This is a genomic window from Agrobacterium sp. P15N1-A (assembly GCF_044626815.1).
Lineage (GTDB): Bacteria > Pseudomonadota > Alphaproteobacteria > Rhizobiales > Rhizobiaceae > Agrobacterium > Agrobacterium leguminum.
Window position 1 is genome coordinate 57,672 of sequence record NZ_JBIUPF010000004.1, and the last position, 54,814, is coordinate 112,485.

Annotated in this window: 56 protein-coding genes; 28 read left to right on the forward strand and 28 right to left on the reverse strand. The window is 60.8% G+C overall.

All coding sequences use genetic code 11. The annotated features are described in order from the left end of the window. Positions 1-122 precede the first annotated feature (122 nt). Positions 123-1,163, reverse strand: a complete 1,041-nt coding sequence (gene xylF, locus ACIK7D_RS15315; protein ID WP_065657077.1) for a D-xylose ABC transporter substrate-binding protein — start codon at positions 1,161-1,163, stop codon at positions 123-125. Positions 1,164-1,406: 243 nt separating this feature from the next. Between xylF and ACIK7D_RS15320 the strand changes: the two genes are divergently transcribed. Next, positions 1,407-2,639, forward strand: a complete 1,233-nt coding sequence (locus ACIK7D_RS15320; protein ID WP_164865269.1) for an ROK family transcriptional regulator — start codon at positions 1,407-1,409, stop codon at positions 2,637-2,639. Between the two features lie 19 nt (positions 2,640-2,658). Here ACIK7D_RS15320 and ACIK7D_RS15325 read toward each other — a convergent pair whose 3' ends face one another. The 8 genes from ACIK7D_RS15325 to ACIK7D_RS15360 all read right to left on the reverse strand — a co-directional run bounded on the left by ACIK7D_RS15325 (position 2,659) and on the right by ACIK7D_RS15360 (position 12,575). After that, the gene (locus ACIK7D_RS15325; RefSeq protein ID WP_400156715.1) at positions 2,659-4,203 is read right to left on the reverse strand and encodes a glycerol-3-phosphate dehydrogenase; all 1,545 of its coding nucleotides are present in this window, start codon (positions 4,201-4,203) and stop codon (positions 2,659-2,661) included. Positions 4,204-4,419: 216 nt separating this feature from the next. Further along, positions 4,420-4,836, reverse strand: a complete 417-nt coding sequence (gene mce / locus ACIK7D_RS15330; protein WP_400156716.1) for a methylmalonyl-CoA epimerase — start codon at positions 4,834-4,836, stop codon at positions 4,420-4,422. Between the two features lie 13 nt (positions 4,837-4,849). Further along, complete coding sequence (scpA, locus tag ACIK7D_RS15335) at positions 4,850-6,991, reverse strand: methylmalonyl-CoA mutase (RefSeq protein WP_400156717.1); 2,142 nt, start codon at positions 6,989-6,991, stop codon at positions 4,850-4,852. 132 nt (positions 6,992-7,123) lie between these two features. Further along, positions 7,124-9,127 (reverse strand): acetyl-CoA carboxylase biotin carboxylase subunit, encoded by a 2,004-nt coding sequence (locus tag ACIK7D_RS15340; RefSeq protein WP_400156718.1) that lies wholly within the window; start codon positions 9,125-9,127, stop codon positions 7,124-7,126. A gap of 4 nt (positions 9,128-9,131) precedes the next feature. Next, on the reverse strand, positions 9,132-9,533 hold the full coding sequence (locus ACIK7D_RS15345; RefSeq protein WP_127755634.1) for a hypothetical protein: 402 nt from the start codon (positions 9,531-9,533) through the stop codon (positions 9,132-9,134). Between the two features lie 39 nt (positions 9,534-9,572). Then, positions 9,573-9,950, reverse strand: coding sequence for a hypothetical protein (locus ACIK7D_RS15350; protein WP_003520841.1), 378 nt, complete (start codon positions 9,948-9,950; stop codon positions 9,573-9,575). Positions 9,951-10,053: 103 nt separating this feature from the next. Continuing rightward, positions 10,054-10,950 carry a glutathione-dependent disulfide-bond oxidoreductase gene (yghU, locus tag ACIK7D_RS15355; RefSeq protein ID WP_400156719.1) on the reverse strand — a complete coding sequence of 299 codons (897 nt, stop codon included), beginning with the start codon at positions 10,948-10,950 and terminating at the stop codon, positions 10,054-10,056. A 92-nt stretch (positions 10,951-11,042) separates the two neighbouring features. Continuing rightward, entirely contained in the window at positions 11,043-12,575 is a 1,533-nt protein-coding gene (locus tag ACIK7D_RS15360; protein WP_400156720.1) for an acyl-CoA carboxylase subunit beta, read from the reverse strand. A 118-nt stretch (positions 12,576-12,693) separates the two neighbouring features. Here ACIK7D_RS15360 and ACIK7D_RS15365 point away from each other — a divergent pair, with 118 nt between their 5' ends. Beyond that, positions 12,694-14,112, forward strand: coding sequence for a short-chain fatty acyl-CoA regulator family protein (locus tag ACIK7D_RS15365; protein WP_400156721.1), 1,419 nt, complete (start codon positions 12,694-12,696; stop codon positions 14,110-14,112). 6 nt (positions 14,113-14,118) lie between these two features. On the opposite strand, the gene ACIK7D_RS15370 is transcribed toward ACIK7D_RS15365, so the two are convergent. After that, the gene (locus tag ACIK7D_RS15370) at positions 14,119-14,775 is read right to left on the reverse strand and encodes a DNA-3-methyladenine glycosylase family protein (RefSeq protein ID WP_400156722.1); all 657 of its coding nucleotides are present in this window, start codon (positions 14,773-14,775) and stop codon (positions 14,119-14,121) included. Between the two features lie 38 nt (positions 14,776-14,813). Between ACIK7D_RS15370 and gluQRS the strand changes: the two genes are divergently transcribed. Further along, positions 14,814-15,713: a tRNA glutamyl-Q(34) synthetase GluQRS gene (gluQRS, locus tag ACIK7D_RS15375; protein ID WP_400156723.1), complete on the forward strand. Its 900-nt coding sequence runs from the start codon at positions 14,814-14,816 to the stop codon at positions 15,711-15,713. Here the strand turns inward: gluQRS and ACIK7D_RS15380 are convergent. Beyond that, entirely contained in the window at positions 15,681-16,598 is a 918-nt protein-coding gene (locus ACIK7D_RS15380) for a YihY/virulence factor BrkB family protein (RefSeq protein ID WP_080820975.1), read from the reverse strand. The genes gluQRS and ACIK7D_RS15380 overlap by 33 nt on opposite strands. 179 nt (positions 16,599-16,777) lie before the next feature. Here ACIK7D_RS15380 and ACIK7D_RS15385 point away from each other — a divergent pair, with 179 nt between their 5' ends. The 7 genes from ACIK7D_RS15385 (at position 16,778) to ACIK7D_RS15415 (ending at position 22,095) form a co-directional block, all read left to right on the forward strand. Further along, positions 16,778-17,611, forward strand: a complete 834-nt coding sequence (locus tag ACIK7D_RS15385) for an SDR family oxidoreductase (RefSeq protein ID WP_174036976.1) — start codon at positions 16,778-16,780, stop codon at positions 17,609-17,611. Between the two features lie 16 nt (positions 17,612-17,627). Beyond that, positions 17,628-17,825, forward strand: a complete 198-nt coding sequence (locus tag ACIK7D_RS15390; protein WP_003520830.1) for a twin transmembrane helix small protein — start codon at positions 17,628-17,630, stop codon at positions 17,823-17,825. A gap of 1 nt (position 17,826) precedes the next feature. Beyond that, complete coding sequence (locus ACIK7D_RS15395; protein ID WP_400156724.1) at positions 17,827-18,405, forward strand: cob(I)yrinic acid a,c-diamide adenosyltransferase; 579 nt, start codon at positions 17,827-17,829, stop codon at positions 18,403-18,405. Between the two features lie 32 nt (positions 18,406-18,437). Beyond that, on the forward strand, positions 18,438-19,211 hold the full coding sequence (locus ACIK7D_RS15400) for a rhomboid family intramembrane serine protease (RefSeq protein ID WP_262531413.1): 774 nt from the start codon (positions 18,438-18,440) through the stop codon (positions 19,209-19,211). Positions 19,212-19,395: 184 nt separating this feature from the next. After that, positions 19,396-20,142, forward strand: a complete 747-nt coding sequence (locus ACIK7D_RS15405) for an electron transfer flavoprotein subunit beta/FixA family protein (RefSeq protein WP_003520827.1) — start codon at positions 19,396-19,398, stop codon at positions 20,140-20,142. A gap of 25 nt (positions 20,143-20,167) precedes the next feature. Beyond that, positions 20,168-21,097 carry an electron transfer flavoprotein subunit alpha/FixB family protein gene (locus ACIK7D_RS15410; protein ID WP_400156725.1) on the forward strand — a complete coding sequence of 310 codons (930 nt, stop codon included), beginning with the start codon at positions 20,168-20,170 and terminating at the stop codon, positions 21,095-21,097. A gap of 116 nt (positions 21,098-21,213) precedes the next feature. Next, positions 21,214-22,095 carry a 3-hydroxybutyryl-CoA dehydrogenase gene (locus ACIK7D_RS15415; protein ID WP_003523331.1) on the forward strand — a complete coding sequence of 294 codons (882 nt, stop codon included), beginning with the start codon at positions 21,214-21,216 and terminating at the stop codon, positions 22,093-22,095. Positions 22,096-22,113: 18 nt separating this feature from the next. Here ACIK7D_RS15415 and ACIK7D_RS15420 read toward each other — a convergent pair whose 3' ends face one another. Both ACIK7D_RS15420 and ACIK7D_RS15425 read right to left on the reverse strand, forming a co-directional pair. Further along, a complete protein-coding gene (locus ACIK7D_RS15420) occupies positions 22,114-23,361 on the reverse strand; it encodes an MgtC/SapB family protein (RefSeq protein ID WP_400156726.1) in 1,248 nt (415 codons plus the stop codon). A 137-nt stretch (positions 23,362-23,498) separates the two neighbouring features. Next, a complete protein-coding gene (locus ACIK7D_RS15425) occupies positions 23,499-24,167 on the reverse strand; it encodes a thiol:disulfide interchange protein TlpA (RefSeq protein WP_137453754.1) in 669 nt (222 codons plus the stop codon). Positions 24,168-24,191: 24 nt separating this feature from the next. Here ACIK7D_RS15425 and argH point away from each other — a divergent pair, with 24 nt between their 5' ends. The 4 genes from argH (at position 24,192) to ACIK7D_RS15445 (ending at position 30,044) form a co-directional block, all read left to right on the forward strand. Next, positions 24,192-25,592, forward strand: coding sequence for an argininosuccinate lyase (argH, locus tag ACIK7D_RS15430; protein WP_400156727.1), 1,401 nt, complete (start codon positions 24,192-24,194; stop codon positions 25,590-25,592). Positions 25,593-25,686: 94 nt separating this feature from the next. Then, positions 25,687-25,890, forward strand: coding sequence for a lipoprotein (locus ACIK7D_RS15435; protein ID WP_020809890.1), 204 nt, complete (start codon positions 25,687-25,689; stop codon positions 25,888-25,890). Positions 25,891-25,903: 13 nt separating this feature from the next. Beyond that, positions 25,904-27,172, forward strand: a complete 1,269-nt coding sequence (lysA, locus tag ACIK7D_RS15440) for a diaminopimelate decarboxylase (protein ID WP_400156728.1) — start codon at positions 25,904-25,906, stop codon at positions 27,170-27,172. A gap of 178 nt (positions 27,173-27,350) precedes the next feature. Next, positions 27,351-30,044, forward strand: coding sequence for a TIGR02302 family protein (locus tag ACIK7D_RS15445; RefSeq protein ID WP_400156729.1), 2,694 nt, complete (start codon positions 27,351-27,353; stop codon positions 30,042-30,044). Positions 30,045-30,299: 255 nt separating this feature from the next. Here ACIK7D_RS15445 and ACIK7D_RS15450 read toward each other — a convergent pair whose 3' ends face one another. The 3 genes from ACIK7D_RS15450 to ACIK7D_RS15460 form a co-directional block, all read right to left on the reverse strand. Next, entirely contained in the window at positions 30,300-30,659 is a 360-nt protein-coding gene (locus tag ACIK7D_RS15450; protein WP_003497441.1) for a response regulator, read from the reverse strand. Positions 30,660-30,801: 142 nt separating this feature from the next. After that, positions 30,802-31,344 (reverse strand): hypoxanthine phosphoribosyltransferase, encoded by a 543-nt coding sequence (gene hpt, locus ACIK7D_RS15455; RefSeq protein ID WP_077985217.1) that lies wholly within the window; start codon positions 31,342-31,344, stop codon positions 30,802-30,804. A gap of 70 nt (positions 31,345-31,414) precedes the next feature. Next, positions 31,415-32,086 (reverse strand): hypothetical protein, encoded by a 672-nt coding sequence (locus tag ACIK7D_RS15460; RefSeq protein WP_400156730.1) that lies wholly within the window; start codon positions 32,084-32,086, stop codon positions 31,415-31,417. Positions 32,087-32,287: 201 nt separating this feature from the next. On the opposite strand from ACIK7D_RS15460, the gene ftsE reads away from it, so the two are divergent. From ftsE to ACIK7D_RS15480, 4 genes are all read left to right on the forward strand, one after another. After that, complete coding sequence (gene ftsE, locus ACIK7D_RS15465) at positions 32,288-32,947, forward strand: cell division ATP-binding protein FtsE (RefSeq protein ID WP_003497447.1); 660 nt, start codon at positions 32,288-32,290, stop codon at positions 32,945-32,947. Continuing rightward, on the forward strand, positions 32,940-33,947 hold the full coding sequence (locus ACIK7D_RS15470; RefSeq protein WP_020808964.1) for an ABC transporter permease: 1,008 nt from the start codon (positions 32,940-32,942) through the stop codon (positions 33,945-33,947). The genes ftsE and ACIK7D_RS15470 overlap by 8 nt, the downstream gene beginning before the upstream one ends. A gap of 128 nt (positions 33,948-34,075) precedes the next feature. Then, positions 34,076-34,792, forward strand: a complete 717-nt coding sequence (locus ACIK7D_RS15475; RefSeq protein WP_164865301.1) for a YdcF family protein — start codon at positions 34,076-34,078, stop codon at positions 34,790-34,792. Positions 34,793-34,907: 115 nt separating this feature from the next. After that, on the forward strand, positions 34,908-35,705 hold the full coding sequence (locus ACIK7D_RS15480) for a lysophospholipid acyltransferase family protein (protein ID WP_400156731.1): 798 nt from the start codon (positions 34,908-34,910) through the stop codon (positions 35,703-35,705). On the opposite strand, the gene ACIK7D_RS15485 is transcribed toward ACIK7D_RS15480, so the two are convergent. Further along, positions 35,678-36,229: a gamma-glutamylcyclotransferase gene (locus tag ACIK7D_RS15485; RefSeq protein ID WP_400156732.1), complete on the reverse strand. Its 552-nt coding sequence runs from the start codon at positions 36,227-36,229 to the stop codon at positions 35,678-35,680. The genes ACIK7D_RS15480 and ACIK7D_RS15485 overlap by 28 nt on opposite strands. A 49-nt stretch (positions 36,230-36,278) precedes the next feature. Here ACIK7D_RS15485 and ACIK7D_RS15490 point away from each other — a divergent pair, with 49 nt between their 5' ends. Next, positions 36,279-37,280 (forward strand): DUF2125 domain-containing protein, encoded by a 1,002-nt coding sequence (locus ACIK7D_RS15490; RefSeq protein WP_400156733.1) that lies wholly within the window; start codon positions 36,279-36,281, stop codon positions 37,278-37,280. A gap of 117 nt (positions 37,281-37,397) precedes the next feature. Here the strand turns inward: ACIK7D_RS15490 and ACIK7D_RS15495 are convergent, their stop codons facing one another. The 4 genes from ACIK7D_RS15495 to ACIK7D_RS15510 form a co-directional block, all read right to left on the reverse strand. Then, a complete protein-coding gene (locus ACIK7D_RS15495) occupies positions 37,398-38,327 on the reverse strand; it encodes a prephenate/arogenate dehydrogenase family protein (protein ID WP_400156734.1) in 930 nt (309 codons plus the stop codon). Beyond that, complete coding sequence (gene hisC / locus ACIK7D_RS15500) at positions 38,327-39,433, reverse strand: histidinol-phosphate transaminase (protein ID WP_020808958.1); 1,107 nt, start codon at positions 39,431-39,433, stop codon at positions 38,327-38,329. Before hisC (ACIK7D_RS15500) ends, ACIK7D_RS15495 begins: the two co-directional genes overlap by 1 nt. A 148-nt stretch (positions 39,434-39,581) precedes the next feature. After that, positions 39,582-40,688: a histidinol-phosphate transaminase gene (hisC, locus tag ACIK7D_RS15505; RefSeq protein WP_400156735.1), complete on the reverse strand. Its 1,107-nt coding sequence runs from the start codon at positions 40,686-40,688 to the stop codon at positions 39,582-39,584. An 84-nt stretch (positions 40,689-40,772) separates the two neighbouring features. Continuing rightward, positions 40,773-41,534 (reverse strand): class I SAM-dependent methyltransferase, encoded by a 762-nt coding sequence (locus ACIK7D_RS15510; protein WP_003523306.1) that lies wholly within the window; start codon positions 41,532-41,534, stop codon positions 40,773-40,775. Between the two features lie 106 nt (positions 41,535-41,640). On the opposite strand from ACIK7D_RS15510, the gene gloB reads away from it, so the two are divergent. Continuing rightward, the gene (gene gloB / locus ACIK7D_RS15515; RefSeq protein ID WP_400156736.1) at positions 41,641-42,411 is read left to right on the forward strand and encodes a hydroxyacylglutathione hydrolase; all 771 of its coding nucleotides are present in this window, start codon (positions 41,641-41,643) and stop codon (positions 42,409-42,411) included. Next, complete coding sequence (locus ACIK7D_RS15520; RefSeq protein WP_162691912.1) at positions 42,411-42,851, forward strand: cupin domain-containing protein; 441 nt, start codon at positions 42,411-42,413, stop codon at positions 42,849-42,851. Before gloB ends, ACIK7D_RS15520 begins: the two co-directional genes overlap by 1 nt. A 5-nt stretch (positions 42,852-42,856) precedes the next feature. Here the strand turns inward: ACIK7D_RS15520 and ACIK7D_RS15525 are convergent, their stop codons facing one another. After that, on the reverse strand, positions 42,857-43,630 hold the full coding sequence (locus ACIK7D_RS15525) for a DUF3108 domain-containing protein (RefSeq protein WP_003523301.1): 774 nt from the start codon (positions 43,628-43,630) through the stop codon (positions 42,857-42,859). Positions 43,631-43,882: 252 nt separating this feature from the next. On the opposite strand from ACIK7D_RS15525, the gene rpmB reads away from it, so the two are divergent. The 3 genes from rpmB to ACIK7D_RS15540 all read left to right on the forward strand — a co-directional run bounded on the left by rpmB (position 43,883) and on the right by ACIK7D_RS15540 (position 45,406). Further along, entirely contained in the window at positions 43,883-44,173 is a 291-nt protein-coding gene (rpmB, locus tag ACIK7D_RS15530; protein ID WP_003509888.1) for a 50S ribosomal protein L28, read from the forward strand. Between the two features lie 162 nt (positions 44,174-44,335). Next, a complete protein-coding gene (locus ACIK7D_RS15535; RefSeq protein ID WP_127755614.1) occupies positions 44,336-44,980 on the forward strand; it encodes a queuosine precursor transporter in 645 nt (214 codons plus the stop codon). 90 nt (positions 44,981-45,070) lie between these two features. Beyond that, a complete protein-coding gene (locus ACIK7D_RS15540) occupies positions 45,071-45,406 on the forward strand; it encodes a pentapeptide repeat-containing protein (RefSeq protein ID WP_077985339.1) in 336 nt (111 codons plus the stop codon). 2 nt (positions 45,407-45,408) lie between these two features. On the opposite strand, the gene ACIK7D_RS15545 is transcribed toward ACIK7D_RS15540, so the two are convergent. The 4 genes from ACIK7D_RS15545 to ACIK7D_RS15560 all read right to left on the reverse strand — a co-directional run bounded on the left by ACIK7D_RS15545 (position 45,409) and on the right by ACIK7D_RS15560 (position 50,129). Then, a complete protein-coding gene (locus ACIK7D_RS15545) occupies positions 45,409-46,386 on the reverse strand; it encodes an esterase-like activity of phytase family protein (RefSeq protein WP_400156737.1) in 978 nt (325 codons plus the stop codon). A gap of 37 nt (positions 46,387-46,423) precedes the next feature. Then, positions 46,424-48,328, reverse strand: coding sequence for a cobaltochelatase subunit CobT (cobT, locus tag ACIK7D_RS15550; RefSeq protein ID WP_035262332.1), 1,905 nt, complete (start codon positions 48,326-48,328; stop codon positions 46,424-46,426). Positions 48,329-48,435: 107 nt separating this feature from the next. Then, positions 48,436-49,425 carry a cobaltochelatase subunit CobS gene (gene cobS, locus ACIK7D_RS15555; protein WP_004445672.1) on the reverse strand — a complete coding sequence of 330 codons (990 nt, stop codon included), beginning with the start codon at positions 49,423-49,425 and terminating at the stop codon, positions 48,436-48,438. A gap of 68 nt (positions 49,426-49,493) precedes the next feature. Continuing rightward, positions 49,494-50,129, reverse strand: coding sequence for a J domain-containing protein (locus ACIK7D_RS15560; protein ID WP_059755848.1), 636 nt, complete (start codon positions 50,127-50,129; stop codon positions 49,494-49,496). Between the two features lie 115 nt (positions 50,130-50,244). Between ACIK7D_RS15560 and ACIK7D_RS15565 the strand changes: the two genes are divergently transcribed. Then, positions 50,245-50,526 (forward strand): BolA family transcriptional regulator, encoded by a 282-nt coding sequence (locus ACIK7D_RS15565; protein WP_003509873.1) that lies wholly within the window; start codon positions 50,245-50,247, stop codon positions 50,524-50,526. A 25-nt stretch (positions 50,527-50,551) separates the two neighbouring features. On the opposite strand, the gene aroB is transcribed toward ACIK7D_RS15565, so the two are convergent. After that, positions 50,552-51,685 carry a 3-dehydroquinate synthase gene (gene aroB, locus ACIK7D_RS15570; protein ID WP_127755612.1) on the reverse strand — a complete coding sequence of 378 codons (1,134 nt, stop codon included), beginning with the start codon at positions 51,683-51,685 and terminating at the stop codon, positions 50,552-50,554. 5 nt (positions 51,686-51,690) lie between these two features. Then, entirely contained in the window at positions 51,691-52,272 is a 582-nt protein-coding gene (locus ACIK7D_RS15575) for a shikimate kinase (RefSeq protein ID WP_080819351.1), read from the reverse strand. A gap of 188 nt (positions 52,273-52,460) precedes the next feature. On the opposite strand from ACIK7D_RS15575, the gene ACIK7D_RS15580 reads away from it, so the two are divergent. The 3 genes from ACIK7D_RS15580 to ACIK7D_RS15590 all read left to right on the forward strand — a co-directional run bounded on the left by ACIK7D_RS15580 (position 52,461) and on the right by ACIK7D_RS15590 (position 54,639). Continuing rightward, the gene (locus ACIK7D_RS15580) at positions 52,461-52,634 is read left to right on the forward strand and encodes a hypothetical protein (RefSeq protein WP_035239639.1); all 174 of its coding nucleotides are present in this window, start codon (positions 52,461-52,463) and stop codon (positions 52,632-52,634) included. Continuing rightward, a complete protein-coding gene (xerD, locus tag ACIK7D_RS15585; protein WP_400156738.1) occupies positions 52,631-53,623 on the forward strand; it encodes a site-specific tyrosine recombinase XerD in 993 nt (330 codons plus the stop codon). Before ACIK7D_RS15580 ends, xerD begins: the two co-directional genes overlap by 4 nt. Positions 53,624-53,685: 62 nt before the next feature. Further along, on the forward strand, positions 53,686-54,639 hold the full coding sequence (locus ACIK7D_RS15590; RefSeq protein ID WP_003523282.1) for an acetyl-CoA carboxylase carboxyltransferase subunit alpha: 954 nt from the start codon (positions 53,686-53,688) through the stop codon (positions 54,637-54,639). Positions 54,640-54,814: the final 175 nt, after the last annotated feature.

Consider the following 54,814-nt stretch of genomic DNA (forward strand, 5'->3'; position numbering starts at 1 on the left):
TGCTCTAACTCTTTGTTTTGCGCATTTCCGAACGGAAAACCGGGGCCCACTTTTCCTGGAAATGCTCTAAAAGGCGCCGCGCCATGAACCATGGCGCAGCGCCCGAACCGGGACCTATTCGATCAATCGCAGGCTTTGACCGTTTTAGCCTTCACGCCCTGGCAGGCTGTTTCCTTCTTGATCCAGCCGGCGTCGATGACGACGTTCAGATTGTCCTTCGTGATGGCGATAGGCTTGAGGAAGACCGACTGCATCTTCACTTTTTTCGGACCGCCTTCAAAGGTGGAGACACCCTTGATCTCGGTCATCTTCTTGCCGCCGGCCAGTTCCAGCGCGATGCCGGCCGCTTCCTTGCCGAGTTCACGGCTGTCCTTCCAGACCGACACCGTCTGCGTGCCGAGCGCAACGCGGTTCAGCGCCGCGAAATCGGCATCCTGACCGGAAACGGGAACCGAACCGGCCATGCCCTGCGCGGCGAGAGCGGCGATTGCACCGCCGGCCGTGCCGTCATTCGAGGCGACGACCGCATCGACCTTGTTGTTATTCTTGGTCAGGAACTGTTCCATGTTCTTCTGGGCATTTTCCGGCTTCCAGCCATCCGTATAGGCTTCGCCGACATTCTTGATCTTGCCGCCGTCAATGGCGGCCTTCAGCACTTCCTGCTGGCCGGCGAACAGGAAGTCCGCATTCGGGTCGGAAGAAGAGCCCTTGATGAAGACGTAATTGCCTTCGGGCTTCACCTTGAAGACTTCGGCAGCCTGCAGACGGCCGACTTCCTTGTTGTCGAAGGTGATGTAGAAGGCGTTCTGGTTTTCGATCAGACGGTCATAACCCACGACCGGAATACCCTCGGCAACGGCCTTTTCAACGGCCGGACCGATCGCGTCGCTGTCCTGCGCCAGAATGATCAGCGCATTGGCGCCCTGCGAGATCAGCGATTCCACGTCGGTCAGCTGCTTTGCAGCGGATGATTGCGCATCGGCGGAGATGTATTTCGCGCCGGCCTTGTCGAGTGCCGCCTTGATGGCTGCCTCATCCGTTTTCCAGCGTTCTTCCTGGAAATTCGACCAGGAAACGCCGACGACGAGATCGGCCGCGATAGCGGCGGTATGCAGGGAAACGAGTACGGCTGTACCCGCCAAAAGCTTGGCAAAAGAATTCATGATGTCCTCCCGGTAAGGGCGAAGCCCCACACCTCCATGCAGGAAAAACGCCCGGAAAAAGCTGCCGGTCTCTGTGGTTTCACAATTTTCTCGACAGTCGAGAAAATTAATGTCAGAGATTCCCCATGCTGTCAACAACGGCTGCGGGCAGCATCCGGGTGCCTTGATCTTCGCTCTGGCATACGCCATCAGAGTGGATCAGCACGACAGGAAAAAGGCCGTTCAGGGAGCATGCCCCAGCCCATGTCCGCCATTGCAAGTACGGAACTGGTGCGCCAGAAAAACAGCCTGTCGGTGATGGCGGCGCTGCGCCTGCACGGCAGCCTTTCCCACACCGACATGTCGTCTTTCACCGGGCTTGCCTCCGCAACAGTCTCCGCCATCACCACCGAGCTTGAGCGGGCCGGTCTCATTCTGCGGAAAGAGCAGCTCGCCACTGCCGGCCGCGGCCGGCCGCGCATTCTCTTCGGCCCGCGCGGCGCTTTCTGCCATGTCGCCATCGTCATCATCTCTTCCGACAGCGTGCAATATTCGCTGGTCGATTATTCCGGCAAGCTGGTGGACCGCTTCACCGAACAGAGGATTGCGGCTGAAAAAGGCACATTCGGCGGCGCGATCCTCGCCGGCCTCGCAAGACTTGCCGATCGCTCGCGCATCGACCGGCACGATATTCTCCAGGTCTCGATCAGCAGCAAGGGGCTGGTGGATGCGGCAGCTGCAACGCTTGTCTGGTCGCCGGTTCTCGGTGACGAAAGGATCGATTTCCAGCGGCTGGTTTCCGGGGACGGCCGCATTCGCGTGACGCTGAACAACGAGACGCTGCTGGCCGCAAAAGCCATCTGGATGCGGGAGCAGGCAAAAGAAAACCCGGCGCCGGAGGCCCTCGTCACCCTGTCGCTCGGCCACAGCATCGGCCTTGGCATCGCACGCTCGACGGGCGGCGCAATCGATGTCAGCGCCCCCAATTTCGGCCACATGCTGCACCTGGCAGACGGCGCGCTGTGCCGTTGCGGCACTAAAGGCTGCATCGAGGCCTATTCCGGGTTTTACGCCATCCTGCGTTCCGCTTTCGAAGCCCCGCCGCAGGCGGAACCGGCGAAATTCGTACCGATCGCCGAGGTGGACAAGATCGCCGCCTCGGCCCGCACCGGCGCCCGCATGGCACGGTTCGCCTTCCGCACCGCCGGCCTTGCGCTCGGCAACGGTCTTTCACGCCTCTTCAGCCTGCATGGCCATATGCCGGTCTTCATCACCGGCCCCGGCACCCGCTATTTCGATCTTCTGGAAAGCGGCCTGCGCGACGGTCTGGCGCAATCGCAGGCGGTGCGTTTCGGCGGCATGCCGAAAATCGCCATAGCGCCCAGCGAGCCGGAACTGGTGTTCGAAGGGCATATGGAACACGCCCTTTCAGCCGCCGACGACTATATCCTGAGCGCTGACGGCCCTGAGAGACCGGCAAAGAGTTCCGGAAGCTGACGGGGCAACCGGCGGATTTTCAGGCCCGCTCCGCCACGGCTTCGGCCTTTTGCCCGCCGCCCGTCAGCATAGCCACGAAGTCATCGAGACCGGCGGCCTCGTCCTTGTTCAGGCGCAGGCCCTGTTTCGTGCGCCGCCAGAGAATGTCCTCGGCCGCGCAGGCCCATTCGTGCTCAACCAGCCAGCGCACCTCGCATTCATAAAGCGTGCCGCCGAAATGCCGGCCGAGGCCGGAGATATCGGTGGCGCTGCCCAACAGTTCCGCCGCCTTGGTGCCGTAGTTTCTGACAAGTCGCTCGGCATGGCGTCCGTCAAGGAAGGGATAACGGGAGACGAGCGCCCGCACCTGCGTCTCATATCTCTCAGCGCCGAAATCGCCGCCCGGCAGGTGGGAACCCGCCGTCCACGGCTTGCCCTTTTCGCCAATCGCCGCACCGATCTTTTCCAGCGCATGTTCCGCCAGCCGCCGATAGGTGGTGAGCTTGCCGCCGAAAATATTGAGGAGTGGAGCTTTCCCTTCACCCTCTTCAACCTTCAGCACATAATCGCGTGTCGCCTCCTGTGCTTTCGAAGCGCCGTCATCAAAAAGCGGCCGCACGCCGGAATAGGTCCAGACGATATCTTCCGGCCGGACCGGTTCGCTGAAATAGTCGCTGGCCGCGTTGCAGAGATAGGAAATCTCCTCCTCGGAGATGCGAACCCTGGCCGGATCGCCCTTGTAATCGCGGTCCGTGGTGCCGATCAGCGTGAAATCGCGCTCATAGGGAATGGCGAAGATGATGCGGTTATCCGGGTTCTGGAAGAAATAGGCGCGCGGGTCGGAAAACTTCCTGCGCACGATGATATGGCTGCCCTGCACGAGCCGGACATTGTGCACGTCGTTGCGGCCGAAGACGCCGGAAAGCACCTTGTCCACCCAGGGACCGGCGGCATTCACCAGCATGCGCGCCTTGTGCGTGGCCGCCCGTCCGGTTTTTTCATCGAGCGTCTCGATGAGCCACAACCCGCCTTCGCGCCGTGCGGAAACGACCCGTGTGCGGTTCATGATCGTCGCGCCGCGATTGGCCGCGTCGCGCGCGTTGAGGACCACGAAACGGGCATCATCCACCCAGCCGTCGGAATATTCGAAAGCCCTGGCGAAAGCCGGCTTCAGCGGCTTGCCCGCCGGATCCTTGCGAAGATCGAGCGTGCGGGTCGCCGGCAAAAGCTTGCGGCCGCCGAGATTGTCATAAAGAAACAGGCCGAGCCGCACCATCCAGGCCGGGCGCACGCCGCCTTTCTGGATGGGCAGAACGAAACGCATGGGCCAGATGACATGCGGGGCCATGGCCCAGAGAATTTCCCGCTCCATCAGCGCTTCGCGCACCAGACGAAACTCGTAATGTTCGAGATAACGCAGGCCACCATGGATGAGCTTGGTGGCGGCGGAAGAGGTACCGGAAGCGAAATCGCCCTTTTCCGCAAGCGCCACGGAATAGCCCCTGCCCACGGCGTCGCGGGCAATGCCGCAGCCATTGATGCCGCCGCCGATGACAAAAAGATCGAAAATGTTTTCGCCGGACATGAAGCCTCCGCGACAATGCAGGGGAGGAACCCCTTATGGAAAGACAATTATATAAAAACGAAAACAAAACGAATGTCAAAAGAAAACAAACGAACCATGTAAACGCAAATGAAAGCGCCGCCGTGAGCGGTGCTTCACAACGTCAGCCTCTTGGAGCATTTCCGGACGGAAAGCCGGGGTCCACTTTTCTTGGAAATGCTCTAGGAGATTTATGTTTCAGCCGTATGTCTGAGAAACTTGCTCAAGCTCATAGAGCACGCCGCCCATATCCTTCGGATGCAGGAAAAGAACGGGATTGCCATGCGCGCCGATCTTCGGCGCGCCATTACCCAGAATTCGAACGCCCTTTTTGACGAGATCGTCGCGGGCCGCGACAATGTCAGGCACTTCGAAGCAGAGATGGTGCGTGCCGCCGCCCGGATTTCTCTCGAGAAAAGCGGCAATCGGCGAATTTTCGCCGAGCGGATAAAGAAGCTCGATCTTGGTATTCTCAGCCTGAATGAACACAACCGTCACGCCGTGTTCGGGTAGCGACTGCGGTTCCGAGACATCTGCGCCCAGCGCCCTGTAACGGGCAATGGCGGTATTAAGATCGGGCACCGCGATGGCGACGTGATTCAGTCTTCCGAACATGGCCGTCTTTCCCTCACGCGTTCCGCCGGATGCCTTCCAGCAGGTCGAGAACTTTGTTGGCGGCATCCATGACATTGGTGCCGGGTCCGAAAATCGCCGAGACACCGTGGTCGAGCAGGAACTGATAATCCTGCCGCGGAATGACGCCGCCGACCACGACGATGATGTCTTCCGCGCCCTTCTGTTTCAGTGCCTCGACCAGCTGCGGCGCCAGCGTCTTGTGCCCGGCGGCGAGCGACGACATGCCGACCACATGCACCCTGTTCTGGACGGCGAGATCGGCCGCTTCAACGGGTGTCTGAAACAGGGGGCCGGCCAGCACATCGAAACCGATATCGCCAAAGGCGGAGGCGATGACCTTCGCGCCACGATCATGCCCATCCTGCCCGAGCTTGGCGACCATGATGCGCGGCTTGGTGCCGATCCTCTCGGCAACACCGGAAAGCCGCGCGGCGAGCGTGGCAAGTTCCGGCTCGTCCTTATAGGCCTCGCCGTAAATATCGCTCACCACCTCCGGCACGGCGGCATGGTCGCCGAAGGCCGCACGCAGCGCATCGGAAATCTCTCCCACCGTGGCACGGGCCCGGGCGGCGACAACCGCGGCTTCGAGAATATTGCCCTTGCCGCTGCGGGCGATCTCGGAAAGTGCGGCCAAAGCGGCGGTCACGTCCTTGCCATCGCGGCGACGGCGCGTCTCTTCGATGCGGCGGATTTGCGCGGCACGCACGGCGGCGTTGTCGATATCGAGAACATCGATATCCTCTTCATTTTCGAGACGGTAACGGTTGACGCCGACGATGACCTCCTCGCCCTTGTCCACCGCCGCCTGGCGGCGCGTCGCCGCCTCTTCGATCAGCCGTTTCGGCAGGCCTTCCGCCACGGCTTTTGTCATGCCGCCAAGCGCCTCCACCTCCTCGATCAGCGCCCAGGCCTTCTCTGCCAGTTCGTCCGTCAGGCTTTCGACATAATAGGAGCCGGCCAGCGGATCGACGACCTTGGTGACGCCGGTTTCATGCTGGAGGATAAGCTGGGTATTGCGGGCGATGCGGGCGGAAAACTCCGTCGGCAGGGCAATCGCCTCATCGAAGGAATTGGTGTGCAGCGACTGCGTGCCTCCCAGCACGGCGGACATGGCTTCAAACGCGGTGCGGACAATGTTGTTATAGGGGTCCTGTTCCTGCAGCGAGACGCCCGACGTCTGGCAATGGGTACGCAGCATCAGCGACGAGGCCTTCTGCGGCTTGAACTCCTCCATGATGCGCGACCAGAGCAGGCGCGCGGCGCGCAGCTTCGCCGCCTCCATGAAAAAATTCATGCCGATGGCGAAAAAGAACGACAGGCGCCCGGCAAAATCATCGACATTCAGCCCCTTGGCCAGCGCCGCCCGCACATATTCGCGGCCATCCGCCAGCGTGAAGGCCAGTTCCTGCACGAGCGTCGCACCCGCTTCCTGCATGTGATAGCCGGAAATGGAGATGGAGTTGAATTTCGGCATCTCCTTCGCCGTATATTCGATGATATCGGCAATGATCCGCATCGAGGGTTCCGGCGGATAGATATAGGTGTTGCGGACCATGAACTCCTTGAGGATATCGTTCTGAATGGTGCCGGAAAGGGCGGCGCGGGGAACGCCCTGCTCTTCCCCCGCAACGATGAAACTGGCGAGCACGGGAATGACAGCGCCATTCATGGTCATCGACACCGAGACTTTTTCGAGCGGGATGCCGTCGAACAGGATTTTCATGTCCTCGACGCTGTCGATCGCCACGCCCGCTTTGCCGACATCGCCCTCCACACGCGGATGATCGCTGTCATAACCGCGATGGGTGGCGAGATCGAAGGCAACCGAAACACCCTGCTGACCGGCGGCCAGCGCCTTGCGGTAAAAGGCGTTGGAGGCTTCGGCCGTGGAAAAACCGGCATATTGGCGGATGGTCCAGGGCCGCCCGGCATACATGGTGGCACGCGGGCCGCGCGTGAAAGGGGCAAAGCCCGGCAGGCTGTCGAGATGGGAAATCTTTTGCAGATCGTCAACCGTATAGAGCGGCTTGACCTCGATGCCCTCGGGCGTGTGCCAGACGAGCGTTTCCGGTGAACGCTTCAGCTCTTTTTCAGCAAGCTGCAGCCAATCCCGCACCGTTTTTTCACCCGACATGCATCTCTCCCCTTCTGCATTTCATTTTAGCACTGTGGCCGGTGATCGTGACGAAAATCGAACGATCCGCCCGCAGGTCCGACCCCGTAAACCGCTCCGATCCAGATGCGTTCCGGAAAACGGCAGCGGCCGTCACTCGAATTCGAGGATGACTTCATCCACCGCGAGGCTGTCGCCCGGTTTTGCCGCCACTCTGGCAACGCGGCCGCGTTTTTCCGCGCGCAGGATGTTTTCCATCTTCATGGCCTCCACCGTCGCCAACGCCTGCCCGGCCTCCACCTCGTCGCCCTCACCCACGGAAATACCGGTGATGACGCCCGGCATGGGGCAGAGCAGCAGTTTCGATGTATCCGGCGGCAGTTTTTCCGGCATCAGCAGCGCCAGTTCCGCCACACGCGGGCTGCGCACATGGGCGCGAATATCCATGCCGCGCCAGCGCAGGCGGATCGCAGCACCTGCAAGATCGACCTTGGCGGCGATAACCTCACCTTCCACCGTGAACAGGCCGAGGCTCTGCCCGGGAAGCCAGCCGGTATCGACGGTGAGCGCCGCCCCGTCTTCAAAACGGACCGCCGTGCCATCCGTGCCGGTTTCAACGCTAACTTTGTGGCGGGATGCGCCTGATGACACCACCCAGTCCTGGCCGACGATGCGGCGATGATTGCCGATCGTGCCGGAAATTTCGACCGCGCGGCTCTGCAGCCGCTGATGGATGATGGCGGCGACGGCGGAAAGCTGGCGCGCCGTGGCCTCATCCGGCTCCACCCCGGAAAATCCTTCCGGAAACTCTTCCGCGATAAAGCCCGTCGTGAGCCTACCGGCGCGGAAACGCTCATGCTGCATGACGGCCGACAGGAAGGGCAGATTGTGGCCGATGCCCTCCACCTCGAAGCGATCCAGCGCCTGCCCCATGGCGTCGATTGCCGTTTCGCGTTCCTTACCCCAGCTGCACAGCTTGGCGATCATGGGATCGTAATACATCGAGATTTCGCCGCCTTCGAAAACGCCGGTATCGTTGCGGATCACGGTGCCGTTTTCCTGCGCACCCTCCTGCGGCGGGCGATAACGCGTCAGCCGGCCGATGGAGGGAAGGAAGTTGCGATAGGGATCTTCAGCATAAAGCCGGCTTTCGATGGCCCAGCCATTCAGCTTAACATCCGCCTGCCCGAAGGAGAGCTTTTCACCCGATGCCACACGGATCATCTGTTCGACCAGATCGATGCCGGTGACGAGTTCCGTTACCGGATGCTCCACCTGCAGACGAGTGTTCATTTCCAGAAAGTAGAAATTCCTCTCGCCATCGACGATGAATTCCACCGTGCCGGCCGAATGGTAACCGACCGCTCTCGCCAGCGCCACGGCCTGCTCGCCCATGGCCTTGCGGGTCGCCTCATCCAGAAAGGGCGATGGCGCTTCCTCGATGACTTTCTGGTTACGGCGCTGGATCGAGCATTCGCGCTCACCCAGATAAAGTGTGTTGCCGTACTTGTCGCCCAGCACCTGAATTTCAATATGGCGCGGCTGGGTGACGAATTTCTCGATGAAGATGCGGTCGTCGCCAAAGGAGGATTTCGCCTCGTTTTTCGAGGACTGGAAACCCTCACGCGCCTCGGCATCGTTGAAGGCGATGCGCATGCCCTTGCCGCCGCCGCCGGCCGATGCCTTGATCATGACGGGATAACCGATCTGCGACGCGATCCTCACCGCCTCATCCGCATCCTCGATCAATCCCATATGGCCGGGAACGGTGGAAACACCCGCTTCTGCGGCCAGTTTCTTGGAAGTGATCTTGTCACCCATGGCCTTGATGGCGACAACAGGCGGACCGACGAAGACGACGCCCGCCTTTTCCAGCGCCTCGGCAAAGGCGGCATTTTCCGACAGGAAACCGTAACCGGGATGGACAGCATCTGCCCCGGTCTTCGCGATTGCCTCAAGAATCCTGTCGATGACGATATAGGACTGCGATGAGGGGGCCGGCCCGATATGAACGGCCTCATCCGCTTGTCTCACATGCAGCGCACTGGCATCCGCATCCGAATAGACCGCGACAGTGGCGATGCCCATCTTCTTCGCGGTCTTGATGACCCGGCAGGCGATCTCGCCGCGATTGGCGATGAGGATTTTCTTGATCATGCGGTTATTCTCCCCTCGCATCGTCATCATCGTCGCGGAATTTCTTTTCATAGGGCATCATCAGGATCGCCGAGGCGGTGGCGGCGGCGCCGAACAGGGATGCAATGGGCATGACGACCAGCAGCACGGGCACGACCGGATTTGCCGCACGGGCGATGCGCGCGCCCAAACCGCCAATGTCGAGAAAGATCAGAGCTGCACCGACGCAGACACCGATCAGCACACCAACTGCCGCATTGAGCGCCAAGAAACGCAACATCTGCCGATGATCCAGCCGGGCGGCTTCCGGCGTCATCTTTGGCTTCGGATCACGACTGCCGGATGCCCTGCCTGCGTTGCCACCGCGGCGTTGTCCCAGCCAGCGTCGCAGCCATTGCAGGTCCATATGGAGTATGTCGACAATCATGCTCCTCCTCCCCCTCAGGAAAAATGTCGCCGCCCGCCCTCAAATCTCGAAGAAATTCTCGAAGGATTCCGGGAAGTTCTGCCGCGCGACGCGCTCGTCAATCACCAGCATCGCCTGATAGGAAAGTGGATCGAAATTCTTCTCCGCCGGCACGACCTCGCGGCCGAAGAGCAGGTTGAGGCGGGCGGCGTCGAGATTGCCGCGTTCGAAAGGCTCGGCACCGAAATGGTGCCAGAGCGAGTGCAGGAAGGCGGCATCGATGCGATGCTCCTTGGTGTCGTTGCGCGCCCGGCGGGGTATCATCTTGATAGGCGTTACCCCTTTGGGGTTGGCGCGGCGGATGGTGAACTGGACGCCCGTGCTCGGCATGCCGGAGGGAAATCCCTTGTGTTTGGTCATTTCGGGCAGGTTCGCCATCTTTTGTCCTTCCAGAACATTTCCACTAAAAGCTGCCTTGCTTTTACGTCCGGAAATGCGTCAATTCAAATAGTTAGAGCGCTTTTGGCGCTCTAATCTTTCCTTATGCCTTGCCGATCTTATCCTGCGTCTTCGTCTCGAAGTCGGAAGCATCGTGGCGTTCATGCAATTGTTCGGACGGATCGCCCGAGGTCTTGTTGACGATCACACCGCGCTTGACCGCCGGGCGTTCGCCGATTTCGAGCGTCCAGCGCATGACGTTTTTGTAACCGTCCGCCTCAAGGAAAGCACCGGCATCGCCATAGGCCTGACCGAGCGCGATCTTGCCATACCACGGCCAGACGGCCATGTCGGCGATCGTATATTCCGAACCCGCCAGATAGCGGTTCTCAGCCAGATGCCGGTCCAGCACGTCGAGCTGGCGTTTGACTTCCATGGCGTAGCGGTCGATGGCGTATTTGATCTTCACCGGCGCATAGGCATAAAAATGGCCGAAACCGCCGCCGAGGAAGGGGGCGGAGCCCATCTGCCAGAACAGCCAGTTCAGCGCCTGCGTGCGGGCATTGCCCTCTTTCGGCAGGAAGGCGCCGAATTTTTCCGCGAGGTAAACGAGAATGGAGCCGCTTTCGAAAACGCGCGTCGGTTCAGGCGTCGAGTGATCCATCAGCGCCGGAATCTTGGAATTCGGATTGACGCCGACGAAACCGGAACCGAACTGGTCGCCTTCGCCGATCTTGATCAGCCAGGCATCATAATCTGCGCCCTTGTGGCCGGCGGCCAGCAATTCTTCCAGCATGATGGTGACCTTCTGGCCATTCGGCGTCGCCAGCGAATAAAGCTGCAGCGGGTGCTTGCCGACCGGCAGTTCCTTTTCTTGGGTGGGACCGGCAATCGGACGGTTGATATTGGCGAACTGGCCGCCATTGCCCTTGTCCCAGGTCCAGACCCTGGGCACCTCATATCCGGCGGGGAAATTATCTGCGGAGGAATTTTCGGCCATGAAAATGTGTCCTTGTGCGTTTCGGGAGGACATCCGGACATCCGGGCGCCTGAACAAACATATAGTAAGGTGGCCGAAGCATTTTTCCAGTCTCAGAGCGGAATAGTGTCGTGTTTCTTCCAGCGGGTTTCCACGCTCTTGTTACGCAGCGACGCGAAGGCGCGGGCGATGCGGCGGCGTGAGGAATGCGGCATGATGACCTCATCGATGAAACCGCGCTCCGCCGCCACAAAGGGATTGGCGAAACGCTCCTCATATTCCTTTGTGCGCGCGGCGATCTTTTCCGGATCGGAAAGCTCGGAACGATAGAGGATTTCCGCCGCACCCTTCGCGCCCATCACGGCAATTTCCGCCGTCGGCCAGGCGTAATTCACATCCGCGCCGATGTGTTTGGAGGCCATCACGTCATAAGCGCCGCCATAGGCCTTGCGGGTAATCAGCGTCACCATCGGCACCGTCGCTTCCGAATAGGCGAAGAGAAGTTTCGCGCCGTGCTTGATGACGCCGCCATATTCCTGTGCGGTGCCGGGCAGGAAACCCGGCACATCCACCAGCGTCAGCAGCGGAATATTGAAGGCATCGCAAAAGCGCACGAAACGTGCCGCCTTGCGCGAACTGTCGATATCGAGGCAGCCGGCCAGCACCATCGGCTGGTTGGCCACGACGCCCACCGTCTGGCCTTCGAGACGGATGAAGCCGGTGATGATGTTGCGGGCGAAAGCCTCCTGCAACTCGAAGAAATCGCCCTCATCGGCCAGCGCGTGGATCAGTTCCTTCATGTCATAGGGCTTGTTGGAACTGTCGGGGATCAGCGTATCGAGCCGTGCTTCCAGCCGCGCCGGATCGTCATGGAACGGGCGCACCGGCGGCTTTTCGCGATTGTTCAGCGGTAGGAAATCGAACAGCAGCCGCACATGTTCCAGCGTTTCGATGTCGTTTTCATAAGCGCCGTCGGCGACGGAGGATTTTTTCGTATGGGTGGAGGCTCCACCCAGTTCCTCAGCCGTAACGATCTCGTTGGTCACGGTTTTGACCACATCCGGCCCGGTGACGAACATGTAGGAGGTGTCGCGCACCATGAAGATGAAATCGGTCATGGCCGGCGAATAAACCGCACCGCCCGCACAAGGCCCCATGATGACGGAAATTTGCGGCACGACGCCGGAGGCGATGACATTGCGCTTGAACACATCGGCATAACCGCCGAGCGAGGCCACGCCTTCCTGAATACGCGCGCCGCCGCTGTCGTTGAGGCCGATCACCGGCGCGCCGTTGCGCACCGCCATATCCATGATCTTGCAGATTTTCTGGGCATGGGTTTCCGAGAGCGAACCGCCAAGAACGGTGAAATCCTGGGAAAACACATAGACCTGACGGCCATTGATGGTGCCCCAGCCGGTAACGACACCGTCACCCGCCACCTTCTGCTCCGCCATGCCGAAATCCACCGCCCGGTGGGTGACGTACATGTCGTATTCCTCGAAGGAACCTTCATCCAGGAGCACGTCGATACGCTCGCGCGCCGTCAGCTTGCCCTTGGCGTGCTGCGCCTCGATGCGCTTGACGCCGCCGCCGAGCCGCGCCTCAGCGCGCCGCGTTTCCAATTGCTCCAGAATGCCGGGCATGTTTCCTCCATGCGTTGTGCCACGATCAATAGCCCAGAAAACATTCGCCAAGAAGCCTTGATCGTGCGCGTATGCGTGCCATAAATATTTGCAATGTTTAATTTTGCAAAGTTGCAACATGGCGACGGAAAAACTCTTCATCGGCCGCAAGGTTCGCGGCCTTCGCGAAAACGCCCGCGCCACGCAGGCGCAATTCGCCGAACGGCTGGGCATCTCCGCAAGTTACCTGAACCAGATCGAGAATAACCAACGCCCGGTTTCGGCCAGCGTTCTGGTGACGCTGGTGGAAAAATTCCAGCTCGACATGGCGGAACTGGCGACCGGTGAAAGCGACCGGCTGGTTTCCGCCGTGCGCGAGGCGCTGAAAGACCCGTTGTTCCTGAATTACGAACCGGGGCTTCAGGAGTTGAAGCTGATTGCCCAGAACGCGCCCGGTTTTGCCCACGCGCTGCTGCGCGCCCATCAAGCTTACCGGCAGAACAGCGAGCAGCTGGTGCAGCTGGATGACCGGCTGGGCCGCGGCACAGCGCAGGTGGAAAGAACCCCCTATGAGGAGGTGCGTGACTTCTTCCACTTCGTCGACAATTACGTCGCCGAGATCGATCTTCTGGCCGAGGAGCTGGCGGAAGAACTGGAGATAGAAGGCGGCGAGACCTATGGCATTCTGGCGGCGCATCTGCGCGACCGTTACGGCATCCATATCACCCGAACCGAGGCGGCGGGCGGTCTGATCCGGCACTTCGATCCTGCTGGCAAGACGCTCGCCCTCAGCTCCTACATGGCCGCGCCGACCCGCTGTTTTCAGCTTGCATTGCAGATCGCCCAGCTTCACGCTGGCGCGACGGTGGACAGGGTGCTGGCCGGCGCCGGTTTCCGCAACACGGAAGCGGCCGAAATCTGTCGTATCGGACTGCACAATTATTTCGCCGCAGCGCTCATTCTGCCCTATGGGCAATTTCACCGGGCGGCGCAGGAGCTACGCCACGATCTCGAGCTTCTCGCCGTGCGTTTCGGCGCGAGCCTTGAGCAGGTGGCCCACCGGCTGAGCACCTTGCAGCGCCCGGGCATGAAAGGCGTGCCGATCTTTTTCGCCAAGATCGACCGCGCCGGCAACATCACCAAACGCCACAGCGCCACGCGGCTACAATTTGCCCGTTTCGGCGCGGCCTGTCCGCTGTGGAATATCCATCAAGCCTTCGAAAGCTCCGACAGGATCGTACGGCAGCTGGCGGAAACACCTGACGGCGTGCGCTACCTTTCCATCGCCACGCAGATCGAAAAGGCCGGCGCCGGTTTCAACACGGAAAGACCGCGTTATGCCATAGCGCTTGGCTGCGAAATTTCACACGCGCAGAATTTCGTTTATGCCGATACGCTCGATCTCGGTAATGCGGCTTCCTTCAAAGCCATCGGCATTTCCTGTCGGGTCTGCGAGAGGGTGGATTGCGTGCAGCGCGCCGTGCCGCCGCTGAAACGCAAGCTGCATTTCGATCATCTTTCGCGCGGAGCCCTGCCCTACAGTATCGCCGATTTTTGACCAAGCTCAGGGCAGCGGCACCATGGCGCGCCGCATGATGTTGGCATAATAGCCCCAGAAAAGCCGGGCGGCCACGGAGCGCCATGGCGACCAGATTGTTGCCCGCTCCGCCAGCCATTTCGCATCCGGCCTGACCTCCAAGCTTAGCGCATGAGCCACCGCCGATCTCAGCGCCACATCGCCGACCGGAAAAATATCCGGGTGCCCGCCGCAAAACATCAGATAGACCTCCGCCGTCCACGGGCCGATACCGCGAAGCGCAACCAGTTCGGAAAGGGCCGCACGGCCCTCCTTGCGCACCACGCCGTCAAGATCGATCTGCCCTTCCGTGACGGCGCGCGCCAGCCCTTCCAGCGTCGTCGCCTTGGCGCGCGAAAGGCCGAAGGTGGCACGCAATTCCGCCGGTACACCGAGATAATTTTCCGCCGTGACTGCGCCGCCAGTGCCGGCAAGGATACGCGCCCATATGGCATTGGCGCTGGCGCGCGACACCATTTGCGAGACGACGATATGGGCAAGGCCGGAAAAGCCGGGCTCATGAATGCGCAGTTCCAGCGGACCGGCTTTTTCGATGACGAGGCCGAGAGCCGGATCGAGTTGGGCGAGATGCTCCAGCCCTTCGCTGATGTCATCCATCCCGGTAATGATTTTCATGTCCGTCATTCCATATGCCGCCAGCCGCTGGCGGGGTGCTTTAAAACATGGCAGAAGAAACCATGCCTTCGCCTCTCCGTCAAAAACCGGTTTACCGTTTCGCACCAAGCCCCAACGGCCTGCTGCATCTCGGCCACGCGCTTTCCGCCTTCCTGAACCACGATATGGCGCGGGAAAATGACGGCCGCTTTCTGCTGCGCATCGAGGATATAGACCAGACACGCTGCACCCCGGAGCTGGAACAGGCAATTTATGACGATCTTGGCTGGCTGGGTCTCGACTGGGAAAAACCTGCGCGGCGGCAATCGGAGCATTTCGAAGAGTACCGTGTCGCGCTGGAAAGTCTGATCAAGGCAGGACTTGCTTACCCTGCTTTTCTGAGCCGTGGAGAAACCAGGGCAATCGTTCGTACTTTCGAGGCGGAGGGCGGGCTCTGGCCCCGCGATCCCGATGGCGCGCCACTTTACCCGGCCATAGACCGGGAGAGGCCAAGGGTGGAACGGGATGCGCTGCTCGCTTCCGGCCGTCCGCACGCCTGGCGGCTCGATATGGAAAAGGCGATCCGCGCCGCCGGCAGCCCCCTGTTCTGGCAGGAGAGCGGCGATGGCGAGACGGGACAGATCGAGGCCCTGCCAGCGCTTTGGGGCGATGTGGTGCTGTCGCGTTCCGACGCGCCGTCGAGCTATCATCTTTCCGTTGTGGTGGACGATGCGCTGCAGGGCATAACCCATGTGGTGCGCGGCATGGATCTCTATCACGCCACCGCCATTCACCGGCTGTTGCAACACCTGCTGGACCTGCCGCAACCGGCCTATCACCATCACCGGCTGATCTTGGGCGCGGACGGGCGCAAGCTCTCGAAAAGCGAAGGCAGCACCGGGCTTTCCGCCCTTCGTTCGGAAGGTGCTGCGCCCTCAGATATCCGCCGGCTTGTCGGGCTCCTCTAGAACCTGCTCGCGACGCGCGCTGTTGCCGCCGATATTGCGGCGGATGATCTGCCGGACCTTGTATTTCATCAGCGCGGCATTCACCTCAGCCCCCAGCATGAAGATGACACCGACCATATAAAGAAACACCAGCACCACCATCACCGAGGCGAGACCGGCATAGGTGGCGGCATAATTGGCGAAGGTGGAGAGATAATAGGCGAAGATCGCGGCCCCGATGACCCAGAAGATCATCGTCAGGAGAATGCCCGGCCAGACATCCCAGATGCGGCGCTTGCCGGCGGGAAGCCACAGATGCGCCGCCACCAGCCCCGCCGTCAGCACCACGATGGTGCCGTAAAGACCGAGGCTGGAGATGGTATTCAGCACATCCGTCAGCCACGGAAACCGCTGCTCGGCAAAAGAGGTGGCGACCGGCACGGCAACCAGCACGATGCTGATGCCGGCAAAGACCACGACGGCGATCAGGACATAAAGCAGGCTGAGCAGGCGGGTGACATACCACCAGCGCGTTTCGGTAACACGATAGGCGCGGTTCAATGAAATGCGCAGCGCCTCCACACCATTGGACGCAAAATAGGCGGCCGCCAGCACCGAAATCGTCAGCAGCCCGCCGCGCGGAATGGTCAGCACCTGCTGCACCTGCGCCGCCAGCGGCCCGGCAATCGCCTCCGGCCACGTGTCGAAAATCAGATGCACCGCCGTTTCGGAAAACTGGTCGGCCCCCAGAAAGCCGGCGAGAGCCGTGCCGAAAATGAGAAACGGAAACAGGGCCAGCAGGATGGACAGCGCCATATGGCTCGCCATCGCCCAGCCGTCATCCTCGGCGAAATGGGAATAGGCATCGAAGGCAACCTTGCCTGCCAGGCGCACTGCGGCAACCATGTCACCTCCATTCATCGGCATTTCATTTGTAACTTCGAGCCGAATATGGGAAATCAGCTTCGCTTTGTACAGCGCGCAAGCTGGCCTTTCGGTTCCAGAAGGGCACGGATTTCGCGCGATAGGATTTTAACGGGCCGGGCAATCGGGCCAGAGCAACAGTCGGTTTCCCGGAGCGGCAAATGTCTGAAAAACCCGTCATCATCATCACCGGATGTTCCTCGGGCATCGGCGCCCATTGCGCCGGCGCGCTCCACCGGGACGGCTGGCGGGTTTTCGCCACCGTGCGGCGCATCGCCGACATGGCGGCGCTTGAGAACCAGGGCATCGAGACCCTGATCATGGACTATACCAAGCCGGAAACCATCGCCGCGCTGGTGGACACCGTCACAGCCCGGACCGGCGGCCGCATCGATGCGCTGTTCAACAACGGCGCCTATGGCCAGCCGGGCGCGGTAGAGGATTTGCCCGTCGAAGCGTTGCGGGCGCAGTTCGAAACCAATGTCTTCGGCTGGCACGATCTGACGCGGCGGGTCATTCCCTTCATGCGCGCCCGGGGTGCGGGGCGCATCGTGCATTGCTCCTCCATCCTCGGCCTTGTGCCTTATCGTTATCGCGGCGCTTACACCGCCTCGAAATTCGCCCTTGAGGGGCTGGGCGTCACGCTGCGCATGGAGCTTCAGGGCAGCGGCATCCATGTCAGCCTGATCGAACCGGGGCCGATCACCTCCAAATTCACCGCGACGGCTCTTGCCCATATCAACGAGCACATCGATCTCGAAAATTCCGCCCATGCGGCGGAATATAAACGCCAGCTGGCGCGCATGGATGGTTCCGGCCCCGTCAACCGCCACAAGCTTGGCCCGGACGCCGTTTATGCCGTGTTGAAACATGCCCTGACCGCCAAAAGGCCGAAACCGCATTATCCCGTTACCGTGCCGGCCAAACAGGGGCTTGTGCTGAAACGGCTCTTGCCTGCCGGACTTTTCTATCGTCTGCTGCGCAGATTCGATTGAGGAGGAGTAATAACGCATGTCCGGCTTCACCACCGTTCTGGCCCTTATCGTCATGGGCCTCGTCGTCATCGTGCTGATACGCGGCCTCTTCAACATGCTGAAGGGGCAGGACGCCAACCGCTCCAACAAGCTGATGCAGCTTCGCCTGCTTTTGCAGGCTGTGGCGATTGTGCTGATCATGTTCACCCTCTGGCTCACCGGCGGCGGCCGCTGACATGGTGAAGCTGAACAAGATCTACACCCGTACCGGCGACAAGGGCACCACGGCGCTGGTTTCCGGCCCGCGCCGCCTGAAGCACGATCTTCGCGTCGAGGCCTATGGCACGGTGGACGAAACCAATTCGGCCATCGGCGTCGCGCGGCTGCATACGGGTGAGATGGAAAAGCTGGATGCCATGCTCTTCCGTATTCAGAACGATCTTTTCGATCTCGGCGCCGATCTCGCCACGCCGGAAAGCGGCGAACCGCTTTCCTACGAGCCGCTGCGCATCGTCGAAAGCCAGGTCACGCGGCTGGAAAACGAAATCGACGATCTCAATGCCGCCCTTGAACCGCTGACCTCTTTCGTGCTGCCGGGTGGCAGCGCTGCGGCGGCCAGCCTGCATATGGCCCGCACCGTCTGCCGGCGCGCTGAAAGACTGATGGTGGAACTTTCCGTCACTGAGAATGAGATCGTCAGCCCCGCGGCGCTGAAATATGTCAACCGCCTGTCCGACTTCCTGTTCGTCGCCGCCCGTTTCGCCAATGATGCGGGTAAGGCCGATATATTGTGGGTTCCCGGCAAGAACCGCTAAAGCGTTTCAATGACGCAACCAAAGGGCGTTCGATGTTCATACCGCTGCACGATGCGAATTCCCTCAAACATATCCGGCTGCAATATGTCACCATCGGCCTGATCGTGGTCAATGTGCTGGTCTGGCTGTTTACCGGGGTGCTTGCCAGCGATACTGAGGCCAATGCGGCAGCCCTTGGCCTCGGTTTCATTCCGGCGGTGGTGTTCGATTACGCCTATCTGGAACCCGCCCTGCAGGTCGTGCCCGATGACCTGACCGTTGTCACCTATGCTTTCCTGCATCTCGATTTCTGGCATCTGGCCGGCAACATGCTGTTTCTCTGGGTCTTCGGCGACAATGTCGAGGATGCGCTCGGCCATTTGCGTTTCCTGATCTTCTATATCGCCTGCGCCATCGCCGGCGCGCTGTTTCACGGTTTCGTCGCCCCCACCTCCGAAGGTCCGCTGATCGGCGCTTCGGGTGCGGTTTCCGGCGTCGTCGCGGCCTATTTCCTGCTGCATCCCAGGGTGCGCGTCTGGGTGCTGGTTCTCATGCGCATTCCGCTTCCTTTGCCCGCTTTCATTCCGCTGGCGCTGTGGATCGGCCAGCAGTTCCTGATGCTGGCGCTTGGGCTCGAGGAAAACGTTTCCTGGGGCGCGCATGTGGGCGGCATCATGGCGGGCGCAATCATGGTGATCTTCATGCGCAGGCGGGGCGTTCCCCTGTTTGACCGCACCATTGTTCCGCCGAGGGCGGCACAGTTCAAGAATCCGTCGCAAACGGCGGGGTTGTCGCAAATCGAACGGGGCTATGACGGGAGCAGATGAGCTCTTGCGAAAGAGATAGAGTATTTACGTGAACGTCAACGTAAGATATGCCTTGCGTGCATGCGATAATGAAGATTGCTCCGTTGTAATTGCGGGAAAAATGCTTATCCATGTCGCCAACCTGTTTTTGGAGGTCCGCGCGGTCAACTGGCCAAAGCGGACAGGAGTTTGAGGAAAGCCGCCGATGAAGATTCTTGTCCCCGTCAAACGAGTCGTCGATTACAACGTGAAGATCCGCGTAAAATCGGATGGTTCAGGCGTTGAGCTTGCGAATGTTAAGATGTCGATGAACCCGTTCGACGAAATCTCGGTGGAAGAGGCGCTGCGCCTGAAGGAAGCCGGCAAGGCCGAAGAAGTCGTGGTCGTCTCCATCGGCCCGGCCAAGGCGGAAGAGACGCTGCGCACCGCGCTCGCCATGGGCGCCGACCGCGCCATCCTGATCGAGACCGACGAAACTGTCGAGCCGCTCGCCGTCGCCAAGCTTTTGAAGGGCGTGGCGGAAGCCGAACAGCCCGGCCTCGTCATCGTCGGCAAGCAGGCAATCGACGACGATTCGAACCAGACCGGCCAGATGCTGGCCGCCCTTCTCGGCTGGGGCCAGGGCACCTTCGCCTCCAAGGTCGTACCGTCCGACGGCAAGGTCGCGGTCACCCGCGAAGTTGATGGTGGACTGCAGACGGTCGAGCTGAAGCTTCCCGCCGTTGTCACCACCGATCTTCGCCTGAACGAGCCACGTTATGCCTCGCTGCCGAACATCATGAAGGCGAAGAAGAAGCCGCTCGACAAAAAGGCGCCGGCCGATTTCGGCGTCGATGTTTCGCCGCGCCTGAAGGTGCTGAAGACCGAAGAGCCGGCAGGCCGCAAGGCCGGCATCAAGGTCGGCTCGGTTGCCGAGCTGGTCGAAAAGCTCAAAGCCGACGGCGTCCTCTAAGGTTTCGGAAAAGGGAGATATTCTTATGGCCATTCTTCTTCTGGCAGAACACGACAACGCAACCCTTTCCGACCTGACGGCAAAGACGCTGACGGCGGCAACCCAGATCGGCGGCGATGTCCACGTGCTGGTCGCCGGCTCCCGCGCCAAGGGTGCAGCTGACGCTGCCGCAAAACTCTCCGGCGTATCCAAGGTGCTGCTCGCCGACGACGCCTCCTATGCCAATGCGCTGGCAGAGCCGCTGGCGGCGCTGATCGTCTCGCTCGCGCCTTCCTATGACGTCATCATCGCCCCGGCGACCGCCTCGGCCAAGAACGTGACGCCGCGCGTTGCGGCGCTTCTCGATGTGGCGCAGGTCTCGGAAATCATCGAGGTCGTCAGCGCTGATACCTTCAAGCGACCGATCTATGCCGGCAACGCCATCCAGACGGTGCAGGCGACCGATGCGAAGAAGGTCATCACCGTGCGTCCGACCGCCTTTGCAGCCGCAGCCGAAGGCGGTTCGGCAGCAGTCGAAACCATCGGCGCTGCCGCAAACCCGGGCCTTTCCAGCTTCGTTTCCGATGCCCTGGCGTCGTCCGACCGTCCGGAACTGACCTCTGCGAAGATCATCATCTCGGGTGGCCGCGCGCTCGGTTCGTCGGAGAAGTTCAAGGAAGTCATCCTTCCCGTCGCCGACAAGCTGGGTGCCGCCGTCGGCGCCAGCCGTGCGGCCGTCGATGCCGGTTATGCGCCGAACGACTGGCAGGTTGGCCAGACCGGCAAGGTGGTTGCGCCGCAGCTTTACATCGCCGCAGGCATCTCGGGCGCCATCCAGCATCTGGCCGGCATGAAGGACTCGAAGGTCATCGTCGCCATCAACAAGGACGAGGAAGCGCCGATCTTCCAGGTGGCCGACTACGGCCTCGTCGCAGATCTCTTCGAGGCGCTGCCCGAACTCGAAAAATCGCTGTAATTTAAGCATAAATTGGAGGCGGCGCGTTTTTTAAACGCGCCGCCTTCTCTTTTTCGGCGATATGCGTAACATCGCCGGCAATAACGCAGACAAAATCCCTGAGAGGAGACCAGCCTATGACCGCCCCCTTTAAGAACATCGGTGTCATTGGAGCCGGTCAAATGGGATGCGGCATTGCGCATGTCTCCGCCATCGCCGGCTACAAGGTGCATATCTACGATCTTTCCAAGGAGGGCATCGAGGCCGGTCTTGCCACGATCAACGGCAATCTCGCCCGCCAGGTGACCAACGGCAAGCTTTCCGACGACGCCCGCAAGCAGGCGCTGGCGCTGATCAGCGGTTCGACCGACATCAACGATCTGGCGGCCATGGACCTCGTCATCGAGGCCGCGACGGAAAACGAGGAAATCAAGCGCAAGATTTATGCGCAGGTCTGCCCGATCCTTAAGCCCGAGGCGCTGCTCGCTACCAATACGTCGTCGCTCTCCATCACCCGGCTTGCATCCGCCACCGACCGTCCCGAACAGTTCATGGGCATCCACTTCATGAATCCGGTGCCGGTCATGAAACTGGTGGAACTGGTGCGCGGCATCGCCACCAATGAAAAGACCTTCGACGCGGCGAAGGATTATGTGCGGACGCTGGAAAAGGCGATCACCGTTGCCGAGGATTTCCCGGCCTTCATCGTCAACCGCATCCTGCTGCCGATGATCAACGAGGCGATCTATACGCTTTATGAAGGCGTCGGCTCGGTGGAAGCCATCGACACCGCCATGCGGCTCGGCGCCAACCACCCGATGGGACCGCTGCAGCTTGCCGATTTCATCGGTCTCGACACCTGTTTGTCGATCATGCAGGTGCTGCATGACGGCCTTTCCGACAGCAAATACCGCCCCTGCCCGCTGCTGGTCAAATATGTCGAGGCCGGCTGGCTCGGCCGCAAATCCGGCCGCGGCTTCTACGACTATCGCGGCGAGACGCCGGTTCCGACGCGCTGAACCCCTTCACCTGAACCCTCAGGCAATGAGCAGGTAAATGATCGCTCCGACGCCGGCGGCGACGACGGATGCAGCCGTAAGCAATCCGCAATAAACGAGCGTTCCGGAAACGGCGGCGACGAATACGCGCCCTACCGCGTTGGCGGCGAGTGCAGCGAGGATCGCGCTCGCCACGATATCCGGCGACAGATTCTGTGCGCTGGTTCGCAACGCACTGAGAACGGCGACGTCGGCATCGAATATGGCCGACAAGGCCGTGAGGGCGATGAAGCCGCCCGTGCCGATCCAGACGAGAAGAACGGCATTCAGCGTTCTCGTCGCGGCAAAGAGGGCGGCGAAAATCGCAAGCGGCGCCAGTTCGAACGGGTTCTTTGCGTCGATTTCCTGTCCGGACTGCGTGTCCTGCAGCCTTATCAGGCCAGCGCCGCTCAACCCGAGAACAAGTGCAGCGGCCAGTACTGCCGGTGCGATAAGGGAAAAAGTCGTCAGCGAAAGGGCAAGAACGATAACGAGGACCCGGAGCAGCGATACGGCCGCGGCCAGCGCCGCTACACCGGCGAGAGGCCACACGTTTTCACCGCTTTTCGCCTTCTGCCCAAAGCTGGCGGTTACGGCGGTCGATGAAACGAGGGCTCCCGCCAGCCCGGTCACCAGCAGGCCACGGGTTGAGCCGAGGAGGCGCACGGCAATATAACCACAATAGGAAATCGTGGCGCTGAGCACGGTGAACAGCCATATTTCCCAGGGGTTGAACCCACCCCACGGATCGATTGTCCGGTTCGGAAGGATCGACAGACCGACGGCGGTCATCACCGCAAGCACCAGCGCGGAGCGCAGTTCGATCCATGTCAGCCGTTTCAGCAGGCGGTGGAGGACTTCCCTGCCAGCGAGCAATGCCGCAAGGGCAGCACCACCAGCCGCCGCCGCCTGATATTGCGCCGTTACCGCAAGCCCGCCGAGGGCAAAGACGCAGAGCGCCGCCACCACGCCAGTGACACTGAAATCATTGTCATGGCGCGCCTCGCGCAGCTTGAACCATGAAAAACTGAATGCGAAACCCAGAAAACCCGCTGCGAAGGCGAAGGCACCGTTCTGCTCGGCGGCCAATATGCCGAAGACGCCACCCAGCAGACCGGCAATGCCATAGGTCCTGATCCCGGCGGTACGGCTGCCCGCCGGCGCATCGCGTTCCCGCCAGCCGCGCTCAAGACCGACAAGCAGGCCGATGGCGAGGGCAAGACCAAGCCGGGGAATAAGCAACTCCATATCGGCACCCCTTCATGGCGGAAGCGAGAATCATTATACGAGGCGGGCACGGGCTTGTCTGTACATGCCCGTCCGCTGGAAAGGCCCCGCTTTGAAGGCGGTTGCGGCCCACAGCCCTCAATATCCAGCCTCCGGCATCATTTTACAGTCGCGGCTGTCACCAGCGCCTTGGCATCCTCGCTGTCCCACGCCGCCGGGCCGTTCATGGCCGCAAGCAGGCAGCCGTTTTCATCCAGCAGCAGGGTTGCCGGCAGGCCGAAAGCGAGACCTTCCTTTTTCAGAACGTTGAAGACGCCCATGGAACTGTCGCGGTAGTGCTTCAGGGCATCGATCTTGTATTCATCCATGAAGGCTTTCGGTTTTTCATCCGCGCCGGTATCGATATTGACGGCCACGACCTCGAAAGCGTTACCGCCCTTTTCCTTTTCAAGCGCGTTCAGCGCCGGCATCTCTTCGCGACAGGGTACGCACCATGTGGCCCAGAGGTTGAGAAGAACCGCCTTGCCCTTGAGATCGGCAAGCGTCATGTCCTGCGCCTGCGGCCCCTTGAATGAGAGAGGAATGATGCGCGGCGTGTCCGTGGCCGACATGGCCGCCACCTGCCCCTTCAGAAACGGCTTCAGCGAGGCGATGCGGTTCGCCGCCCCCTCACATAAACCGGCGTCAGTCACCGCTGCCCCTTGAACCGGGCTCTCAGACCCAATATGCCTGAACCAGACCGCGCCCGCGCCGCTTAAGACACCGGCAACGGCAGCAATTGCAACCAACTTGGCGGAAGGAAGCCTGAACGGCCTTTTTTCTGTCATCGAATACTCCAGGGCACTGCGAACATGGCTGACGGCACAGATCAGAAATCCTCCAACCAGATGTGGGGCGGGCGTTTCGCTTCCGGGCCATCTGCCATCATGGAAGAGATAAATGCCTCCATCGGCTTCGACAAGAAGCTTTACGCCCAGGATATCCGCGGCTCTATGGCGCATGCCGCCATGCTGGCGGAAAAAGGCATTATTTCGCAGGAAGATAAAGACAAGATCACTCACGGCCTGAACACGATCCTGTCAGAGATCGAAGCCGGCAACTTCGAATTCTCGCGCAAGCTCGAAGACATTCACATGAACATCGAGGCGCGGCTTGCAACGCTGATCGGCCCCGCCGCCGGCCGCCTGCACACCGCCCGTTCGCGCAACGACCAGGTGGCGCTCGATTTCCGCCTGTGGGTCAAGGAAGAACTGCAAAAGACGGAGGGTATGCTGACCGCCCTCATCGCCGCCTTCCTCGACCGCGCCGAAGAAAATGCCGACACGGTGATGCCGGGCTTCACCCATCTGCAAACCGCCCAGCCCGTCACCTTCGGCCATCATTGCATGGCCTATGTGGAAATGTTCGGCCGTGACCGCGCCCGCGTGCGCCACGCCATCGAACATATGGATGAAAGCCCGATCGGCGCGGCTGCCCTTGCCGGCACCGGTTATCCCATCGACCGCCATATGACGGCGAAGGCGCTCGGTTTCCGCGAGCCGACCCGCAATTCCATCGACACCGTCTCCGACCGCGATTTCGCGCTGGAATTCCTGTCTATCGCCTCCATCTGCGCCACGCATCTGTCGCGCCTCGCCGAGGAAATCGTCATCTGGTCGACGCCGCAATTCGGCTTCATCCGCCTGTCGGATGCCTTCTCCACCGGCTCCTCGATCATGCCGCAGAAGAAGAACCCCGACGCCGCCGAACTGGTACGCGCCAAGACCGGCCGCATCAACGGCTCGCTGATCGCCCTTCTGACAGTGATGAAGGGCCTGCCGCTTGCCTATTCCAAGGACATGCAGGAAGACAAGGAACAGGTTTTCGACGCCGCCGAGAGCCTGGAACTGGCGATTGCCGCCATGACCGGCATGATCCGCGACCTTGAAGTGCGCAAGGACCGCATGCGCGCCGCCGCCGGTTCGGGCTATTCCACCGCTACCGATCTTGCCGACTGGCTGGTGCGCGAAGCGGGCCTGCCCTTCCGCGATGCCCACCATGTGACCGGCAATGCCGTGGCGCTGGCGGAAAAGAAGGGCTGCGATCTCGCCGATCTTTCGCTTGAGGAATTGCAGGCCATCCACCCCGGCATCACCAAGGGTGTTTTCGACGTTCTCTCCGTCGAGGCATCGGTCGCCAGCCGCGTGAGCTTCGGCGGCACGGCCCCTTCCGAAGTGAAGAAGCAGATCGCCTGGTGGCGCGGACGCAACTGATAAAATCGCGTTACGCTGCGATCACAAGAAACAGGGTGCACAAGCGCCCTGTTTTTCGTTATCAGAGAGGCACATATTTCCTTTGGACAGGCTCATGCTTTCAAAAACCGCGCGTAAACTCATCGTTCCCATCGGCATGACGCTCGCCGTCAGCCTTGCTCTCAGCGCCTGCGGGCGTAAGGGCGACATCGACCCGCCGAGCACGCCGGTCGAAATGCGCAACAAGCGCAATGCCGACGGAACGGAGACGAAGCCGGCGACAGCGGAACGGCCGTTCATTCTCGACAAGCTTCTCTGACGGATAAAAGCCTGTGAACCATTTTGGCTATATCGACGGCGTGCTGCACGCCGAAAACGTGCCCGTGCCTGAGATCGCCAAGGCGGTCGGTACGCCATTCTACGTCTATTCGACTGCGACGCTGGAGCGCCATTACAAGGTGTTTTCCGGCGCCTTTGCCGATGTGGACGCCATGGTCTGTTACGCCATGAAGGCCAATTCCAATCAGGCGGTGCTGAAGACGCTGGCAAAGCTCGGCGCCGGCATCGACGTCGTCTCGGGCGGCGAATTGCGCCGTGCACTCGCAGCCGGCGTTCCGGCAAGCCGCATCATGTTTTCCGGCGTCGGCAAGACGGTGGCGGAAATGGATTATGCGCTGGAAGCCGGCATCTACTGTTTCAACATCGAATCCGAGCCGGAACTGGAAGTCCTCAACCTGCGCGCCGTGAAAGCGGGCAAGCGGGCGCATGTCTCCTTCCGCATCAATCCGGATGTGGATGCGCGCACCCACGCCAAGATTTCCACCGGCAAGAAAGAGAACAAGTTCGGCATTTCCTATGAACGGGCGCGGGCGGTCTATGCCCATGCCGCCACCCTGCCCGGCATCGAAGTCACCGGCATCGACATGCATATCGGCAGCCAGATCACCGAATTGCAGCCTTTCGAGGATGCCTTCCGGCTGCTGCGCGAACTTGTCGAGGCGCTGCGCACCGACGGCCACACGATCAGCCACGTCGATATCGGCGGCGGTCTCGGCATTCCCTATCGCGATGACAATAATCCGCCGCCGCTGCCGGATGCCTATGCCCATATCGTCAAGAACGAGCTGAAGAGCCTCAACTGCAAGATCGTGACCGAGCCGGGCCGCCTGATCGTCGGCAATGCCGGCATTCTGGTGACGGAAGTGATCTATGTGAAGGACGGCGGCGAAAAGACCTTCGTGATCGTCGACGGCGCGATGAACGACCTCATCCGCCCGACGCTTTATGAGGCCTATCACGGCATCCGCCCTGTGGTGCAGCCGGCAGAGAATACGCTGCGCATCAAGGCCGATATCGTCGGCCCGGTTTGCGAGACCGGCGATTATCTGGCGCTGGACCGGGAGATGGCTGCCCCGCAGCCGGGCGATCTGATCGCCGTCAGTTCCGCAGGTGCTTATGGCGCGGTGCAGGCCGGCACCTACAACTCGCGCCTGCTGGTGCCGGAAGTGCTGGTGAAGGATGACAAGTTCCACGTCATCCGCCCGCGCGGCACCTATGAAGAGCTGATCGCGCTCGATTCCGTGCCCGCCTGGCTCGATTGATCTCGCCCACCTCACCGGTTGGCCGATCACAATCAAGCGAAGCTGCCTAAAAAATGGGGGTGAGGGCCTGGGCGCCCTCGTCTTCGCCACAAAGAATGTTATCCTTGCTCCCGTGATATAAGCAGCGCGCCGTTCCGGGAATGGCGTTCGACGTGGCCAGAACCGGGAGAACGGATTGATGACCACAGCCGGAGAGGACAGGACAGGCAGAAAGCGCCCGACCGGCGCATTCGCGCAGCGGCCGGACCTTGCCCGCCGGGTTGCCGCCAAGCGCTTCTTCGCGAAAATCGTCCTGCTTTCGGAAAAAATTGCGCCGAAAACGCTCTGGCCCCTCTCCATCGCCGCCGTGTTTCTGGCGCTTGGCTGGTTCGGCCTCTACCGGCAGATGCCGGATTTCCTGCGGCTCGGCGTTGTTTTCGTGCTCGTCTTCTCCTTCATCGCCACTCTCCTGCCAATCCTGAGGCTAAAATGGCCGACGGACCACGATGCATCCCGCCTGCTTGAAGACCGCAACGGTCTCGCGCACCAGCCGGTTGGCGTGCAGGAGGACGAACCGGCCTTCGATACGCCCTTTTCCCGAACGCTGTGGAAAGAACACCAGATCCGCATGGCGGAGCGCATCGCCGCACTGAATGCCGGCCTGCCGAAACCCGATATCGCCCGTTATGACCGCCTCGCGCTGCGCGCCGTTCCCGCCCTTCTTCTGGCAGCCGCCTTCGGTTTTTCCTATTCCAACGGCGCGGGCACGATTGCCGATGCGTTCCGCAGCCAGCCGGCCGTCGGTCCGCTCAATCCCGATATCCGTCTCGATGCCTGGGTCACGCCGCCATCCTATACCGGCCGCGCACCGATTTTCCTGACCGGACGCGATGCAACCAACCGCGATACGGTTTCCGTGCCGCAATCCTCCAGGCTGACGATCCGCATGACCGGCGGCGATGGCGGCGAGGAGGTGACGTTCGAACCGGAAATGGCAGGCGCGCTGCAAAAGCTGTCGCCGGAAGCGGCGCGTGCCGATAGCGCAAGCGGCGATATCGCCGTTCAAGCGCCGGTTCGTTCGGCGGATCAGCCCGTCGCGCCGCGCACTTTCGCCATGGATGTTACCGAAAGCGGCATGATTACCGCGAATGGCGAACAATGGGTGTTCAACGTCATCCCCGACCAGCCGCCCAGCATCGCCTTCGACAACATGCCGCGGCGCGCCGTCAATGGCGCGCTGGAAGTGGGCTTTACCGCCAAGGACGATTATGGGCTTAAGGAAGCCCATGCCATCATCGAGCCGATTGGCGTTGCGGAAGGTGCGACCGCGCTTTATCCGCCGCCGGAATTCAAGCTCGATCTGCCGCGGCAGAACAATCGCGAGATCAAGGGCCTGACCAGCCGCAACCTGACCGAACATCCGATGGCAGGAAAACGCGTGCGCATCACGCTGGTGGCGACGGATGGCGCCGGTCAGACCGGCCGCAGCCCCGCACATGAAATGGTGCTGCCGGGCCGCAATTTCTCCGAACCGCTCGCAGCCTCCATTGCCGAGCAGCGGCAGATATTCTCGCTTGATACGCGCCAGATGCCGAAGGCGATCGCCTATAACGAGGCGGTGGGCCTGCGCCCGGAAGAGACCATTCCCAACACGACGCATTATCTCCTGCTGCAATCGGCGCAGACCCGCATGCGCCTCGCCTATAATGAGGAAATGCTGAAGGACACGGCCGATTACCTCTGGGAGATCGCGCTCGGCATCGAGGACGGCGATCTTTCGCAGGCCGAAAGACGCCTGCGCGATGCACAGACTGCGCTTTCCGACGCGCTTCAGCGCAATGCGTCCGACGAGGAAATCGCCAAGCTGATGCAGGAACTGCGCGAGGCCATGCAGCAGTTCATGAGCGAGCTTGCGCAGCGCATGCAGAATGCGCCGCAGGCCAACATGAACAGCCAAGCACAGAACGTTCTGCGTCAGCGCGATCTGGAAAACATGATGAACCAGATCGAGAACCTCGCCCGTTCCGGCAATCGCGACGCGGCGCAGGAAATGCTCTCGCAGCTGCAGCGCATGATGAACAATCTGCAGGCCGGCCGGCCGCAGCGTCAGGGCCAGCAGGGACAGCAGCAAAGCAGTAAGATGCGCCAGCAGATCGACAAGCTGGGCGAAATCCTGCAGCAGCAGCAGAAGCTGATGGACGAGACCTTCAAGCTGGATCAGGCGCTGCGCGACCGCATGCAGCGCGGCGACCCGCAGCAGGGCGGCGAAAACGAAGACCAGCAGATGGGCGAAAACGGCCAGCCGCCGCAAGAGGGGCAGCAGGGTCAACAGGGCGAAAATGGCCAGCAGGGCGGGCAGCCGAGCGACCAGATGACCGCCGAACAATTGCGCGAGGCGCTGAAAAACCTGAGGGCGCAGCAGGATGCGCTTGGCAAGCAGCTTGGCGAATTGCAACAGGGGCTTCGCGATCTCGGCATGGAACCGGGCGAAAACTTCGGCAAGGCGCAGCAGGAAATGCAAGGAGCCGGCGAGGCGCTGGGCAAGGGCCAGGGCGAGCAGGCTGTCGAAGGTCAGGGCAATGCGCTGAATGCGCTGCGCCAGGGCGCGCAGGACATGATGGGCCAGATCATGCAGGCCATGCGCCAGCAGGGCCAACAGCCGGGACAGGGTCAGGAAGGCATGGCGGGCCAGGGCGGCCAGAATGGCCGCGATCCGCTCGGCCGTCCGCGCAGCACCACTGGGCCGGATTTCGGCGATCAGGTGAAGGTGCCGGATGAAATCGACGTGCAGCGCGCCCGCGAAATCCTCGAGGCGATCCGCGAAAAGCTCGGCAACAATCCGCCCGGTGAAATCGAGCGGCGGTATCTGGAGCGGTTGCTGGATATACAGTGAGGGTTACGCGCAGGTAATGCTGCGCCTCGTTACATCTTCAGCGCCTAAACTTTTTCGTCATGCCGGACTTGATCCGGCATCCAGCTGACGCGCGTCTGCGCGGCGGAAAGAGTTCTTTCAGCCCAAGGACTTGGGCTGGCTGGATTCCGGCTCAAGGCCGGAATGACGCAGGTAGGGAACCGCGTTGAGCCAGGGGGCTGACCAACAAAAAAGACGGCCCGACGGCCGCCCTTTAAATCTCTGCGCCCTTACCACTCAGGCCGCAAGCGCCCGTGCCACAGCCTTGCGGATATCCGGAAGCGCAAAGGGTTTGGAAACCACATCAACGATCTTCTCCGCAAGATCGTCAGCCCGTTCGCGCTGTTCGGCATAACCCGTCATCAGCAAAATGCGCATGGCCGGGAAGCGTTCGGCGGCGCGGTGCGCCAGCTCGATGCCATCCATGACCGGCATGCGGATATCCGAGAGAAGAAGATCGAAACTGGTTTCCTGAAGCTTTTCCAGCCCCTGCTCGCCATCCGCCGCCTCATGGGTCTCGTGACCGTCGAGACGCAGCGCGCGAGCGACGAAAGCCCGCAATGCATCCTCGTCTTCGGTAATCAGAATCTTCGCCATTACTCATTGCTCCTGGGCATCATTTCCAGCCGTGAGCAACATCGCAGGCTCCTCTTTTCAAGAGGTAAACACCCAGCCCTTCGCTGGGTGAATGGTTAACGAGGCGTCTCCGCGCTGTGCCGTTCCGGCACGGCAAAAGTGCTCAGGCGTCGCCGGTCACGACGCCGACAAAGGGCAGCTCGCGGAAGGCATAAGCGACATCCATGCCGTAACCCACGACGAAATAATCCGGACATTCGAAACCGACATAATCGGCCTCCAGATCTTCCTTGCGCTTGACCTTCTTGTCGAGCAGCACGGCGATGGTGACGTTGCGGGCGCCACGCTCGTAGAGCAGTTCCTTGGCGAAACGCAGCGTGCGGCCGGATTCGAGAATATCATCGATCAAGAGGACATCGCGGTCCTTCACGTCGCTGTCGATATCCTTGACGATCCTCACACCTTGCGAAACCGTGCCGGCGCCATAGCTCGACAGGGTGATGAATTCGACTTCGGGAGCAAGGCCGCTGTCATGCAGCGCGCGGATAAGATCGGCCGCGAAAATGAACGATCCCTTGAGCACGGCAATGACCAGCAAATCCTTAGTCGGGCCGCTGGCAATGTGCTTGGCCATATCGCGATTGCGCTCGGCGATCTGCTCGGCGCTATAAAGCGGCTCGATGTTTTTTCCACGGACGACGGGCATTCTTTCTCCTGTGCTGCGCCTTGCCGATTTTACCTTTCAGTAAAAATACGAAGACCACGCGTTAGCACAGTCAGCGTTCGGACGCACCCGCCTCAACAAAGGAAAGCTTGATCTCAGGCGTTTTTCCACCGGGATGGCGCAACTTTGCCGAAAAACCGTGGCTGAAACCAGGCTGCATCTCTTTCACCGGCGGTTCGATGACCATGTTGGCCACCAGCTGTCCCTTGGCGGCGAAGAGATCGGCGCGGAGGGCCGGCACCTCTTCAAGATTGCCGCCATTGTTTTCGACGATGCCGTTGATGAGCAGAGTATCCATGCCGTCCGCCTCCATCGGGGTCACGGTGACATGGGAAATGGCGAGCGGGTTCACCGAAGCGGCAACAGCCGGCTTTTCCGGCACGACCACCGAAAGACCGCCCGAGCAGACGAAGACGAAAATCGCGAGCCCCGCCACCAGCGCCGAATAGGCATCAGCCGAAAGACGGGACAATCTGCGGTCCAGCCAGCCGATGAAGGCAAGGCCGAGCACACCGATGGTGACGGGCGGTTTTGCCGCCTGCCGGCGCGCAGCACCACGATTGTCATTTCCGGGTTGCCGCGCACGGTTTTCCTTGATGGTGACAAATTCCGCGTCTACCACATCGCGGTCGGGATTTGCCGCCCGCGTCGTGCGGCGCACCGGCGTTTCCGGCATCAGGAGGTCGAAATCGAATGCCGCTTGCCGGCGAGATGAACGGAACATAGCCATAGAATTCCTTGGGTGAGGTTTTCCGGCCCGCAAAACTGGGCATTGCAACGAATCCTGCCAAGTTTTAAATTTAATTGGTTAATGCTTCGCAAAAACGGCTCGCACAGGCTGCCGGATCCGGGTTAAACCCCGACATCCGAACCCCACGCGCCAGCGGCTTGCGAACCACCACGAAACGAAGAGACTGGAAGTCCGTTGATCCATTTCGAAAATGTCGGGTTGCGTTACGGCATGGGACCCGAGATCCTGAGGGACATGACCTTCGATATCCCCAAAGGTTCGTTCCAGTTTCTGACCGGCCCGTCGGGCGCCGGCAAGACGACGCTGCTCCGCCTGCTTTTGATGTCGCTGCAGCCGACGCGCGGCAATATCCGCATGTTCAACCGCGATGTGTCGCGCATTCCGCGCAGCGAGTTGCCTATGCTGCGCCGCCGCGTCGGTATCGTGTTTCAGGATTTCCGGCTGCTCGATCATCTGACGACCTATGAGAATGTCGCCCTGCCCCTGCGCGTGCGCGGCAAGGAAGAGAGCGCCTATCGCAACGATGTGATCGAGCTTCTGAAGTGGGTGGGGCTCGGCGAGCGCATCAATGTGCTGCCGGCCATTCTTTCCGGCGGGGAAAAGCAGCGCGCCGCCATTGCCCGCGCGCTGATGGACCAACCCGAAATCCTGCTGGCCGACGAGCCTACCGGCAACGTCGATCCGCCGATGGCCAAGCGCCTTCTCAACCTTTTCCTGGAACTCAACCGGCTGGGCACGGCCGTCGTCATCGCCACCCATGATTTCGGCCTGATGGACCAGATCGATGCGCGCCGAATGATCCTGACCGAAGGGCGGCTCGACATCTATGAATGAGATCAACCGCAAACAATTGAAGCCGGAAGCGGCGCAGCCGAAGCGCCCGCCCATGCGCATCCGCCCGATGGCGCCCATACTGCCGCCCTCCAATATTCAGGGCAACGCGCTGATGGTGGTCATCGCCATCATGGCCTTTCTCGCCTGCCTGACGCTGGGCGCCGTCTCCATGGTGCGCGCCACCGCCGCCACCTGGCAGAGCCAGATTTCCCGTGAGATCACCATCCAGATCAAGCCCGAGGACGGGCTGGACATGGATGCGGCGCTCTCCAAGGCGCGCAACCTGGCGCTCACCTTCGTCGGCACGCGGGATGGCACCATCCTCGACGATGCGGCGACATCGCGCCTTTTGGAGCCGTGGCTCGGCAGCGGTCTCGATCTTTCCGAATTGCCGGTGCCGCGTCTCGTCGTCATCACCATCGATGAAAACAATCCGCCCGATTTCCAGGCGATGCGCGATATGCTGAAGGCCGAGATTCCGCAGGCATTTCTGGACGACCACCGCACCTGGGTCGACAGGCTGGTCTCCATGGCCAGAACCACTGTCATGATCGGCGTCGGCGTTCTTATCCTCGTCTTCACCGCCATGGTGCTGACGGTGGTGTTTGCGACGCGCGGCGCGCTTTCCGGCAACCGGCATATCGTCGAGGTTCTGCATTTCGTCGGCGCGGAAAGCAGTTTTGTGGCGCGCGAATTCCAGAAACACTTCCTGAAAATCAGCCTCAAGGGGGCGGCGGCGGGCAGCGCACTGGCCGCGGCGGTTTTCCTCGTCGCCGGTTTCTGGCAATCGAGCACGGTCGCCACGCCGCAGAGCGATCAGGCGAGCGCGCTTTTCGGCTCATTTTCGGTCGGTCTCGGCGGCTATTTCGGCATTGCCATGACGATGATCATCATCGCGCTTTTGACCACCATTACGGCGCGCGTGACCGTCATCCGCACCATCGACGATATCGACCGCGTCCGCTCCGATCCATCGAAAAGCGACGGCCTTGCATCGTGAGAACACCCCCGGAATCCTGCGATAAAACTGAAACCGTCACAAGCCGGATGTAACCTGCAGACGGTGGACAAAAATGCCTGTTCCTTGCCTTAATCGGCGAGTATTCAGGAGGAATGTTTGTGAGTCGGATGGACCAGGATCAGACGACAGCGCGACCGGCCAGAAAGGGCCTGTTGTCGCGGCGCGGTCCTCTGCGCCGTTTTATTCGCGGCCTCATCCTGCTTTGCGTCATTGTGCTCGGCGCATTTTCCGGCGGTTTCCTTTGGTTTGCCGATTCCGTCGCCTCCATGCGTCCGCCGGAGGGAGCGAGAGGCGATGCCATCATCGTGCTTACTGGCGGTTATCAGCGTATCGAACAGGCGGTCGGCCTGCTGAGAGACGGCGTGGGCAAGCGGCTTCTGATTTCCGGCGTCAACCCGGCCACCACCCGCGCGCAAATCCGCAAGATGACGCAGGGGTCATCCGACATGTTTTCCTGCTGCGTGGATATGGGCTACAAGGCGATAGACACGATTGGCAACGCCAGTGAGGCGGCAAGCTGGATACGCGACCACAACTATTCCTCCATCGTCGTCGTCACCAATAATTATCATATGCATCGCAGCCTGCATGAATTGCGCAGCGCCAGCCCGCAGACACAATTCATCGCCTATCCCGTCATCAGCGCCGATCTCGCCCGCACCAACTGGTTCGTGGAGCCGGATGTGGTGAGAACAATGCTTTACGAATATCTGAAGTTCGTGGCGGCGGCGGGGCGCGACCTCACCGGTTTCGGCAAGGGCGACGGTCTGCGCAAGGCCGCCGCAGATCATTCCCGGATAAAGACGACAAGCGCTTCTTCCTGACCGGCGAGAACGCGCTTGCTGCGGCCCCTTGTTTTCGTGTAGGCGTCTGGCATCGGCATCCGGCATCGAGGCCTGTCCAAGGCTTCGGAACGGCTGCGCTCCGGGAAGGCTGTTGATGCTCAAGCTGCGCTCTTTTCTTTTCAATACGCTGTTTTATCTCAACCTGATTGTCCGCATGATCGTGCTGACGCCGATCTATTTCATCCTGCCGCGCAAGATCGCCTTCGAAATTCCCAAGAACTGGGCGCGCTCCAATCACTGGCTGATGAAAACCATCGTCGGCACCACCTTCGAGATCGAGGGGCTGGAAAACATTCCCGAGACCGGCTGCATCTTCGCGCCTAAGCATCAATCCTTCTGGGATACCTATGCGCTGCTCCCCAATCTGCCAGACCCCGTTTACATTCTAAAACGGGAGTTGATGTGGATTCCGCTGTTCGGCTGGTACGTGATGAAACAGCGTATGATCCCGGTCAACCGCGCCGCACGCGGCAAGGTGATGCTGAAGGTGATGGAGCGGGCGAAAGAAGAAATGGCCGCCGGTCGCGAGCTCATCATCTATCCCGAAGGCACGCGCCGCCCGCCGGGCGCCGAGCCCGAATATCGTTATGGCATCGCAAGGCTTTACCGCGATCTGCAGGTTCCGGTCATTCCCGTCGCCATGCATCCCGGCCTCTTCTGGCCGCGCCGTTCCACCATGCGTTATCCCGGCCATTTCAAGGTGCGTATCCTGCCGGCCATCGAGCCGGGGCTGGACCCGGACGTGTTCTTCAAGCGCCTGATCGACGTGACGGAAAAGGCGAGCGACGAGTTGCTGCTGGAAACCGTGCGCAACAACCCGCATTTGCCGCTGCCGCCGACCGCCGTGAAGCGGATCGCCGAACTTCAGGGCAGGGAAACCATGGCCGACTGAGCGGCGAGAGTGCCGACATTTTTGGCGATGCTCTCCAGCAGGGAGTCGCGAATGCCCATCTCCTGCAGATGCTGCACGGTGTTGAAGACATAATCCGTATTCGGCCCGGACCGGCCCGATGCGGCTGCGACGATGGTCGCCGATTCGGCAACGCCGAGACCGCCGATATATTGCTCATGCGCGGGATCGGCCACATAGGTCACCGCGCTGCTGCGTCTGCCATCGGAAAGCGCGATGGAAACCAGCCGCTCCTTATAGACATTCGTCACCAGTTCGCGCTCGCGCAGATAGATCATGACCGGCTCGCGGTCCTGTCCGCGCACGCGGAAAGCGACGCCAAGGCAGGAGCCGCCGCGCTCCAGGCCGAGAACGAGACCGGGCTTTTCTTCGGTGCCTCTATAAAAGTTGGAACTGATACAAAGCGAGCGCCGATACCCGTGCAGCCGCGCCTGCTGCCTCTCTTCAAAGGCGAAGCCGGGGTTCCACATCAACGAACCGTAGCCAAAGACCCAAAAATCGTCCATATCCCAAGCCAAATCGAAATTGTCTGAAGTCTGTTCATCGGAGATCAATATGGCAGCGTCAAGCCAATCCGGCACCGCCAAAAAATTCCTCTGGCTCGCCATCGCCATCCTCGTGGTCATCGGACTTTATACCGCCGGGTGGTTTTACGCCGCCGACAGGCTGAGGCAGACGGTTCTGAACGTCATTGCCCCCTCACAGGCCCGCAGCGTCAGCGGCGAATGCGGCGATATCGCCTTCAAGGGTTATCCCTTCCGCATCGGCCTCTTTTGCTCCAGAGTGACGGTGGATGACAAGGAGAACGGCGTTTCCGCTTCCTTCGGCGAACTTCGCTCGGCGGCGCAGGTCTACAATCCCGGCCACATCGTCTGGGAACTCGATTCGCCGGCGGAAATCCGTTCCGCCCACGGTCTGACGATTTCGGCCGCCTGGCAGAACATGCAGTCCAGCATCGTCACCAAGCTGAAGGGCATCGACCGCAGCTCGCTCTTCATCGATGGGCTGAAGGCGCAGGCTGTTTCTTCCGTCACCGGCCAGACCATCGATTTCGATGCGGTAAAAACGGAAATGCATCTGCGCCAGAACGGCGCCGATCTCGACGGGGCCATCACGCTCACCGACTCCGCAACCGTCATCAAGGACTGGCCGCAGCTTCTGCCGCGCCTCAACGCCATTGCCGATGTCACCCTTGCCGGGAAGGCGGGCATGGTGGATGGCAGCGACAGATCGGGCCTTTATGGCGCGAGCGGCGAGCTTCGCCGGCTGGTGGCCGATATTGGCGAAGGCCGAACCATGCGCATCAGCGGCCCCTTCTCCTTCGACAATGAGGGCTATCTCTCCGGCCAGTTCAAGCTGGAAATCGAAAAGCTCGGTGCATGGTCGGACAATGCCAAGCAGGTCTTCCCGCAGCTGCAATCCACCATCGATACGGCCCGCAAACTGCTCGGCGCGCTCGCCGGCGGCGGTGACCGGGCATCCGTCGATCTCGTTGTGGATCGTGGCCGCGCCACCGTCAGCGGCTTTATTCCGCTGGGCAAAATTCCGCCGATCTGAGTGGCGATCAGGTCCTGAATCGTAAAAGAGTCTACTCACGGCGCAGACGCGCCGTGGCTGGATGCCGGATCTAGTCCGGCATGACGGAGAGAGCAAATCGCGCGTTGCCTTGCAGGCCTACTTCTTCTGGTCCAGCGCGTGACGGCCGAAGTCCGGTGCGTCGACATCCTGGCCCGCCTGCACGATAGAGCGGCGGATGGCGCGGGTGCGGGAAAACAGTTCGAACAGCTTGTCGCCCTCTCCCCAGCGGATCGCCCTTTGCAGGGATGCCAAGTCTTCGGAAAATCGCGCCAGCATCTCGAGGATCGCATCCTTGTTATGCAGGCAGACATCGCGCCACATGGTGGGATCGGAGGCGGCGAGACGGGTGAAATCGCGGAAACCGGAGGCGGAATATTTGATGACTTCCGATTCGGTCACCGTCTCCAGATCGTCCGCCGTGCCGACGATATTGTAAGCGATGATGTGCGGCAGATGCGACACGATCGCCAAGACCTTGTCGTGGTGTTCGGCATCCATCTCATCCACGCGCGAACCGAGCGCCCGCCAGAAATCCTTCAGCCTTTCCAGAGCCTCGGTATCCGTGCCCGGCAGCGGCGTGAAGATGCACCAGCGGTCGCGGAAGAGACCTGCAAAACCGGCATCCGGGCCGGATTTTTCCGTACCGGCCAGCGGGTGGCCGGGAATGAAATGCACATTGTCAGGCATATGCGGCGCCATCTGCGCGATGACCGAGGCCTTGGTGGAGCCGACATCGGTCACGATGGCGCCCGGCTTCAGATGCGGGGCGATCTGTTGCGCCACACTTTCCGACGCGCCGACCGGCACCGAGACGATGACGAGATCGGCATCCTTTACCGCGTCTCCCGCCGAAACGGTGTAATCCGTGCCAAGCGCCAGTTCTTCCGCCCGTTTCAGCGTGTCTTCGCTGCGGGTGGAAATGGTCACATGGCGGGCAAGCCCCAGTTCCCTTACATCGCGGGCAATCGACGAGCCGATCAGGCCGATGCCGATCAGCGCGATGCGTTCAAACATGATCTCAGCCATCACGCCTGCCCCATGAACTCGGTAAGGGCCGCGATGACGCCGAGATTGGCTTCTTCCGAGCCGACAGTCATTCTCAGCGCATTCGGGAAACCGTAGCCACGTACCGCACGCAGAATGTAACCGCGGCGGCTCAGGAACTCGTCCGCGTCCGCCGCGCGCTTGCCGTCCTGATCCGGGAAATGGATGAGGATGAAGTTGGTGACCGAAGGCGTGACGGTGAGGCCAAGGCCGGTAAAGGTCGTGACCAGCTTTTCCATCCACAGCGCGTTATGCGCCACGGCCTTCTCTACGAAGGCCTGATCGCGGATTGCCGCAGCACCCGCCGCGATGGCCGGCGCGCTCATGTTGAACGGGCCGCGCACACGGTTCAGCGCATCGATGACAGCGGCAGGGCCATACATCCAACCGACGCGCAGGGCGGCGAGGCCGTATACCTTGGAGAAGGTGCGGGTCATCACCACGTTGCGGTTGCCGGAGACCAGCTCAAGACCGGCCTCATAATCATTCTTGCGGACATATTCTGCGTAAGCCGCATCCAGCACCAGCACGACATGTTTCGGCAGGCCGGCCTGCAGGCGGCGGATTTCCGCAACGGGAACATAGGTGCCGGTGGGATTGCCCGGATTGGCGACGAAAACCATCTTGGTCTTCGGCGTCACGGCGGCGAGGATCGCATCCACATCCACCGCACAATCCTTTTCCTTCACCGTCACCGGGGTCGCGCCCGCGCCCATGATCTGGATCTTGTAAACGAGGAAACCGTGTTCGGTAATGATCGCCTCATCGCCCGCGCCCAGATAGACGTGGCAAAGCAGGCCGAGAAGCTCGTCCGAACCGTTGCCGCACATGATGTTCGCGATGTTGAGACCGTGCACGTCGGCAATCGCCTGACGCAGCGCGATCGCCTGGCCGTCCGGATAGATTTCCAGATGGCTGGCAGCCGTACCGAAAGCCTCTATCGCCTTCGGGCTCGGCCCAAGCGGCGTTTCATTGGAGGAGAGCTTATAAACCTTCGCAACGCCGTCCACATGTTCCTTGCCCGGAACATAAGCGGCGATATCCAGAATACCCGGACGCGGAACAGGTTGGCTAAGCTCTGCACTCATTTGATCGACCTTTGGAAAAGCGCCGGAGAACCCGGCAAAAGCAATGCCGGAGGCATTAGACCGGAATGGGTGCTTTGTCGAGGGTCAGAAGCTTTCCCTGTTTCGCGGCAGTGCGGATCAGTGCGTGCGCTCGAACGGTATCTGCTTATCAGGCCTGCCCCACGAACTCGGTGAGGGCCGCAACGACGCCGAGATTGGCCTCCTCCGAACCCACCGTCATTCTGAGCGCATTCGGGAAACCGTAACTGCGCACCGCACGGAGAATATAACCGCGGCGGCTCAGGAAGGCGTCAGCGTCAGGTGCACGCTTGCCGCCCCGATCGGGGAAATGGATTAGCAGGAAATTGGCGACGGAGGGCGTAACGGTCAGGCCGAGCGCGGTGAGCGCATGGGTCAGCCTGTCGCGCCAGAGCTGATTGTGCTCAATGGTCGTTTCGACAAAAGCCTGATCGTGCAAGGCAGCAGCACCGGCGGCAATCGCGGGCGCATTCAGGTTGAACGGGCCGCGCACACGGTTCAGCACATCAACGACCTCCATCGGACCGTACATCCAGCCGATGCGCAGTGCGGCAAGACCGTAGGCTTTGGAAAGCGTGCGGGTCATAACGACATTCGGGTTACCGGACACAAGCTCGACACCGGTTTCATAGTCGTTGCGGCGCACATATTCAGCATAGGCCGCATCGATCACCAGAAGAACATGCTTCGGTAGGCTGGCGTGCAGGCGGCGGATTTCCGCAACCGGAACATAGGTGCCGGTGGGGTTGCCCGGATTGGCGACGAACACCATCTTGGTCCTCGGCGTCACCGCCGATAAAATAGCGTCCACGTCGACAGTGCAATCCTTTTCCTTGACTGTGACCGGTGCCGCTCCTGCCGCGATGATCTGGATTTTGTAAAGGAGAAAGGCGTGCTCCGTAACGATCGCCTCATCGCCCGCGCCGAGATAGGCCCTGCAAAGCAGTTCCAGCAGCTCGCCGGAACCATTGCCGCAAATAATATTTGCCAGATTGAGACCGTGAACTTCCGCAATTGCGTGACGCAGCGCGGCGGCCTGACCGTCCGGGTAAATTTCCAGATGGCCGGCGGCCTCGCCGAAAGCCTCTATCGCCCTCGGGCTTGGCCCAAACGGCGTTTCGTTGGCGGAAAGCTTATAAACCCTGACGACGCCATCCACATGTTCCTTCCCGGGAACATAAGCCGCAATATCGAAGATACCCGGACGGGGAACAGGTAGGCTAAGCTCTGCGCTCATTTTTATCGACCTTTGAAAAGACGTCGGAGAACCCGGCAAAAGCAACGCAGAAGGCCTAAGACGGAATGGTCGCTTTGTCGAGGGTCAGCGCGGCTTTCCTTGGCTTGCGGCAGTGCGGGTGGTGGGCACCCCCTGCGGAGCCAGCACTGGCACAAAAACGCGACGCGAGGCGCGCTGGGTGACGGGCAATCCCTGATAGAGACGCTTCTGGGCTTCCACCACGATGACACCGGAAAAAAGCGGCCACAGCCGGCGGCCGGTATGTTCGAGATAGCGGCGGAATTTCAGTATCGGCCGGCTGGTGGTGGGCGGAAAGAACAGCGCCTCGGCGGTAGCGCCCGGCGTAAAATTCGTTTCGCGCAAAAGCGCCGTCAGCTGTCCGCGTGAATAGGGTCTTCCGGAACCGAAGGGCGTATGTTCCATGCGCGCCCAGACGCCGCGCCGGTTCGGCACCACGATCACCAGACGGCCGCCGGGCGCCAGCACCCGCCACAGTTCCTTCAGGCTTTCACGCGGATTTTCGGCAAATTCCAGCGCGTGTACCATCAAGACGCGGTCTATCGACGCATCGGGGAGCGGCAGTTCCTCGTCGAACACCAGCGCGGTGGAAGACAGCTCGCCCGCCGGCCAGTTCACCGCCCCCTGCCCCGCCGGCATGAAGGCGAAGGTGCGCTCCGTATCGCGGCGAAACCGCTCCAGAAACGGCACAGCGTAACCAAGGCCGACCAGCCGCTCTTCCGGCAAAGGCGGCCACAGCGTCGAAAGCGCCATGGTGATCGCCTGCTCGGCCGAGCGGCCAAGCGGAGAATGATAGAATTCGCGCAGATCGACGATATCGGTATTCATGGGCGAGAATGTAGCATCAGGCGGTTGGACTTCAAGGCGTCTGCCCTTACATAGAAGGTCAGGCGGGCGAATGCGCCGGTTTTGGCCGGCAAATGGAGAGGATAAGATGAAACCTTTGGAAATAGACGTCTTTCTTTGCCGCAGCGACAATTTCGGGGTTCTTCTGCACGATCCCGAAAGCGGCGCGACGGCCACCATAGACGCACCGGAAGAAGGACCTATCCTGCAGGCGCTCGACGGCCACGGCTGGAAGCTCACACACATCTTCACCACCCACCACCATCAGGACCATGTGGAAGCCAATCTTACCCTGAAAGACAAGTTCCGCTGCGAAATTCACGGCCCCTACGACGAAGCGGTTGCGATCCCCGGTCTCGACCGTTCGCAGGCCGATGGCGACGAGTTCGAATTCGCCGGCCGCCGCGTTCAGGTCATCGCCACGCCCGGCCATACGGCGGGACATATCTGTTATTATCTGCCCGATGACGGGCTGCTTTTTGCCGCCGATACGCTGTTTGCCATGGGCTGCGGCCGCCTGTTCGAACGTCCGGCGGCGGATATGTGGCATTCCTTCCAGAAACTCATGGCGCTGCCGGATGAGACCAAGGTTTATTTCGGCCATGAATATACGCTGACGAATGCCCGTTTCGCCCTCACCGTCGATCCGGAAAATGCTGTGCTGAGCGAGCGCGCGGCCCACATCGAGAAGGCGCGGCAGGCGAATGAATTCACCATTCCCACCACGATCGGGCTCGAAAAACAGACCAATCCCTATATGCGGGTGGCCGATGCCGGTATTCGCAAATATCTTGGCCTTGAAAGCGCCACCGATGCCGATGTTTTCGCGGAAATCCGCACACGCAAGGACAATTTCTGATGGGAACGGATATATCGGCGCAGGCGATCATTCGCGAACTGGGGCTGGAGCCGCATCCCGAGGGCGGTTTTTACCACCAGACATTCCGCGACAAGGCAGGCGGTGAGCGCGGCCATTCGACGGCGATCTATTATCTCCTGGAAAAGGGCGACCGCTCGCACTGGCACCGGGTCACCGATGCGGTGGAGGTCTGGCACTATTATGCCGGCGCGCCGATCGCGTTGCATCTTTCGCAGGACGGCCGGGAAGTGCAGACCTTCACGCTCGGCCCCGCCATTCTTGAAGGCGAGCGCCCGCAGGTCATCGTTCCCGCCAATTGCTGGCAATCGGCCGAAAGCCTCGGCGACTTCACGCTCGTCGGCTGTACCGTCTCGCCGGGCTTTGCCTTTTCGAGCTTCGTTATGGCAGAGCCCGGCTGGTCGCCGGGTGATGCGCCGTAATTGCCTCAGCCACCGTATTTCGTCGCGGTAATATAGACCTGCCCCACCCGGGTCGGAATGATGGCATAGACGGGCGCATAGACATCCATGTTGTTCGATTTGGCGAACCAGATCTCCATGGAGATGGATTTCAGATATTCGATATCCTTGCGCCCCTGCCGATAGCCCGACTTCGGCACATACCGCGCCTTGCAGACGATGGCGTCGCCATTAAAGCCGTTGGTCTTGAACGGCTTGGTGCCGCTGGAGCTCAAAACCAGATCGAGTCGCGATTCGCCGTCATAGATCGGCAGGCGAGTCGGGCAGATGCGGCCGCCCGCGGGAATGATGAGGCCGGAGATCGGATCGAGAACCGAGCGCAGGTCGCGGTCCTTCACGTCCACCCAGTTGTCCGGCCGGGCTTTCGGCTCAGGCTTCACCGTCGTCGATGTGACGTTGCCGTTGCGATAGACGACGTCATAGGTGCGCACCCGCTTGCCGTCCTTATAGACCAGCGAATATTCGTTGGCCTGCAGCCGGTGGCCGCGCTTGGCGCCGGAAACGGTCGTCTTGCCGGAAATATCCTTGAGGATGCTGGCAAGGCCGGCGGCGCTGAAGGAGCCGGAAATCGAATAATTCGGTCCGTCCATGCGAGTCGAGAAACTCGCCCTGGCAATCGGCAAAATGCCGAGATTGATGCTGTATTCGCTTGTGTGGCGCGCTTCGGCGGCGAGCGAGGGGGAGACGCCCGTTAACGCTATTGTCGCGGCCACGAAAATGCTTTTTCCTCTGGCAATCATTTCGATATCACCTTAAAAGAGGCGCGGAAGCGGCCTTATCGGGCGATCATATACGCTGACTTGTGGCAATAAAAAAGCGGATGCCGGTTGAAAACGCCGGAATTTCCTTTCATTTGATCGCGAGCGGCTTGACTGTTAAGTCTCGTCTGACTATAGAACCGCAACTTTCCAATCATGGCCAGTTGGATTGCCACCCCGGTTTTGCCGGTGGCGAGCCAGTGGTGAAACAGACGAAACGAAATAGGTGTACCCATGTCCCGTGTATGCGAATTGACCGGCAAGGGCGTCCAGACGGGCAACAACGTCAGCCACGCCAACAACAAGACCAAGCGCCGGTTCCTTCCGAACCTCTGCCAGGTCACGTTGATCTCCGATGCTCTCGGCCAGCGTTTCCGCCTGCGTGTTTCCGCAGCCGCTCTGCGCTCCGTTGAACACCGTGGCGGCCTCGATGCCTTCCTTCTGAAGTCCGGCGAAAACGAACTGAGCATGCGCGCTCGTCTCCTGCGCCGCCAGATCGCCAAGAAGACGGCCGAAGCTGCTTAATAGCGGTTTCGACATCATCTGAATTCAGAAGGCTTGAATGGCTTTGCCGCTCAAGCCTTTTGTTTGTTCCAGATTTTAGTTGCATCGGGTTTTGCGAAAACCGTTTGAGATGTTTTCCTCCGATGCTTGGCTCCAACTGGTGGCATCACCCAGGATAAAAAAATGCCCTATCTGCGCTTTACGCTTATCTATGTCCTGCTGATGACACTGGTGGTCGTCGCATCCAATATTCTGGTGCAATACCCGCTTTCCGGCTCGCTGTTCGGCGTCAATCTCGGCGACCTTCTGACCTGGGGCGCCTTCACCTATCCAATCGCCTTCCTCGTCACGGACCTGACCAACCGTCAGTTCGGCCCCTCCATCGCGCGCCGCGTCGTGCTTGCCGGCTTCGTCGTCGGGGTCACGCTGTCCTTCTGGACATCCATTCCGCGCATCGCGGTCGCTTCCGGCACCGCCTATCTGATCGGCCAGCTGCTGGACATTTCCGTTTTCAACCGCCTGCGCCGCCAGCGCTGGTGGCATGCGCCGCTCGCCGGCTCCATGCTGGGATCGGTGCTGGATACGGCCCTGTTCTTCTCCATCGCCTTTGCCGCAAGCTTCTCCTTCGTCGGCCCCAACGACGCCTTCGCCATCGAAAACGCTCCCATTCTCGGTGTCTTCGCCGTGGAAGCGCCCCGTTGGATTTCCTGGGCGCTGGGTGATCTTTCGGTGAAGGTTCTCGTCGGCCTCGTCATGCTCCTGCCGTACGGCGCGCTGATGAACACGCTGAAGCCGATGCCGGACGCCGTCAAAACGGGCCGCGTTTGAGACCGGGCAAGCGCGGATCAAATCGCGCTTGCAAGCCAGCCGTCAGCATTGCAGTCTGTCGTCCGTGGCACAGCGCGGAGGCAGGTCGACATGCAGATCAAGGACGTTATAGACATCGTGGAAGCCGCCAGCGCCACGCTTTCAGGCTCAACCTTCAACGACGTCAATCTATCCGGCACGGTCTTCGACAATGTCAATCTTTCCGGGGCGAGCTTCAACAATATCAATTTGTCAGGCGCGTCGTTCACGGATAACAACATGTCCGGCTGGTCGATCGATGACGTCAATTTTTCCGGTCTGAAACTCAGCAACTCCAACCTGTCCGGTGCGCAGATCACATCATGCCGGATGACCGGCATGAAGATCGACGGCATTCCCGTCGAGGACCTGATGGCAGCCTACAAGGCGGCACAGCAGCAGGCCTGATTTTACTCCACCAGTTTGAATTCCAGCATCAGGTTGCGCTGGAGGAACGAGTGATTGTCATCGGAAACGATGATGAGGCGCGTCGAGCCGTCCGGCCCCTTCACCACATCCATGCCTTCCATATTGTCGATCTGGTAGGCCATGCCGGCTTCCATGAGGATTTCGCCATCCACCACAGCACCCGGCCGAATATCGCCCCCACGGATGCGACGGATGCGCATGCCCACGCCTTCGGCGAAATTGAAGCGGCGCTCAAGAAGCAGCAGATCGCCATTGGGCAGGAATGCGCCGTCCGTCACGTCGAATGACGGATGATGCGTAACGGCGAATGTGCCCTTGCGTGGACCTTCCAATATGGCGGCGAGAAGATTGCCGTCCGTATCGATGCTTTTTTCAGCCACGACGACCAGAGCCCCGGCGAGCGGCGAATCGGCCGGCGATACCGCGAGAGCCTCCAGGCCGCCATTGTGGCGCAACTCGTTGCTAGGGATGAGATATGGCAGGCGGTCGAGCGGCTTTGCGGTGGCGAAGCCCGGATCGGGATAGATATCGATCCTGTGGCGCTGCTCGTAACTGACGAAAACCCTGCCGTCGCGCAGCGCCAGCCCTTCCGCATCCATCTCCATCTTGCGCGGCGGTTCGCGCCCGCTCATGTCCAGCATGGGGGTGATGCGGGCATCGGCAAGCCCGGATAAAGCACCGCGAGCGTCGCGCAAGACCCTGCCCGTCAGCCAATGGCCGGTATCCAGCACCGCAACGAAATCTTCCCCATTGGGGCGGAAACGGATGGAGGATATCGCCCCGAACAGCTTTTCCGGCGCGCTCATCACCATGCCGCCGACAAATTCCAGCTTGCCGAAACGTTTTTCGCTGGTGCCGACCTCGAACGAGGAAAGCAGACGCACGCTTACCGGCACATCGATGGTGGATGCGCCGATGGAAACCGGACATAGCGATGCGGCCGCCAGAATGGCGGCCATCGCAAGCGTTTTGCAGGCGGAAGAAGCCCGGCCCCGCTTATCCCGCACGGCGAACCCTGCGGGACGAACCGGAAGCGCCGCTCGTATCCTCGAAGAGCGCCGCGAGCTGCTCGGTCATTGCGCCGGCCAACTCGTCCGCATCCACGATGGTCACGGCGCGGCGATAATACCGCGTCACATCGTGGCCGATACCGATTGCCAGCAGTTCCACTGGCGAGCGCGTTTCGATCTGCTCGATGACGGCGCGCAGATGCCGCTCCAGATAATTGCCCGGATTGACCGACAAGGTCGAATCGTCCACCGGTGCACCGTCGGAGATCATCATCATGATCTTGCGCTGCTCGGGGCGGCCGATCAGGCGGTTATGCGCCCACATCAGCGCTTCGCCGTCGATATTTTCCTTCAGCAGGCCCTCGCGCATCATCAGGCCGAGATTGCGCCGCGCGCGCCGCCACGGAGCGTCCGCCGATTTGTAGATGATATGGCGCAGATCGTTGAGACGACCCGGCGACGCCGGCTTGCCATTGGCGAGCCACTGTTCGCGCGATTGTCCGCCCTTCCATGCCTTGGTGGTGAAGCCCAGAATCTCCACCTTCACGCCCGAGCGCTCCAGCGTGCGCGCCAGAATATCGGCGCAGGTGGCAGCCACGGTAATGGGACGGCCGCGCATCGAACCGGAATTGTCGATGACCAGCGAAACCACGGTATCGCGGAACTTGGTGTCGCGTTCCTTTTTGAAGGAAAGCGGCTGCATCGGGTCAATAATGAGCCTGACGAGGCGGGCCGGATCGAGATAGCCCTCTTCCAGATCGAAGTCCCAGGAACGGTTCTGCTGCGCCATCAGGCGGCGCTGCAGACGGTTCGCTAAGCGCCCGACCGCGCCCTGAAGATGGGCGAGCTGCTTGTCGAGGAAGGCGCGCAGACGGTCGAGTTCCGCCTCGTCGCACAGTTCCTCGGCGTGGATTTCCTCGTCGAATTCCTGCGTGAAAATGCGGTAATCGACTTTTTCATTAAAGTCGTCGAAGGGGCTGTTAGGACGGCGGGTCTCGCCGGGCGTTTCCGAATCCTCATCGAGATCGTCGGACATTTCCTCGTCCGACATCTCGGCGCCGTCCATCTCGCCTTCTTCCATCTCCTCCTGCGAGGCCTCGTTTTCATCGGCGGGCGTCGCGTCCGAGCCAGCCTCCTCCTCGACCTGCTCTTCTTCGGTCTCGTTGGTGCGTGGCTGGTCCTCGTTGGATTCCGCTTCCTGGCTGTCAGGCTCGTTATCCTCGTCGCCGAAATCTTCCGCCATCTGCATGGAGGTCAGCATCTTGCGCACCAGCCGCGAAAACGCCTTCTGGTCGGTGATGACGCTGGAGAGATCCTTGAGGTCGCCGGCCGCCTTGTCCTCGATGAAATCGCGCCACAGATCGACAACCTTGCCGGCGCTTTCCGGCGGCTTCTCCCCGGTCAGCTTCTCGCGCACCAGAAGCGCCACGGCTTCAGCAAGCGGCGCATCGTCCTTGTTGTTGATGCCGGCGAAGTTGGCCTTGGCGTATTTTTCCGTATTCATGGCCTGAATGTTGGAAGCCATGCCCGGCATGCGCAGCGCGCCGATGGATTCCACGCGCGCCTGTTCTACCGCATCGAAGATCAGCCGCGCTTCAGCGCCCTGCGGCGACATCACCGCATGGGTGTCGGCATCATGGCAGGCAAGGCGCAGCGCCATGGAATCGCCAAGGCCGCGGGTGATGGCGATTTCCTGCGCCGTCGGCTTCTTGGAAATTTCCGGCAGGCGCATGCGCTCGCCGGCGAGGCCAGGCCGCTCATTGGCGAAGACGACTTCGACTTCGGCATCGCCGGCGACGGATCGCACACATCCGGCAATCGCCTGACGCAACGGCTCCGTATCGACCGCCGTACCCGGTTTTGCTCTGGAATTGTCGCCGCGCCCTGCCATTGTCTTTCCTGTCATTTGTCGGCGCCTGCGGCACGCGATCAGAAGATCGCGCGCCCCACCGGCGTCTTCAAGTCATCGGTGATCTTCTCCGGACAAGCCGGGGACGATCAGGCGCTGAGAACGATGTTCGCAGCGCTTTCCTTCAGCTCGACGCCGAAAGCCCGCTGATACTGCTCGGCCACCAGCGTGCGCTCCAGCTCGTCACACTTGTTGAGGAAGGTCACGCGGAAGGCAAAGGCGAGATCGCCGAAGATTTCCGCATTTTCCGCCCAGGTGATGACGGTACGCGGGCTCATGACAGTAGAAAGATCGCCATTGATGAAAGCCGAACGGGTGAGATCGGCCACGCGTACCATCTTGGAGACGGTTTCACGGCCCTTCGGATTGTCGAAGCTCTTCACCTTGGCGGCGATGATGTTCACTTCCTGCTCATGCGGCAGGTAGTTCAGCGTGGTGACGATGGACCAGCGGTCCATCTGCGCCTGGTTGATCTGCTGCGTGCCGTGGTAAAGGCCCGTCGTATCGCCAAGGCCGATGGTGTTGGCGGTCGCAAAGATGCGGAAGGCCGGGTGAGGACGGATGACGCGGCTCTGGTCGAGCAGGGTCAGGCGGCCGGAGGATTCCAGCACGCGCTGGATGACGAACATCACGTCCGGGCGACCGGCATCATATTCGTCGAAGACGAGCGCCACATTGTGCTGGTAGGCCCAGGGCAGAATGCCGTCCTTGAATTCGGTAACCTGCTTGCCGTCTTTCAGGACGATGGCGTCCTTGCCGACGAGGTCGATACGGCTGACATGGCTGTCGAGGTTGACGCGCACGCAGGGCCAGTTCAGGCGCGCGGCCACCTGCTCGATATGGGTGGATTTACCCGTGCCGTGGAAACCGGAGACCATGACACGTCGGTTGTGAGCAAAACCGGCAAGGATCGCAAGCGTCGTGTCGCGATCGAAAAGATAGTCGGGATCGAGGTCAGGCACATAGGCGTCGCCCTGGGAATAGGCGGGAACCCGCAGATCCGTATCAATGCCGAAAACCTCCCGCACGGACACCGTCGTGTCGGGCAGGTTGGAAATATCAAGGTCGATTTTGCTCATCACGTCTCCAAGGCGGGCGGCAGCCACCCGGCCACATCATCAATCAGGCGGTAAACACATAAGTTGGCTTAGCAGAAACCTGACTGCTTTAACAATTGATATGCTTGAACAACAGCCCGAAAACGCTCTTCCGAACCACGATCGCCACCATTAGCATCAGGATGGTGCTTTTTGACAAGCTCCTTGTAGCGCCTTTTTATGTCTTCCTGCTTTGCGGTGGAAGAAAGACCGAGCGTATCGAAGGCTTTTGCCTCCAGCGTCTTCAATTTTCGGTCCTGCTGCATGCGGGTGCCGCCTGCCCTTGCGCCGCCCGCAAAACCGCCGGCGAAGCCGAAAGGATCGCGGATACGGGCGTTCCCACTCGCCGTGCCGGAACGCAGCGTGGAGTGCAGCGGGCTGTCGCGCGCCGTCTTGTTGACGCCCACCGTCCAGGTGGGGCGATGGCCGGTGATCGCTTCCTTCTGGTAACGGGCGATCTCGCTGTCGGACAGGCCGGAAAAATAATTATAGCCCTTGTTGTATTCCTTCACGTGCTCAAAACAGAACAGGAAGAATTGCCCCTCGGCATTGCGGCCGACGGGTGCCCGGTGAATACCCGGCTTGTCGCATCCGTCCCACTGGCAGGTCGGGGCCTGAACCTCAGGTTCCCTCTCCCTTTTCCGGCGCGTGCGGATGCGATCGAAATATTTCGAATCCAGTTTCATGATGCCCTGATTATGGGGTGCGAAAAGCCGCACAACAAGAATTGACAAAGCGGAATGTTACAGGCTTTTAGGGAGCCCCCTTCAAAGACCGGCAAACAGAATTGGAGCCCTTCGAATGTCTCTGCGAGAGCGCATAGAAACCAAGCTCAGGGAAAGCTTTTCACCGGAGCGACTTAGGGTCGTCGATGAAAGCCAGATGCATGCGGGCCACCAGCCGGATATGACCGGCACGGGCGAGACGCATATGCGTGTTCAGATAGTGTCGGAAAGCTTTTCCGGCAAGTCCCGCGTCGAGCGCCACCGGGCGATCAACGCGCTTTTGAAGCCGGAACTCGATGCCGGCCTGCATGCGCTGGCGATAGAGGCGGCAGCGCCCGGGGAAGCGGTGCGGTTCTAGGCACGGCTTCCTTTTTCTCGCGGCCTTAACCCGGATGCTTTTCCGACAGGAAGGACTGCACCTCGGACGCCGCAACATCATCGGCCACGAAGGACTGGCCGATGCCGTGGGTGAGGATGAAGGTGAGCTTGCCGCCCTTGACCTTCTTGTCCTGCGCAATCGCCGTCATCAGCGTTTCGACCGGCGGCAACTCGCCGGGAATATCCTTCATCGTCGTCGGCAGGCCGACGGCCTTCAGATGCGCCTCGACGCGGGCGGCATCGTCCGGGCTTGCGAGGTTGAGACGGGCGGAAAACTGGTGGGCCAGCACCATGCCGATGGCGACGCCTTCGCCATGCACCAGCCGCTTGCTGTCGTAATTGGTCGCCGCCTCCAGCGCATGGCCGAATGTATGACCGAGGTTCAGAAGGGCGCGCACGCCGTTTTCCTTCTCGTCGGCCACCACCACATCGGCTTTCGCCTGGCAGCTCGTCGCAATCGCCTGGATGCGCGCGGGGCCGCCGGTGCGAATTTCATCCCAGTTCTTTTCCAGCCAGAAGAAGAAATCCGGCTTGTCGATCAGCCCGTATTTCACCACTTCGGCATAACCGGCGCGGAATTCACGCGGGCTCAGCGTATCGAGCACCGCCGTATCCGCCAGCACCAGATCGGGCTGGTGGAACACGCCGACGAGGTTCTTGCCATGGCGGCTGTTGATGCCGGTCTTGCCGCCGACGGAGGAATCGACCTGCGCCAGAAGCGAGGTCGGTATCTGCACGAAGCGCACGCCACGGCGCACGATGCCCGCTGCGAAACCGGCAAGATCGCCGATCACCCCGCCGCCGAGCGCGATCACCGCATCATTGCGCTCCACCCGTGCTGCCAGAACCGCATCGCACACGGTGACCAGATGCTCGAAGCTCTTGGTCTTTTCGCCGGCCGGCAGGGTCAGCGAAACGGCCTCGATGCCATCCGTCTGCAGCCCATCCATCAGGCCTTCGAGATAGAGCGGCGCGACATGTTCATCGGTGATGATGGCTGCGCGTCTGCCCTTCAGCCGTGCTGAAATCTCGCCGCCCGCCCGGCCGATGAGGCCCGGCCCGATCAGAATGTCATAGGCGCGCTCGCCGAGCGGCACATGGACGAGACGTTCATCGGCGTGGATTTCGGAAGGCGTCATGGGGATCAGTCTTTCTGTTCGATGCCGGCTATGGCGGCCAGCACTTCTGTCACGATGATTTCCTTGCGGACATCGCGGGATTCGATGGTCAGATCCGCTTCCGCATAGATCGGATAGCGCTTCTCCATCAGGGCCGCCAGCGTGGCTTTGGGGTTTTCGGTCTTGAGAAGCGGGCGGTGGTCGCGCTTGTTGACCCTCTCCCACAACACCTCGAGATCGGCCTTCAGCCACAATGAAATGCCGCCGCGCGTGATGTGCCGGCGGGTATTGTCGTTGATGAAGGCGCCGCCGCCGGTGGAGATGACCTTGGGGCCGCCGCGCAAAAGCCGCTTGATGACCCGCGTTTCCAGCGCCCGGAATTCTTCCTCACCATAGGTGGCGAAAAGTTCGGATATCGTCATGCGCGAAACGCGCTCGATTTCGACATCCGTATCGATGAACGGCACCTTAAGCTGCTGGGCGACCATGCGGCCCACCGCCGACTTTCCGGCCCCCATCAGCCCGACGAAGACGATGTTGCGCCGTCCGAGCTTTGCCCGCGCTTGCTCCCCGAGTGTGGCCGGGACGGATAAATTCGTTTCATTCATAGATTTGAAAGCCCGTTTGGCATGGATATCTGCAAATGTTTACGAAGCGTCAAGCCAAATTGCTGACTGAATTGCGGTGAATCACAATCATCGCCGCATGCGGCACGGGGCGGAGCGGGCATTTTGATCTTGTCGCCGCTTTCGCCGCACCGCATATACGTTTCGACCACCAGCTTCACGGAGCCGCCATGCCCACCCTTTTCCGCTTCACGATGATACTGGCGACCATCGCGGGGCTGATCTATGGCGGCATGGTGCTGCTCGTCATGGTCGTCAAACCGCGCGACCGTGAAGTGACGGTACGTATTCCTTCCGAGCGGCTGAACCCGCCGTCAACCGAACCGGCAAGGCGCACCCCATGAGCGGACCGGCAGGAGGGCGCGACGGCGCGCGGCTGGAAAGTTTTCTGGAAATGATGAGCGCCGAACGCGGGGCAGCCGCCAACACGCTCTCTTCCTATGAGCGCGATCTTTCCGATCTGCGCGAATTTCTCTCTGATCGCGGCCAGTCCCTGACGCAGGCACAGACGCCTGACCTTTCCGCCTATCTGACCCATCTTTCCACGCAGGGTTTTGCCGCAACCTCACAGGCGCGACGTCTTTCCACCATGCGGCAATTCTATCGTTTTCTCTATTCGGAAGGGCTGCGCGGCGACGACCCGACCGGCATCATCGATGCGCCGAGGAAAGGTCTCGCCTTACCGAAAACGATGAGCGTCGCCGATGTGAACAGGCTGCTTAGCCTCGCGGCGCAGGAAGCCGCCACATCCGGTCCCGGCCAGCTTGCCCGCATCCGCATGCATCTGCTGCTCGAACTTCTTTATGCCACCGGCATGCGTGTCAGTGAGCTTGTCTCGCTGCCGGTCAAGGTGCTGCGTCAGGAAGGACGCTTCCTGATGATACGCGGCAAGGGCAACAAGGACCGCATGGTTCTTCTTTCCCGCGCCGCCATCGAGGCGATGGAAAAATACGAGGCTGCCAGAAAGGCGCTCGCATCGGAAAAAAGCAAGGTGGCCGCTTCGCAGAAAAAACCGGAGACACCGGAAAGCCCGTGGTTGTTTCCTTCGAGCAGCAAGGAAGGCCACCTGCCCCGCCAGGTTTTTGCCCGCGACCTCAAGGACATCGCCATCCGTGCGGGCCTGACCCCGTCTGCGATATCACCGCATGTGCTGCGCCACGCCTTTGCCAGCCACCTTCTGCAGAACGGCGCGGATTTGCGCGCGGTACAGGAACTGCTCGGCCATTCCGACATTTCCACGACACAAATCTATACACATGTGCTGGAAGAACGCTTGCAAGAGCTGGTACAAACACATCACCCCCTTGCCAAACAGGGCAAAAACCTTGATTAGAGCGACCGGAACCGCCGGATAATCCGGTCAAACCTTGCGCAAAACGATCGGAAACGGATCTCATGCACAATTATCTCGACTTCGAAAAACCTATCTCGGACCTTGAGGGCAAGATCATCGAGCTGAAGAAGCTTGCCGATGAAGACGAGAGCATAGACACCTCGGAGGAGATCAACCGTCTGGAATCGCGCGTCAACGACGCGATGCAGGACATCTATTCCAAGCTCAACGCCTGGCAGAAAACGCAGGTCGCGCGCCATCCGCAGCGTCCGCATTTCGTCGATTACGCCAAGGCGCTGTTTACCGATTTCACGCCGCTGGCCGGCGACCGCAAGTTTGCCGAAGACGCCGCCATTCAGGCAGGCCTCGGCCGCTTCAACGGTCAGCCCGTCGCCATCATCGGCCAGGAAAAGGGCAACGACACCAAAAGCCGCCTGAAGCATAATTTCGGCAGCCCTCGGCCGGAAGGTTATCGCAAGGCGATCCGCGTGCTGGAACTGGCCGACCGTTTCTCGCTGCCGGTGATCACCCTCATCGATACGGCAGGCGCCTATCCCGGCGTCGGCGCGGAAGAGCGCGGCCAGGCCGAAGCCATCGCCCGCTCGACGGAAATGTGCCTCAACGTGAAGGTGCCGATCGTCTCCGTCGTCATCGGCGAAGGCGGCTCAGGCGGCGCAATCGCGATCGCCACCGGCAACCGCGTCTATATGCTCGAACATGCGATCTATTCGGTGATCTCGCCGGAAGGCGCCGCCTCCATTCTCTGGCGCGATTCGACCCGCGCCAAGGAAGCCGCAACCAACATGAAGATCACCTCGGAAGATCTGAAGGCGCTCGGCGTCATCGACGGAATCATTCCCGAGCCGATCGGCGGGGCGCATCGCGCTCCGGAGACCGTGATCAACGCGACGGGCGATGTGATCGCCAAGGCTCTGGCCGATCTTTCCCAGCGTTCCGGCACACAGCTGCGCGCCGAACGCCGCCAGAAATTCCTGGATATCGGCCGGAACCTCTAGAGCATTTCCAGTAGAAGTGCGCAGCGGTTTTACGTCCGGAAAATGCGTCAAAAGAAGGAGTCAGATTGTTTTGGCGGTTCGAAGAAAAGCCGAAACAATCTGGCTCCGGCCTTATTTTCCTTGAATATCGCCCCAACTCGGCCATAGTCCGGTCACATCAACAGATGTATCGGCG

Excerpts from the sequence above, each read along its gene's own strand:
- ACIK7D_RS15470 (WP_020808964.1), top strand. The coding sequence starts at position 32,940 with ATGAATGAGATCAACCGCAAACAATTGAAGCCGGAAGCGGCGCAGCCG.
- ACIK7D_RS15325 (WP_400156715.1), bottom strand. The coding sequence starts at position 4,203 with ATGTCCGGCGAAAACATTTTCGATCTTTTTGTCATCGGCGGCGGCATC.
- hisC (WP_400156735.1), bottom strand. The coding sequence starts at position 40,688 with ATGAGCGCAGAGCTTAGCCTACCTGTTCCCCGTCCGGGTATCTTCGAT.
- ACIK7D_RS15415 (WP_003523331.1), top strand. The coding sequence starts at position 21,214 with ATGACCGCCCCCTTTAAGAACATCGGTGTCATTGGAGCCGGTCAAATG.
- ACIK7D_RS15395 (WP_400156724.1), top strand. The coding sequence starts at position 17,827 with ATGGTGAAGCTGAACAAGATCTACACCCGTACCGGCGACAAGGGCACC.
- ACIK7D_RS15540 (WP_077985339.1), top strand. The coding sequence starts at position 45,071 with ATGCAGATCAAGGACGTTATAGACATCGTGGAAGCCGCCAGCGCCACG.
- ACIK7D_RS15525 (WP_003523301.1), bottom strand. The coding sequence starts at position 43,630 with ATGATTGCCAGAGGAAAAAGCATTTTCGTGGCCGCGACAATAGCGTTA.
- ACIK7D_RS15435 (WP_020809890.1), top strand. The coding sequence starts at position 25,687 with ATGCTTTCAAAAACCGCGCGTAAACTCATCGTTCCCATCGGCATGACG.
- ACIK7D_RS15565 (WP_003509873.1), top strand. The coding sequence starts at position 50,245 with ATGTCTCTGCGAGAGCGCATAGAAACCAAGCTCAGGGAAAGCTTTTCA.
- ACIK7D_RS15475 (WP_164865301.1), top strand. The coding sequence starts at position 34,076 with ATGGACCAGGATCAGACGACAGCGCGACCGGCCAGAAAGGGCCTGTTG.
- ACIK7D_RS15370 (WP_400156722.1), bottom strand. The coding sequence starts at position 14,775 with ATGACGGACATGAAAATCATTACCGGGATGGATGACATCAGCGAAGGG.
- ACIK7D_RS15400 (WP_262531413.1), top strand. The coding sequence starts at position 18,438 with ATGTTCATACCGCTGCACGATGCGAATTCCCTCAAACATATCCGGCTG.
- ACIK7D_RS15535 (WP_127755614.1), top strand. The coding sequence starts at position 44,336 with ATGCCCTATCTGCGCTTTACGCTTATCTATGTCCTGCTGATGACACTG.
- ACIK7D_RS15580 (WP_035239639.1), top strand. The coding sequence starts at position 52,461 with ATGCCCACCCTTTTCCGCTTCACGATGATACTGGCGACCATCGCGGGG.
- ACIK7D_RS15495 (WP_400156734.1), bottom strand. The coding sequence starts at position 38,327 with ATGGCTGAGATCATGTTTGAACGCATCGCGCTGATCGGCATCGGCCTG.
- cobS (WP_004445672.1), bottom strand. The coding sequence starts at position 49,425 with ATGAGCAAAATCGACCTTGATATTTCCAACCTGCCCGACACGACGGTG.
- gloB (WP_400156736.1), top strand. The coding sequence starts at position 41,641 with ATGAAACCTTTGGAAATAGACGTCTTTCTTTGCCGCAGCGACAATTTC.
- ACIK7D_RS15320 (WP_164865269.1), top strand. The coding sequence starts at position 1,407 with ATGTCCGCCATTGCAAGTACGGAACTGGTGCGCCAGAAAAACAGCCTG.
- ACIK7D_RS15590 (WP_003523282.1), top strand. The coding sequence starts at position 53,686 with ATGCACAATTATCTCGACTTCGAAAAACCTATCTCGGACCTTGAGGGC.
- ACIK7D_RS15365 (WP_400156721.1), top strand. The coding sequence starts at position 12,694 with ATGGCGACGGAAAAACTCTTCATCGGCCGCAAGGTTCGCGGCCTTCGC.
- ACIK7D_RS15575 (WP_080819351.1), bottom strand. The coding sequence starts at position 52,272 with ATGAATGAAACGAATTTATCCGTCCCGGCCACACTCGGGGAGCAAGCG.
- ACIK7D_RS15510 (WP_003523306.1), bottom strand. The coding sequence starts at position 41,534 with ATGAATACCGATATCGTCGATCTGCGCGAATTCTATCATTCTCCGCTT.
- cobT (WP_035262332.1), bottom strand. The coding sequence starts at position 48,328 with ATGGCAGGGCGCGGCGACAATTCCAGAGCAAAACCGGGTACGGCGGTC.
- ACIK7D_RS15410 (WP_400156725.1), top strand. The coding sequence starts at position 20,168 with ATGGCCATTCTTCTTCTGGCAGAACACGACAACGCAACCCTTTCCGAC.
- xerD (WP_400156738.1), top strand. The coding sequence starts at position 52,631 with ATGAGCGGACCGGCAGGAGGGCGCGACGGCGCGCGGCTGGAAAGTTTT.
- ACIK7D_RS15450 (WP_003497441.1), bottom strand. The coding sequence starts at position 30,659 with ATGGCGAAGATTCTGATTACCGAAGACGAGGATGCATTGCGGGCTTTC.
- ACIK7D_RS15445 (WP_400156729.1), top strand. The coding sequence starts at position 27,351 with ATGACCACAGCCGGAGAGGACAGGACAGGCAGAAAGCGCCCGACCGGC.
- ACIK7D_RS15485 (WP_400156732.1), bottom strand. The coding sequence starts at position 36,229 with ATGGACGATTTTTGGGTCTTTGGCTACGGTTCGTTGATGTGGAACCCC.
- ACIK7D_RS15520 (WP_162691912.1), top strand. The coding sequence starts at position 42,411 with ATGGGAACGGATATATCGGCGCAGGCGATCATTCGCGAACTGGGGCTG.
- ACIK7D_RS15545 (WP_400156737.1), bottom strand. The coding sequence starts at position 46,386 with ATGGCCGCCATTCTGGCGGCCGCATCGCTATGTCCGGTTTCCATCGGC.
- ACIK7D_RS15490 (WP_400156733.1), top strand. The coding sequence starts at position 36,279 with ATGGCAGCGTCAAGCCAATCCGGCACCGCCAAAAAATTCCTCTGGCTC.
- yghU (WP_400156719.1), bottom strand. The coding sequence starts at position 10,950 with ATGGCCGAAAATTCCTCCGCAGATAATTTCCCCGCCGGATATGAGGTG.
- ACIK7D_RS15360 (WP_400156720.1), bottom strand. The coding sequence starts at position 12,575 with ATGCCCGGCATTCTGGAGCAATTGGAAACGCGGCGCGCTGAGGCGCGG.
- ACIK7D_RS15420 (WP_400156726.1), bottom strand. The coding sequence starts at position 23,361 with ATGGAGTTGCTTATTCCCCGGCTTGGTCTTGCCCTCGCCATCGGCCTG.
- gluQRS (WP_400156723.1), top strand. The coding sequence starts at position 14,814 with ATGGCAGAAGAAACCATGCCTTCGCCTCTCCGTCAAAAACCGGTTTAC.
- rpmB (WP_003509888.1), top strand. The coding sequence starts at position 43,883 with ATGTCCCGTGTATGCGAATTGACCGGCAAGGGCGTCCAGACGGGCAAC.
- aroB (WP_127755612.1), bottom strand. The coding sequence starts at position 51,685 with ATGACGCCTTCCGAAATCCACGCCGATGAACGTCTCGTCCATGTGCCG.
- hisC (WP_020808958.1), bottom strand. The coding sequence starts at position 39,433 with ATGAGTGCAGAGCTTAGCCAACCTGTTCCGCGTCCGGGTATTCTGGAT.
- ACIK7D_RS15480 (WP_400156731.1), top strand. The coding sequence starts at position 34,908 with ATGCTCAAGCTGCGCTCTTTTCTTTTCAATACGCTGTTTTATCTCAAC.
- hpt (WP_077985217.1), bottom strand. The coding sequence starts at position 31,344 with ATGCCCGTCGTCCGTGGAAAAAACATCGAGCCGCTTTATAGCGCCGAG.
- argH (WP_400156727.1), top strand. The coding sequence starts at position 24,192 with ATGGCTGACGGCACAGATCAGAAATCCTCCAACCAGATGTGGGGCGGG.
- ACIK7D_RS15460 (WP_400156730.1), bottom strand. The coding sequence starts at position 32,086 with ATGTTCCGTTCATCTCGCCGGCAAGCGGCATTCGATTTCGACCTCCTG.
- ACIK7D_RS15405 (WP_003520827.1), top strand. The coding sequence starts at position 19,396 with ATGAAGATTCTTGTCCCCGTCAAACGAGTCGTCGATTACAACGTGAAG.
- mce (WP_400156716.1), bottom strand. The coding sequence starts at position 4,836 with ATGTTCGGAAGACTGAATCACGTCGCCATCGCGGTGCCCGATCTTAAT.
- ACIK7D_RS15345 (WP_127755634.1), bottom strand. The coding sequence starts at position 9,533 with ATGATTGTCGACATACTCCATATGGACCTGCAATGGCTGCGACGCTGG.
- ACIK7D_RS15425 (WP_137453754.1), bottom strand. The coding sequence starts at position 24,167 with ATGACAGAAAAAAGGCCGTTCAGGCTTCCTTCCGCCAAGTTGGTTGCA.
- scpA (WP_400156717.1), bottom strand. The coding sequence starts at position 6,991 with ATGTCGGGTGAAAAAACGGTGCGGGATTGGCTGCAGCTTGCTGAAAAA.
- ACIK7D_RS15560 (WP_059755848.1), bottom strand. The coding sequence starts at position 50,129 with ATGAAACTGGATTCGAAATATTTCGATCGCATCCGCACGCGCCGGAAA.
- ACIK7D_RS15385 (WP_174036976.1), top strand. The coding sequence starts at position 16,778 with ATGTCTGAAAAACCCGTCATCATCATCACCGGATGTTCCTCGGGCATC.
- ACIK7D_RS15340 (WP_400156718.1), bottom strand. The coding sequence starts at position 9,127 with ATGATCAAGAAAATCCTCATCGCCAATCGCGGCGAGATCGCCTGCCGG.
- ACIK7D_RS15350 (WP_003520841.1), bottom strand. The coding sequence starts at position 9,950 with ATGGCGAACCTGCCCGAAATGACCAAACACAAGGGATTTCCCTCCGGC.
- ACIK7D_RS15380 (WP_080820975.1), bottom strand. The coding sequence starts at position 16,598 with ATGGTTGCCGCAGTGCGCCTGGCAGGCAAGGTTGCCTTCGATGCCTAT.
- xylF (WP_065657077.1), bottom strand. The coding sequence starts at position 1,163 with ATGAATTCTTTTGCCAAGCTTTTGGCGGGTACAGCCGTACTCGTTTCC.
- ACIK7D_RS15390 (WP_003520830.1), top strand. The coding sequence starts at position 17,628 with ATGTCCGGCTTCACCACCGTTCTGGCCCTTATCGTCATGGGCCTCGTC.